General features: G+C 42.6%; 53 protein-coding genes and 1 CRISPR repeat array (2 of these 54 running past the window's edge). Of the genes, 14 read left to right on the forward strand and 39 right to left on the reverse strand.

Translation table 11 applies throughout. The annotated features are described in order from the left end of the window. Positions 1-833, forward strand: the 3' portion of a protein-coding gene (locus tag KHM83_RS00505) for a sensor histidine kinase (protein ID WP_213234934.1). The gene continues 388 nt to the left of window position 1, outside the view; only the last 833 of its 1,221 coding nucleotides appear in the window; the start codon falls outside the window, past its left edge; the stop codon is at positions 831-833. Here KHM83_RS00505 and KHM83_RS00510 read toward each other — a convergent pair. The 3 genes from KHM83_RS00510 to KHM83_RS00520 form a co-directional block, all read right to left on the reverse strand. Beyond that, complete coding sequence (locus tag KHM83_RS00510) at positions 825-1,622, reverse strand: sugar phosphate isomerase/epimerase family protein (RefSeq protein WP_213234935.1); 798 nt, start codon at positions 1,620-1,622, stop codon at positions 825-827. The genes KHM83_RS00505 and KHM83_RS00510 overlap by 9 nt on opposite strands. A 152-nt stretch (positions 1,623-1,774) precedes the next feature. After that, on the reverse strand, positions 1,775-2,557 hold the full coding sequence (locus tag KHM83_RS00515; protein ID WP_213234936.1) for an AraC family transcriptional regulator: 783 nt from the start codon (positions 2,555-2,557) through the stop codon (positions 1,775-1,777). Positions 2,558-2,583: 26 nt separating this feature from the next. Then, entirely contained in the window at positions 2,584-3,387 is an 804-nt protein-coding gene (locus tag KHM83_RS00520) for an acetoacetate decarboxylase family protein (protein ID WP_213234937.1), read from the reverse strand. Positions 3,388-3,871: 484 nt separating this feature from the next. Here KHM83_RS00520 and KHM83_RS00525 point away from each other — a divergent pair, with 484 nt between their 5' ends. After that, entirely contained in the window at positions 3,872-5,536 is a 1,665-nt protein-coding gene (locus KHM83_RS00525; RefSeq protein WP_213234938.1) for a PhnD/SsuA/transferrin family substrate-binding protein, read from the forward strand. Between the two features lie 154 nt (positions 5,537-5,690). Here KHM83_RS00525 and KHM83_RS00530 read toward each other — a convergent pair whose 3' ends face one another. Both KHM83_RS00530 and KHM83_RS00535 read right to left on the reverse strand, forming a co-directional pair. After that, positions 5,691-7,055, reverse strand: coding sequence for a radical SAM protein (locus KHM83_RS00530; RefSeq protein ID WP_246542788.1), 1,365 nt, complete (start codon positions 7,053-7,055; stop codon positions 5,691-5,693). Between the two features lie 343 nt (positions 7,056-7,398). Then, positions 7,399-7,941, reverse strand: a complete 543-nt coding sequence (locus KHM83_RS00535) for a hypothetical protein (RefSeq protein ID WP_213234939.1) — start codon at positions 7,939-7,941, stop codon at positions 7,399-7,401. Between the two features lie 409 nt (positions 7,942-8,350). Here KHM83_RS00535 and KHM83_RS00540 point away from each other — a divergent pair, with 409 nt between their 5' ends. From KHM83_RS00540 to KHM83_RS00550, 3 genes are all read left to right on the forward strand, one after another. After that, positions 8,351-9,022, forward strand: coding sequence for a response regulator transcription factor (locus KHM83_RS00540; RefSeq protein WP_213234940.1), 672 nt, complete (start codon positions 8,351-8,353; stop codon positions 9,020-9,022). Beyond that, complete coding sequence (locus KHM83_RS00545) at positions 9,019-10,098, forward strand: HAMP domain-containing sensor histidine kinase (RefSeq protein WP_213234941.1); 1,080 nt, start codon at positions 9,019-9,021, stop codon at positions 10,096-10,098. The genes KHM83_RS00540 and KHM83_RS00545 overlap by 4 nt, the downstream gene beginning before the upstream one ends. Positions 10,099-10,209: 111 nt before the next feature. After that, positions 10,210-10,743, forward strand: a complete 534-nt coding sequence (locus tag KHM83_RS00550; RefSeq protein ID WP_213234942.1) for a hypothetical protein — start codon at positions 10,210-10,212, stop codon at positions 10,741-10,743. A 41-nt stretch (positions 10,744-10,784) separates the two neighbouring features. Here the strand turns inward: KHM83_RS00550 and KHM83_RS19815 are convergent, their stop codons facing one another. Then, a complete protein-coding gene (locus tag KHM83_RS19815) occupies positions 10,785-10,913 on the reverse strand; it encodes a hypothetical protein (protein ID WP_281415008.1) in 129 nt (42 codons plus the stop codon). Between the two features lie 6 nt (positions 10,914-10,919). Then, on the reverse strand, positions 10,920-11,621 hold the full coding sequence (locus tag KHM83_RS00555) for a helix-turn-helix domain-containing protein (RefSeq protein ID WP_246542790.1): 702 nt from the start codon (positions 11,619-11,621) through the stop codon (positions 10,920-10,922). A 303-nt stretch (positions 11,622-11,924) separates the two neighbouring features. Between KHM83_RS00555 and KHM83_RS00560 the strand changes: the two genes are divergently transcribed. Continuing rightward, positions 11,925-13,115: a MalY/PatB family protein gene (locus KHM83_RS00560; protein ID WP_213234943.1), complete on the forward strand. Its 1,191-nt coding sequence runs from the start codon at positions 11,925-11,927 to the stop codon at positions 13,113-13,115. 261 nt (positions 13,116-13,376) lie between these two features. Here KHM83_RS00560 and KHM83_RS00565 read toward each other — a convergent pair whose 3' ends face one another. The 12 genes from KHM83_RS00565 to KHM83_RS00620 form a co-directional block, all read right to left on the reverse strand. Next, positions 13,377-14,591 (reverse strand): Fic family protein, encoded by a 1,215-nt coding sequence (locus KHM83_RS00565; protein ID WP_213234944.1) that lies wholly within the window; start codon positions 14,589-14,591, stop codon positions 13,377-13,379. 221 nt (positions 14,592-14,812) lie between these two features. Then, positions 14,813-15,214 (reverse strand): GFA family protein, encoded by a 402-nt coding sequence (locus KHM83_RS00570; RefSeq protein ID WP_213234945.1) that lies wholly within the window; start codon positions 15,212-15,214, stop codon positions 14,813-14,815. Between the two features lie 109 nt (positions 15,215-15,323). Next, a CRISPR array of direct repeats spans positions 15,324-17,255; the repeat unit is 30 nt; unit sequence CTTTAAATTCCAAAATGGTCTATATCAAAC. A gap of 167 nt (positions 17,256-17,422) precedes the next feature. Continuing rightward, positions 17,423-17,698 (reverse strand): CRISPR-associated endonuclease Cas2, encoded by a 276-nt coding sequence (gene cas2 / locus KHM83_RS00575; RefSeq protein ID WP_213234946.1) that lies wholly within the window; start codon positions 17,696-17,698, stop codon positions 17,423-17,425. A gap of 8 nt (positions 17,699-17,706) precedes the next feature. After that, positions 17,707-18,693, reverse strand: a complete 987-nt coding sequence (cas1b, locus tag KHM83_RS00580) for a type I-B CRISPR-associated endonuclease Cas1b (RefSeq protein ID WP_213234947.1) — start codon at positions 18,691-18,693, stop codon at positions 17,707-17,709. A 61-nt stretch (positions 18,694-18,754) separates the two neighbouring features. Beyond that, complete coding sequence (cas4, locus tag KHM83_RS00585) at positions 18,755-19,279, reverse strand: CRISPR-associated protein Cas4 (protein WP_213234948.1); 525 nt, start codon at positions 19,277-19,279, stop codon at positions 18,755-18,757. 26 nt (positions 19,280-19,305) lie between these two features. Next, the gene (gene cas3, locus KHM83_RS00590; RefSeq protein ID WP_213234949.1) at positions 19,306-21,603 is read right to left on the reverse strand and encodes a CRISPR-associated helicase Cas3'; all 2,298 of its coding nucleotides are present in this window, start codon (positions 21,601-21,603) and stop codon (positions 19,306-19,308) included. A gap of 22 nt (positions 21,604-21,625) precedes the next feature. Next, positions 21,626-22,360, reverse strand: a complete 735-nt coding sequence (gene cas5b, locus KHM83_RS00595) for a type I-B CRISPR-associated protein Cas5b (RefSeq protein WP_213234950.1) — start codon at positions 22,358-22,360, stop codon at positions 21,626-21,628. Next, a complete protein-coding gene (gene cas7i, locus KHM83_RS00600) occupies positions 22,347-23,201 on the reverse strand; it encodes a type I-B CRISPR-associated protein Cas7/Cst2/DevR (RefSeq protein WP_246542792.1) in 855 nt (284 codons plus the stop codon). The genes cas5b and cas7i overlap by 14 nt, the downstream gene beginning before the upstream one ends. A gap of 63 nt (positions 23,202-23,264) precedes the next feature. Beyond that, on the reverse strand, positions 23,265-24,950 hold the full coding sequence (gene cas8a1 / locus KHM83_RS00605) for a type I-B CRISPR-associated protein Cas8b1/Cst1 (RefSeq protein WP_213234951.1): 1,686 nt from the start codon (positions 24,948-24,950) through the stop codon (positions 23,265-23,267). Positions 24,951-24,965: 15 nt separating this feature from the next. Further along, the gene (gene cas6, locus KHM83_RS00610; protein WP_213234952.1) at positions 24,966-25,688 is read right to left on the reverse strand and encodes a CRISPR-associated endoribonuclease Cas6; all 723 of its coding nucleotides are present in this window, start codon (positions 25,686-25,688) and stop codon (positions 24,966-24,968) included. 63 nt (positions 25,689-25,751) lie between these two features. Continuing rightward, positions 25,752-26,708, reverse strand: coding sequence for a helix-turn-helix transcriptional regulator (locus KHM83_RS00615; protein ID WP_213234953.1), 957 nt, complete (start codon positions 26,706-26,708; stop codon positions 25,752-25,754). 372 nt (positions 26,709-27,080) lie between these two features. After that, positions 27,081-28,619, reverse strand: a complete 1,539-nt coding sequence (locus KHM83_RS00620; RefSeq protein WP_213234954.1) for a sigma 54-interacting transcriptional regulator — start codon at positions 28,617-28,619, stop codon at positions 27,081-27,083. Positions 28,620-28,854: 235 nt separating this feature from the next. Between KHM83_RS00620 and KHM83_RS00625 the strand changes: the two genes are divergently transcribed. From KHM83_RS00625 to KHM83_RS00640, 4 genes are read left to right on the forward strand one after another with little or no spacing between them, the layout of a single operon-like run. Continuing rightward, positions 28,855-29,439, forward strand: coding sequence for a 2-oxoacid:acceptor oxidoreductase family protein (locus KHM83_RS00625; protein WP_213234955.1), 585 nt, complete (start codon positions 28,855-28,857; stop codon positions 29,437-29,439). Beyond that, complete coding sequence (locus KHM83_RS00630) at positions 29,429-29,737, forward strand: 4Fe-4S binding protein (RefSeq protein WP_213234956.1); 309 nt, start codon at positions 29,429-29,431, stop codon at positions 29,735-29,737. The genes KHM83_RS00625 and KHM83_RS00630 overlap by 11 nt, the downstream gene beginning before the upstream one ends. A gap of 9 nt (positions 29,738-29,746) precedes the next feature. Continuing rightward, entirely contained in the window at positions 29,747-30,928 is a 1,182-nt protein-coding gene (gene porA, locus KHM83_RS00635) for a pyruvate ferredoxin oxidoreductase (protein ID WP_213234957.1), read from the forward strand. Between the two features lie 12 nt (positions 30,929-30,940). Then, positions 30,941-31,876 (forward strand): thiamine pyrophosphate-dependent enzyme, encoded by a 936-nt coding sequence (locus tag KHM83_RS00640; RefSeq protein WP_213234958.1) that lies wholly within the window; start codon positions 30,941-30,943, stop codon positions 31,874-31,876. Between the two features lie 414 nt (positions 31,877-32,290). On the opposite strand, the gene KHM83_RS00645 is transcribed toward KHM83_RS00640, so the two are convergent. The 16 genes from KHM83_RS00645 to KHM83_RS00720 form a co-directional block, all read right to left on the reverse strand. Then, a complete protein-coding gene (locus KHM83_RS00645) occupies positions 32,291-33,607 on the reverse strand; it encodes an MATE family efflux transporter (protein ID WP_213234959.1) in 1,317 nt (438 codons plus the stop codon). 273 nt (positions 33,608-33,880) lie between these two features. Beyond that, positions 33,881-34,300, reverse strand: a complete 420-nt coding sequence (locus KHM83_RS00650) for an acyl-CoA thioesterase (protein WP_213234960.1) — start codon at positions 34,298-34,300, stop codon at positions 33,881-33,883. 252 nt (positions 34,301-34,552) lie between these two features. Next, positions 34,553-36,394, reverse strand: coding sequence for a gamma-glutamyltransferase (ggt, locus tag KHM83_RS00655; RefSeq protein ID WP_213234961.1), 1,842 nt, complete (start codon positions 36,392-36,394; stop codon positions 34,553-34,555). 125 nt (positions 36,395-36,519) lie between these two features. Continuing rightward, complete coding sequence (locus KHM83_RS00660; protein WP_213234962.1) at positions 36,520-37,665, reverse strand: succinylglutamate desuccinylase/aspartoacylase domain-containing protein; 1,146 nt, start codon at positions 37,663-37,665, stop codon at positions 36,520-36,522. Positions 37,666-37,676: 11 nt separating this feature from the next. Beyond that, positions 37,677-37,823, reverse strand: coding sequence for a hypothetical protein (locus KHM83_RS00665; protein ID WP_213234963.1), 147 nt, complete (start codon positions 37,821-37,823; stop codon positions 37,677-37,679). A 16-nt stretch (positions 37,824-37,839) separates the two neighbouring features. Next, complete coding sequence (locus KHM83_RS00670) at positions 37,840-39,117, reverse strand: SLC13 family permease (RefSeq protein WP_213234964.1); 1,278 nt, start codon at positions 39,115-39,117, stop codon at positions 37,840-37,842. A gap of 42 nt (positions 39,118-39,159) precedes the next feature. Further along, entirely contained in the window at positions 39,160-39,774 is a 615-nt protein-coding gene (locus tag KHM83_RS00675) for a DUF6305 family protein (protein WP_213234965.1), read from the reverse strand. Positions 39,775-40,069: 295 nt separating this feature from the next. After that, positions 40,070-40,768: a response regulator gene (locus KHM83_RS00680; protein ID WP_213234966.1), complete on the reverse strand. Its 699-nt coding sequence runs from the start codon at positions 40,766-40,768 to the stop codon at positions 40,070-40,072. After that, on the reverse strand, positions 40,752-42,155 hold the full coding sequence (locus KHM83_RS00685; protein ID WP_213234967.1) for a sensor histidine kinase: 1,404 nt from the start codon (positions 42,153-42,155) through the stop codon (positions 40,752-40,754). Before KHM83_RS00685 ends, KHM83_RS00680 begins: the two co-directional genes overlap by 17 nt. Further along, complete coding sequence (gene pgsW / locus KHM83_RS00690) at positions 42,148-43,242, reverse strand: poly-gamma-glutamate system protein (protein ID WP_213234968.1); 1,095 nt, start codon at positions 43,240-43,242, stop codon at positions 42,148-42,150. The genes KHM83_RS00685 and pgsW overlap by 8 nt, the downstream gene beginning before the upstream one ends. Before the next feature lie 16 nt (positions 43,243-43,258). Further along, positions 43,259-43,687 (reverse strand): poly-gamma-glutamate biosynthesis protein PgsC, encoded by a 429-nt coding sequence (gene pgsC / locus KHM83_RS00695; RefSeq protein ID WP_213234969.1) that lies wholly within the window; start codon positions 43,685-43,687, stop codon positions 43,259-43,261. Further along, positions 43,677-44,807 (reverse strand): poly-gamma-glutamate synthase PgsB, encoded by a 1,131-nt coding sequence (pgsB, locus tag KHM83_RS00700; RefSeq protein WP_213234970.1) that lies wholly within the window; start codon positions 44,805-44,807, stop codon positions 43,677-43,679. The genes pgsC and pgsB overlap by 11 nt, the downstream gene beginning before the upstream one ends. A gap of 488 nt (positions 44,808-45,295) precedes the next feature. Next, a complete protein-coding gene (locus KHM83_RS00705) occupies positions 45,296-46,633 on the reverse strand; it encodes a CapA family protein (RefSeq protein WP_213234971.1) in 1,338 nt (445 codons plus the stop codon). A gap of 100 nt (positions 46,634-46,733) precedes the next feature. Beyond that, positions 46,734-47,939 (reverse strand): M20 metallopeptidase family protein, encoded by a 1,206-nt coding sequence (locus tag KHM83_RS00710; protein ID WP_213234972.1) that lies wholly within the window; start codon positions 47,937-47,939, stop codon positions 46,734-46,736. Positions 47,940-47,957: 18 nt separating this feature from the next. After that, positions 47,958-48,641: a hypothetical protein gene (locus KHM83_RS00715; RefSeq protein WP_213234973.1), complete on the reverse strand. Its 684-nt coding sequence runs from the start codon at positions 48,639-48,641 to the stop codon at positions 47,958-47,960. Positions 48,642-48,652: 11 nt separating this feature from the next. Further along, the gene (locus KHM83_RS00720; protein ID WP_213234974.1) at positions 48,653-49,354 is read right to left on the reverse strand and encodes a DUF5058 family protein; all 702 of its coding nucleotides are present in this window, start codon (positions 49,352-49,354) and stop codon (positions 48,653-48,655) included. Positions 49,355-49,669: 315 nt separating this feature from the next. On the opposite strand from KHM83_RS00720, the gene KHM83_RS00725 reads away from it, so the two are divergent. Beyond that, positions 49,670-50,590, forward strand: coding sequence for a LysR family transcriptional regulator (locus KHM83_RS00725; protein WP_213234975.1), 921 nt, complete (start codon positions 49,670-49,672; stop codon positions 50,588-50,590). Positions 50,591-50,732: 142 nt separating this feature from the next. Here KHM83_RS00725 and KHM83_RS00730 read toward each other — a convergent pair whose 3' ends face one another. The 4 genes from KHM83_RS00730 to KHM83_RS00745 form a co-directional block, all read right to left on the reverse strand. After that, on the reverse strand, positions 50,733-51,728 hold the full coding sequence (locus KHM83_RS00730; RefSeq protein ID WP_213234976.1) for a DUF4003 family protein: 996 nt from the start codon (positions 51,726-51,728) through the stop codon (positions 50,733-50,735). A 163-nt stretch (positions 51,729-51,891) separates the two neighbouring features. Beyond that, positions 51,892-52,368, reverse strand: coding sequence for a tRNA (N6-threonylcarbamoyladenosine(37)-N6)-methyltransferase TrmO (gene tsaA / locus KHM83_RS00735; RefSeq protein ID WP_246542794.1), 477 nt, complete (start codon positions 52,366-52,368; stop codon positions 51,892-51,894). 27 nt (positions 52,369-52,395) lie between these two features. Further along, positions 52,396-52,896, reverse strand: a complete 501-nt coding sequence (locus KHM83_RS00740) for a GNAT family N-acetyltransferase (protein WP_213234978.1) — start codon at positions 52,894-52,896, stop codon at positions 52,396-52,398. A gap of 21 nt (positions 52,897-52,917) precedes the next feature. Further along, a complete protein-coding gene (locus tag KHM83_RS00745; protein WP_343213088.1) occupies positions 52,918-53,388 on the reverse strand; it encodes a MarR family winged helix-turn-helix transcriptional regulator in 471 nt (156 codons plus the stop codon). Between the two features lie 380 nt (positions 53,389-53,768). Here KHM83_RS00745 and KHM83_RS00750 point away from each other — a divergent pair, with 380 nt between their 5' ends. The 3 genes from KHM83_RS00750 to KHM83_RS00760 form a co-directional block, all read left to right on the forward strand. After that, a complete protein-coding gene (locus tag KHM83_RS00750) occupies positions 53,769-55,415 on the forward strand; it encodes a PucR family transcriptional regulator (protein WP_213234980.1) in 1,647 nt (548 codons plus the stop codon). A 198-nt stretch (positions 55,416-55,613) separates the two neighbouring features. Continuing rightward, on the forward strand, positions 55,614-56,939 hold the full coding sequence (locus KHM83_RS00755) for a cytosine permease (protein ID WP_213234981.1): 1,326 nt from the start codon (positions 55,614-55,616) through the stop codon (positions 56,937-56,939). Positions 56,940-57,101: 162 nt separating this feature from the next. Then, positions 57,102-57,671: the 5' portion of a DUF917 domain-containing protein gene (locus KHM83_RS00760; RefSeq protein ID WP_213234982.1), read on the forward strand. 531 nt of this gene lie beyond the right edge of the window; only the first 570 of its 1,101 coding nucleotides appear in the window; the start codon lies at positions 57,102-57,104; its stop codon lies beyond the right edge, outside the window.

Genomic DNA, 57,671 nt, shown 5'->3' on the forward strand with positions numbered 1-57,671 from the left:
GGGACACCTCGCGTATCCAAACAATTTTTCTCATCGCCATTGCGACATCTGCCTTTTTTGGTGTCCTTATGATTTTAGCACTCAGCACACTCTTATACCGCATGGTTAATCGCCCATTAAGGCAAATTACGGATGCCATGGCCGCAGACCGTTATCTCGAACCACTTCACTCCGACTGGGACGAGCTCATTCTCGCACACAACCACGCTAAAGAAGTGCGTGACCGCTTTTTTCAGGAAGCTTCGCATGCGATGAAATCGCCGCTCATGAATATTCAGGGCAGTGTCGAAGCTTATGAAGACGGCCTCTTTACCGAAAATGAAATGCGTCAAAAGATACTGGATGAAGTCGCCCGACTTAAGGCAAGCGTCGATCAAATGCTGCGCTCCAGCAAAGCAGAGGCTTCAGCCGTCGACCCCACAACATGGCAGGCAATTGATATGCAAGCCTTTGTCGACGATATCGCACCAATCCTGCCAAATCACTTGATCCTTACAAAAAATGTCGACACAATCCCCTTTATATTTGATCGTCAAATACTCCAAATCATTTTGGAAAATCTCATCCAAAATGCCTCACGTTATGCCAAACAAAAAATCGCCATCACCTATCATCATATGCCACAGTCAGTGACCATTGTGATTCAGGATGACGGCGACGGCGTCGAATCCGCAGTCGTACCAAAATTATTTGAGCGGTTTGTCAAAGGTAAAGACGGCAAGTCCGGTCTGGGGCTCGCCATTGTCAAAACCTATGTCACGTTAACCGGCGGCACCATTCGCTATCGCTATGAAGACGGTGCACGTTTTGAAATCGTCTGGCCTCTAAAATGATGTAAAGTAACCTCTATAGCGCATCCTTTCCACTGATTCTTTCAGCGCCTCGATTGTCTTCACTTCAATGACGGCAGAGGCGTTTTGATGTGCCGCTTTTTTGAAATAAGCATCAATCGGCAGTGAACCATCATAAAATGTCATATGGTCACGCCCTTCCAAAGCATCATGTATATGATAATGATGAACAGCTGCTTCGTGTTTCATCATAAATTTGGCATCGTTGCCGTTACTGATGGCATCGTGTCCAATATCATGCGTCAGTGCAAATACAGGACTCTCCAGCAGTAGTTCAACGCCAGCTCTTAAAAAAGCATGGTCATAATGTCCCGTATTCTCAATGCCGATTTTTATCGTCGTGCCATTCAGCAGGTGATCGGCGCACTCTCGAAAAGCCATGATGTTTGCAAGGTAAGTTTCACGATACTGTTCATAGAGAAACCGCTTGCCAGACGGCAGCGTAAAATGAATGCCGCGCATCATGTGCATGTTTAAAAGCGGGCTATCCACCGCCATCATCAGCGCCAGTGCCGCTTCAATATTTTCAAAATAAGCCTGCCGGATGCCAGCATTAAAGTGCCCGATGTCAATATCTTCCGCCAAGTGAAACGTCAGTGATATGCCGTAAATTTCTTTGAGTTTGTTCAAATGTGCTGCTGTCAAGGCTTCCGGCTGAAACTGCGGCATATTCATATTAATTTCTACAAAATCCAATCCCAGTGTTTTGCACAGTTGTACATTTGCTTCCAGTGTATCGAGCTCGAGGAGCGTCGGCATCCCATAAATCAAGTGAGCCTCCCATTAATCTTTTTTTCCATACCATCATAACATCATTCTTAGGAAAACATCACCGGTTGCTTGTAAAATCTATGTACATTTTTTATTGTCAACTGTCACGCCCTTGCCACTGTGCGCCGTTCGCATTCGATGTTCAGTCGTCGCTACACCATGCCCGTATACTGCCCCGGTGTCAGTCCGGATGATTTCTTAAACTCGCGCGTTAAATGCGCTTGGTCAAAAAAGCCCGCCCGACATGCGACATCTGCCAAATCCTGCGATTCACGCATAAGCTGTTTTGCGTAATTAACTTTTAATTGCAGCTGATAAGCGGCCGGTGTTATATCAAATAACTGTTTAAACCGCTTAATCAAACTGAACTTATTGATGTTAAACTGCGCCGCCATATCATCCAGTGACATACTTTCTAAAAAATGTGTCTCCAAATAATCGCGAATTGCCATCATTTGTGCATCTTCTGCCCGTATGACACGCCTTTGGAGGCAATCGACAATCTCATTAATGCAATCGACGAGCACAACTTCCCGCATAAAGGAATCTGATTCCGTCTTGAGCGATTCTGCTAGCGATTCGATCTGCCGGAACATTGCTTCATCAAGTTTCACAATGCCGATCTGCATGGACGCTTCCAACTGCGCCATGATCTGCGCTTGATATTCACCACGCAGAAAAACCATTGTATAAGCCCAATTGTCAATGTCAACGGGCTGACAATTGTGTATGACATAGGGCATAATCACAATCGCATCTCCGACTTTTAAATGATAGTTCGCACCGTTAATGGCGACAACGGTTTCACCACTTTGAATAATGCCAACGGCAAGTTCCGAGTGCAGATGCGGTTTATAAGCATTTGGATGCGCCTCGTTGCACTTGACTTCAATTAAGTTATACGGCGATGCCGTTTTTAAGATGCGATTAATCATAAGCACTCCATGTTCATAAAAATCCCTTACAATTTGGTCAGCGGTTTCAGGTCATCAACCGTTAACGCCACTTGGAACCGATAGCCCGCCAATACCTTTTTAGGTGAAAAATCGCTGAGTTCATGATCTGCCATTACCGTAAAGTCCAGCATTGCTTCACCTTTTGCCACTTTGGAAATCTGCACGTCTCTCGATTTCAGCTGTACCAGCTCATGTACCAATGGCTGCTGGTGATTGCCCTTCACGAGATCTGGGAAATAACGTACCAGTGCAGAACCGGCAAAACTGGGTGCCGGCATATTGGCATCCGCTTCATGAACTTGAACGCGTCCCGCCATATAGCGTTCGCCGTTTACAGACAGCGTTGCCGCCGATAGTCCCGTAGGCGCCGCTTTTGATTCCAGAGCGTATGATCTCGACATATGCGTCGAACCCAACTGCTTTGGCCATCCCTGAATCAGACCGCGCATCAGCGCCTTGTCCTGATCTACCCAGATGAAAGGACAGTATGCCATTGCTTCGCCCTTATAGCTGCCGCTCATAAGCAGGATCGTCTCTCGATACTGGCTTTCAACTGGGTCCAAATAATCTTCTGTGGTTTCTGATGTATACTGCCATTCAATAAAATACACACAGCACTGAGTAGATTCCATTTGCATAGGCGCCGGCAAGTAAGGCGCTATTTTTTCACCATCTGCTTCAAACTCGATTGCCGTCACTTGGCCTACATAATGCCATGGGGGCGGTGCGACGATTCCCGAAGTTCCCTTCGGCGTTCTTGGGGATGTAAACCCTTTTAGCGTATCTGACGCCGGTGTCTTGTTTGCCATGTTTAGCCTCCAATCTCAAGATCCTTGAAAAATCACTGAAAAATCACTTCATAAAAATCGTGTCCCATCGTGTCCACTGGTAAAACAGCATTCGCCGTATCATACCAAAGGCAGGACTTGTCATTATTCTATCAATAAGTTCGAGGATTGGATTGTATAAAATTGACAGAATACCGGCTTGCACAGCCGCTATGTATTTCTTTGTCACCTCAATATGATGATCCGGCAATGTGTCTGTAAAACGATGTGTCAAATCGCAGATCAAGCGTTATGGCGCGCTTATCATCATTAAACTACAATCTTGCCTTATTTGTCAAAAAAACACTTGCGACCGCTTGGTCATTTTTATCATGTTTATTGTATGCACCTGCATTGTATGGCTGTTTATTCCCAACTCAAAAAACGATCGCCCTTGCAATAGGGGATATTTTACCGAATAAAACCTTGGCACCATTATTGCGTTAACTAGTAACGGGGTGATAAGATGATTCGACAAAAGCATACGAAAAATGTCACAGTATTAAAAGATCAGTCAAGCTTATTTGCGTACTGGGCATCACTAGACTTACATATCAAACAAATCCAATGGCTCTCAGGAGAGCATCATAAGTTTTTCCGCATGATGATGACAAAAATGCAGGATGTCCTCAGTTATGGCGAGGACAATGTTGCCAGCATTGAAGAAATTAATGCTGCCATCAGCGAACTTGAAGCACTGTCCATCCATACCGAGACCGTTGTCAGCGATCTCAATGCAACAACATCCGCCTGGCAGGGTGCCTTCTATAAAACCAAAGCCATCTTTAATAATATTCATGTCTTAAATACACAAGTTCTCGAAGCCAATGTGGAAACACTTGCCGAAAATAAGGGGCTGCAATCATCCGCGCGGGAAATTGATGCCATTATTGAATACATTCGCAAGATTGCAAGACAGACACACTTGTTGGCACTCAATGCTTCAATTGAAGCGGCGAGAGCAGGTGAAGCCGGCAGAGGCTTCGCCGTCGTCGCTCAGGAAATCAACAAGCTCTCCTCTGAGACAGAAGAAGCGACTGAAAAGATCGAACACATTGTCGACAATTTCAAATCAAAGACTGCCAACCTAAACATCAGCATGGCAGCACTCTCACAGCAGTCGCAATCCGTAACGCATGAAATTAGTGAAAGTCAAAGTGTTTTCGAGGATTTTGATCACGCCTTTGATGCGATTGCCAGTGCCGTCAATTCTCTCGAATCCCAGACACAGCAACAGCGTGAAACCACTAAAGGGCTCCACGCAGCCATTGCTACCATTACAACGGCTATCACAGACACACATGAACAGACACTTGAAACACTTTCTCAGACAAGGGAATTAAAGCACAAAAATGACGAACTCGTCGCCGTCTACGATTCAGTTGAAGGAATCATGATCAGAATGCAAAAGGAACTCGATCCAACTGCAGCAGGTGCCAAGCTCATTGTGGGGATCAACCCCTTTACCTCGCCAATGCAAATTGTTTCGCGCTATGGTCCTATTTTAGAAGCGATTTTCCAAAACGATTTCGTCATTTACGTTCCAAAGGACTACGAAAGCATTCAATCCGATTTGGTGAGCGGTCTAATCGACATCGCATGGCTCTCACCTTTTGCCTATGTACAAACCGCCAAAACATGTGCGCTGACGCCACTGGTTTCACCGTTGGTTAATGGCAGCGCCAATTACCGCGGATACATTATTTCACAGCAGCTTTCATCACTCCAGCAAATCCAAGGCAAATTTGGATTCGTCGATGAAAACAGCGCCTCTGGTTATCTTTATGCTAAAGCCAAACTATCTGAACTGCAATTACCACATGAACCCGTTTTCCTCGGCAGCCATGACCGCGTTATTGAAGCCGTCTTAAAGGGAGAAGTCGTTGCCGGGGCTACTTATAATGAAGGCCTTGAGCACTACGGCGGTAATATTGCCGCGCTTAAGATGCTCTATGAAACCGCCCCCATCCCCAAAGACTGCATTGTCGCCAATAAGCACTCGGAATCGCTGGACATCGAAAGTATCAAGAACCGTTTCACCGCCTACCATGGGCAAAACAGTGCCAGTATCACCGGGTTTATTGCAATTGATGATGCGGCATACGATGTTGTCCGCAGTGTAAAAAGATAGCTTAAAGGATAGCGCCAAAAGATTAAGAAATTTGCCGCAAAATCATAAACAAAGTCTAATCAAGTAATAAGACCATAAAAAATCAAGGAGGTGTTGCCCATCTAATTGCTTAGATTAATGGCACCTCCTTGATCTCTCTTAAAGTTATCTCATTTTACAGGCGATCACTTTTTTGCGATGCTCTTGAAGCTCGCCATAATTCATCAGCAATCGGTGCCCACCCGGCAGCCGCGTTTTCACATTTTGCTGACAACTCGACGACATCTTCAGGATTTTGCAAATCTGTTGAATGTGCACCGGAAATCTGTACGACATGTACTAGTTCACTGGGATTATCCAGCAGCGGACATGGTCTCAGATGATTGTCATTCCACGGCTGCCCAGCTTGATATGCTTTAAAAAGCGGACTCATCAGCGCTTCTAGCAGCGTTTTATCTGCAATATTGGAATCAGAATAATGGGTAAAAGCACAGGGCTCATAATCACCGTTGGCATTGATGTGCATATACACGCGGCCGCCTGCTAAACAGCCATTTGAGTATTCACCGTCATTCCAGAAATCCAGTGTAAAAATCGGCTTTGTCTCCCTGAATTTACGGATTTGCTGATACATAAACTGACGCTGTTCAGGCGTTACCATCAATTCCGGTACTGCGTCTTTCCCGACGGGCATATAGGTAAAAAACCAGCAGAATTTAGCGCCCCATGCAATCATTTGATCAAAATAAGCTTCACTGCCAATCATTTCTGTATTTTGACTTGTATAACAGCAGGAAATCCCAAAAGGCAGCTGATACTCACGTAAAATTGTCATCGCACGCGTTACTTTATCAAAGGTGCCTTCACCGCGTCTAAAATCTGTTTCTTTCTCAAATCCCTCTACGCTAATGGCAGGGATAAAATTTTTAACGCGTTTCATTTCTGCTGCAAATGCTTCATCAATCAGCGTCCCATTTGTAAAGGCAGTGAATTGACAGTCCGGATGCGCTTCGCATAATCGAATAATGTCTGCTTTTCGCACAAGCGGCTCACCGCCCGAATAGAGGAACATATATGTTCCTAGTTCATTGGCCTGTGTAATAATTGAATCCATTTCCTCGTAGCTCATATTGAGCTTATTCCCATATTCCGCCGCCCAGCACCCCGTGCACTTCAGATTGCAAGCTGACGTTGGGTCCATAAGAATCGCCCACGGAATATTACATCTGTATTTTTCACGGCTCTCGTGCTGTTTCGCCATCCCAGCTAAGCTTGCATTGATAAAAAAGTTTTGTACTGTTGTTTTTAAGACGTCGTGATCAATTTCTTCACAGAGATTAATGACATATTGGTGCCATGTATGTTCTGGATCTTCTGCCATGGGGCGAACGGTTTCAATAGCACTTTTAAAATTGCCGGCTACATCAAAACGATCTGCCCATTCAACTAATTTTATAAAATTATCCTGCGGTGATTTTAAGACATAAGTCATCACCATATCAAGCGCTTTCTCTTGTACTCTGTCCATAAATTTATTCATTTTTTTCTCCTAGACAATCTATTTTCATTCAGTATTTTAAAATAAGGCAATTGCATCATTCAAATTTCCTTATAAACATTTACAGAAAGGCGGCATAGGCAATTGTGAATACAATTCCTATGCCGCATACATTCTATTTATTTTTTTTGTTTTTAACAAATGCGGCCACTGCGATCACTGCAACGGCTGCTACACCAACAATTGCTACTGGATTTGCCATCGTTTTCACCTCCTCAATCTTAATCATTTCGTTTCTATATGTGAATGGTTGCTTTAGTACCTATGGTTTCCGACTTCAGCATCTACGGCAGAGACAGTCCTCTCCTCCAATCCCTAACCATTATTAGTCTTCTGATAAATCTAACAGCTTTGTTGCATTCGCACATACTTCGTATATTTCATCATATTTCGCTTCTATAATTGGCGTCACTTCCATCGTCTTTTTGCGAACAATATTGCGGTAAATCCAATAAGGTACGATCCAACCGATAAATGCTGGAATCGCCAGAATAATACATAATGGGATATTCCCTGCAACAACTGCAAATACAGAGCCTGCCATAAAAGCAGTTCCGATAATGCCAACACCATAAGCCATCCCAGACGCCTTCGTCACTTTTGATTGCTCTAATGATGCTATCTCATTGACACCCGCATCAAACTGCCGCTGCAATCTAGCGAGTTCAGATTTATTGCGAAGTTTGCGGTTGCGTTTAAATTTCATTGATACAAACAGTGTTCCCTTTAGGGGGACAGCACTGCTTTCAAACTCCCAGCCAAAGCTTGGATAGCTATCAATGTAGATTGATTCCATTTGGCGCTTTGCTGTTACTTCTTTGTATTCAAAACCGATAAAGTTTTTTTGGCCTCTTGCAAATTCACTCATTGCCAACACCCCTTTGTTTGAAAATAATTTTGTATGTCGCTGTTGATATCACTCTATGCTCAATTCATTTCAAATTTGCTTATAATCTGTTTCTAAAATATTAATGCGCATAAAAATCAATTTAGGAATAAATTTGGAAATAAATGAATGCTGCTTCTCCCATTTTGCGCAGCAAAAGTTAGCGCTTAGCGTTCTCTTAACAGGGTATTGAATACAGGAAGAGATCGCTGTTAACAATTCAGAAACATTTCTCAAACAAAAATGAAGTATTTTTTCATTATGATGGTTACAATAATAAAGAAGCTTCATTGTGAATAGCCTGGCCACAACACTGTATTTCTAATATAAATATGCCAGTGACGTGAAGCGTTAATCGGCATATTGCTTATATTGAATGGAGGAAATTTGAATGGTAAACATATTGGTCGTCGAAGACGATGTTAAACTAAACCAGATCGTCTGCACGTATTTAAACGATTGCGGCTATAAGGCAAAGGGGTGCATGAATCCCCAAGAGGCATACGATCTCATGTACAATACACTGTACGATATGATTATTTCGGATATTATGATGCCCGGCATCGATGGATTTGAATTCGCAGAAACCATTCGCGAACTCAACAATACAATTCCCATCCTCTTTATGACGGCAAAGGATGATATTATTTCAAAGCAAAAAGGGTTTCGCCTCGGCATTGATGATTATATGGTAAAGCCCGTTAACCTCGATGAACTCGTAATGCGCGTTGGTGCCATTTTACGCCGTGCAAACATCGTTGAAGACCGCAAGCTTACCGTCGGCAACTTTTCCATGGACGCTGACGCCGTTACAGCAACCATTGACGATGAAGAAATTCCTTTGACACTTCGAGAGTTCAACATTCTATACAAATTGTTGTCTTATCCCAAAAAAACATTCACCAGAGCACAGCTAATGGATGAATTCTGGGGCATTGAAAGCGAGACGAGCTTAAGGGCCGTTGACGTTTACATTACAAAGCTTCGCGATAAACTAACGCCTTGTGATGGCTTTCAAATCGTCACTGTCCGGGGACTTGGCTATAAGGCGGTACTGCAATGAAGCAAAGGCCAAATGCAAAGGTAAGATCGAATATATTCCCCTTTTCAAGCTTTGTTGCATCTTTCTTTGCACTGGCTGCTCTAACCACCGGTCAAATGCTCATACTCAAAAACATCATTTTATTTGATCATGTACCAACGCCGTATATAGCAGCAGTTCTCATCTATTGGCTCTTTGTTGCAGCGGCTTTTACCTATATCACTTTTTTACAGATTGATCGGCGCTATCAGAAACCTATGGAGGGATTTGCACAAGTCACCCGCAAGGTGGCAAGCGGTGATTTTTCTGTTTATATGCCACAGCGTCATCTACCTGATAAGCAGGATTATCTGGATGTAATCATTGCCGATTTTAACATCATGATCGAAGCACTCGGCAGTATTGAAACACTGAAAACCGAATTTTTTTCGAATGTCTCACACGAAATCAAAACACCGCTTTCCGTTATTCAGAATTATGCGCAGGCTTTAAAAAGTGATAAGCTTTCAGAAGCACAGCGAGCAGAATATGTTGACACTATTTTAGAGTCTTCTGCAAAACTCAATGACCTCATCACAAATCTCTTGAAACTAAATAAACTGGAAAATCAAAATCTACAGCCTCTTTCAGATCCTTATGACCTCTGCGCCCAACTCAGCGAATGTGCACTGCGCTTTGAAGATCTATGGCTTAAAAAAGACATCGAATTCATTGCAGATATTGAAGACCGTGCAACGATTGATGCCGACGAAAGCCTTATGGAAATCGTCTGGAACAACCTCATCTCCAATGCGATTAAATTTTCGAATCCCGGCGGGATCGTCACATTGCAGCAGACATCCACAGATTCTGAAATCATTGTAACGATCTCAGATACCGGCTGCGGCATGGACGAGAAAACAGCCAATCATATTTTTGACAAATTTTTTCAAGGTGACACTTCACATGCAACCGAGGGGAACGGCTTAGGGCTGTCTCTCGTTTTGAGAATTTTACAAATCATGAATGGCACCATTACAGTTTCCAGCATTGAAGGAAAAGGCAGTACCTTTACTGTGCGAATGCCTTCGTCATCAATCACTCAATCAGAAGATTAATGATTAATAAATACGGCATAAGCATTTCTCAAACATTTTTATGGCATACTCTAAGGTATAAAGCAATTACCTCACATAATCTCTAATCCTCGAACTTAAAGGAGTTCATAGATGAACAATACAATCAATAACAATTTTGTCGGATATGACTATAAAACCATTACAACTGACAGCGAAAGCGTTTCTATGTATTTAGACGGTTTTACCAATTTCGGCTGGATTGTCGACGACAATATACAAACCAATAATATCAATGGTAAGGTCACTTTAAAATTTAAGCGAGACCGGAAAATTCTCAATAAAACGGAACTGACCAGACTTCAGCGACATTTTGAAGCCTGTATGCTTGAACTCAGCGCATTAGAACGGTCTAAAGCCTCTGATGCCACCGCTTGGTCATTGGTTGTCGGCTTCGTTGGCACCGCCTTTATAGCCGGCTCGGTTTTCGCAGTAACAAATGATCCGCCTCATATCCTTTTGACCATTCTCTTTGGAATCCCCGGATGCTTGGGATGGCTTCTTCCCTATTTTGTCTATAAGTCTAGAATTGTAAAAAAAACCGCAATGGTTAACCCACACATCGAGCAAAAATACGATGAAATCTATGGCATTTGTGAAAAGGGAAATAAACTGCTTAAAAATTAGCATTTGTTTCAATTACATCAAGCATATTTTTCGAATGAATTTTATTCCTGATGTTCTAAACCCATTAAAAAGGCACCAGCTCTTTGAAAGAGCGGTGCCTTTTTAATGGTTCTATCGTTTTTAGTAATTCTATCATTTTTAATCTTCTGATTTGATATTAATGCCGCCACAATGCCTCATGTCACAGAGAACATATTGTATATTTTCATATAGCGGTAATCTTCTTTGGTAATTTTTAGCGATCGTATAAACTCAGGCGTCTCCTTTTGAATTGCCTTTGTAATGTACATTTTAAGCGCAATGGGCATAAATGGTCTGAAAGAAATACCGGACATCAACCCCCATCGGTGATTAGCATCGGCAAAAGTCCCCATCATACTAATGGTGATGCTTTCAATCGGCGTCGCCTGATTGGTGAGAATCATCTTGGAAAGCGTATCATAATGCTCAGTAACGCCAAAGTAAGTGTTTTCACAGATGAGATACTCTTCAAAATTCTTGATATTCATATAGAGCATGGTTTTAAACCTGCCCGTTTCCACATCTTCTGTAATATCAATAACACAGCGAATCAAGCTGCTGTTTCGCCCATCGTAATAATAGGCATATAATCTGGCAGCATTCTTATAGAACACCGGGACACTCTGGCTCGTCACTGTCTCCGCCGCTTCATTTGGCGGCAAGAGCTGTTCCACTTTAATATTTAGTGCATCAGCGATGGCATAGAGGGTTCCAATTTCAATTGCAATCGCACCGCTTTCATATTTTGAAACCGTCGCCCGACTTTTATAAATTTTATCCCCCAGTGTCTGGAGGGTCATCCCCTTGCTCTTTCGAAACAACCTGATGCGATTACCAACGCTTTCTTGTATCATCATAACGCCCCACCTCCCTTTTAGTTTACGTGAAAAAGCGGCTATTTAACTTATACTTAGGCCAATCATTTCACTAGATGTTTCTTAAGAAGAAACTAATAAATGAAATTAGTGACACTCATCTTTCTCCGCACCCTAATTTGTTGCATTGTATCATTTATTTCTATTATAACGAAACATATTGCCATTTTGTATCTTTTCATGCAATTTTACCTGTTTGTCACATGAATACGACTGTGCCATAATGAATTCGAAATGACGCGTCCACATAATGTGATAATGAAATAATAATAAGGAGCAATGATAATGACATACGATTTTGATAAAATAACCGACCGACAAAATACAAACTGCATGAGTACGGACGGGTATCGCGAATACATGTTTCCGAGTTTTGGCGATATTCAATTTCCCTATGCCGACAGTCAGTTTATTCGCATGTGGATTGCCGATATGGAATTTCAAACGCCTGAGGCAATTCGCAATGCCATCAAAGATCGCCTTGACCATGGCATCTTCGGTTACTCAAAAGTTTTTGATCCGGATTATTACCGCGCCATGCTCAACTGGACAGAATCGCGTTATGGCTGGTCATTTGACAAAACGCATCTTTTGACTTCGCCTGGAATCATTCCTGCACTGTATGAACTCGTTGAATATATTTGTGCACCGGATGAAAAAGTCATGATCGTCACGCCATCCTATGCCTTTTTTAAACATGCCGCCGATTATAATCATGTGGAACTGGTTATTTCTGAACTCATAAACAACGACGGTTACTATACGATGGATTATGATGATTTGCGCACGAAAGCCGCTGATCCAAAAGTGAAACTCTGTATTTTCTGCAATCCACACAACCCGACAGGCCGCATCTGGACAGAGTCGGAGCTTAAGACTTTTGGCGACATTTGTCTTGAGAACGACGTGATGATGATTTCGGATGAAATACACTGCGATCTCATCCGCACCGGCACACAGCACACACCACTGGCAAAAGTGTTCCCGGATACCGACCAAATCATTACCTGCATGTCGCCAAGTAAAACCTTCAACATGGCAGGACTCATGTTTTCAAATATTATTATCCCCAATCAAACGATTCGTGAAAAGTGGCTCGCACGCCATTATCCTTTTGACAATCCACTCAGCATTACCGCTACACAGGCCGCCTATACAGAAGGCGCCGAGTGGTTAACCGCACTTAAAGCATACCTCGACGCCAATTTTGATTTCGTCGACAACTTTATTAAAACCGAGTTGCCCAAAGCATCTTTCAGAATCCCGGAGGCAACTTACCTCGCTTGGATTGACATCAGCGCTTATCTGCCTGACGAGGAAAACCTGCCGCTCTTCTTTGCAAAAAATGCAGGGGTTCTCCTAGAGGGCGGCGACATGTTCGTTTCAAACTCAAATGGGCATATTCGCTTAAATCTCGCCTGTCCGAGAGCCATTCTCGCCGAAGGACTTGAGCGGATTAAAAAGGCAATGGTATGATGGTTAATATATGCATGAATAGTATGTACCCTTGTTGCGAACGTATCTGGATGTAGCCCAGAAAGTGTTCTTATTAAGCTAACGGCTTCTCACAAGTGATTACCATAATAGTTATCAAAACAACAGCGCTGTTTGAAGAAATGACATTTTCTCAAAGCAGCGCTTATTTTATGCTTTTGTCATTTTGAAGTCTTTGTGGAATAAGTGTCGCATGAGTTGGCCAAAAGATGTGTTGTATGCCAACAGGTTAGATAGCGTGAATTATCTTCTTATATCATTGATAAAATCTAAATCTGCTTCGTAAATGTATTTCCTTCCAATTCTGTTTTGCTTTATTAAACTTTTTGTTTCAAGCAATTTTAATGAAGTTCGCACCTTTGAATCGCCAATATCCGTTATTTCAGATATTTCAGTAACACCCAGTCCATGCTCACCAAACAAACTGTTTTGCACTAATATATTCAGGATCTTGTTAATGCGCTCGTCAATGTGATTATCCAATTGGCTCATGATGCTAATTTGATTCTTGTAGAAATTCAACTTATTGATTCTCTCGAGCAATGATGCATTTAAGTCTTCTAATGATTCAGCCAATATGCTAAAAAAATACTCAACAAAGCTGGTTATCTCCCCTTTATTTTTTTCATCATTGACAACTTTAAAACTTTTATAATAACTGTTAATATCATTTTTTATTGTATACGCCAATCGATAAGCAATGAGTGGGTGCAATTCTCTTGATAGTAAGTAGCTGCTTATGAATCGACTAATTCTTCCATTACCATCATAAAAAGGATGAATATAGCCGAACATATAATGGAATACTGCAATACTTATCAGTTTGCTATAATTTTCATCATGTAAAATCAATAAACAGTCTGTCAACGTTTCAATTATCTTACGCTCAGGATTAATACCTGAATGAATTGTTTTACCCGTTTTACTTTGTACATATACCGGATCTTTTCTAAATATTGTTCCATCTGGTACATGGTCTATATTATCAGCTTTTATCTCACTTAAAACCAATTCATTGTACAATGTCCTAATGTCAGCACAATTTGATAATGCAAGTTCTTCTTCTGTCAATAGTTCATATTTTTTGACAAGACCATATAGTCTTTTAGTTTTTTTTCTGCCCGTTAAATCCTCTAATATTTCATTTATTTCTTTTCTCGTACTTATAACGCCTTCAATATCGTTTGTCATCTTAATTTCATCAATAATGCATTTCTTAGTATATTGCTTCAATGCAATGCTTGGTAAATGCTGTGCTTTTAATGCAAAGTCTTTATCCAACACTAATATTTTACTGATTAATTTCAAAATATTGTTGTTTATCACTACAAAAGCTTTATGATCGCCAATTGAAAATTTGTATCGGTAAGTGGATTCACTGTTGTATCTAGTTTCATAAGTATTCTTATATAATTCTGTATCCTCATAAAACATACTGGATAGTAGCCTATATTTCATACAAGACCTCCCAAACGTCATTATACTTATTATATTTCCTGATTAATAATAAGTAAATTGTTTTTTAGAGATTTTAATTGTTTGTTTTGCATTAATATAATCAATATTGTCTGGCCTGCGTACGTTCGCTACATGAGGTTACCTCAGTTATATGTTCTTTAAATTTCATAAAGGGCTATATCAAACTGCAACTTCTTTGAGCATGATCATTTTCTCTGATATTACTCTGGCAATTCATCAAAACATGGTATCTTTTCAAGTGCATCATCCCAAATCGCACGTCTATTAACAAAAATATGTGCGTCCGGCATTTTTTCAACATCGCTGTCCAAACTGCCTGCCGGTACGACAACGAGTTTTCCGTTCATTTGAACATTGGGAAGTGCTGAACCGCAGGTAACGCAAAACGCCTTGATATGCCCTGAATTTTTCAGTTCAAATTGCTGTACATTGGTTTCTCCGTTCAGCCAATTAAGCGAAGCGCCGGGTGCAAACAGATTTGCCGCATGCGCAGAACCCGTATCCTTTTGACAATACTTACAGTGACACAAATAAAATTGTTCGAAATTCCCAATTATTTCGAATTTCACAGTACCACATAGACATGAACCAGTATGTTTCATGACTTCAACCTCCTCGTTTTTTGTTTGATCGTTATACATAAACCATTCCTTCCTAATTAGCAGGATTATTTGCATGACGTTTCATAGACAGGGTACTTCATTCTACAACTTTTAAATTCCAAAATGGTCTATATCAAACGAAAATCGATCTTTAAACCTATAACCCGTACCTTCCTTTAAATTCCAAAATGGTCTATATCAAACATTGATGACGATGACGATTGGACAGATGAAAGCTGCCTTTAAATTCCAAAATGGTCTATATCAAACTGGTGCGGCGACCGTTACGATTTCTGAAACAGTTGTCTTTAAATTCCAAAATGGTCTATATCAAACGATGACATCTTCAAATTCAACTGTCCCGGCGTTAAACTTTAAATTCCAAAATGGTCTATATCAAACAAAAAGCGGGGGCTGTTGGCGCAGCGCTAGGAATCTTTAAATTCCAAAATGGTCTATATCAAACAACTTTGTAATCGACGCATGGGAAAATATATCAGAGCTTTAAATTCCAAAATGGTCTATATCAAACGAAATACCAGTGATCCGCTATGAAAAGAAAACAATCTTTAAATTCCAAAATGGTCTATATCAAACGCTCATAACTGAAGACGGAAACGGAGTGCAGAAAGCTTTAAATTCCAAAATGGTCTATATCAAACGAGGTGAGGAAATGAAAAAAGATGAAAACAGTAAACTTTAAATTCCAAAATGGTCTATATCAAACTCTGTTTTGGTTTTGTCTTGACGCTGTCCATTGATTTCTTTAAATTCCAAAATGGTCTATATCAAACGGCCGTATTTACCAGTAAGTGTGTCACCACGGATAACTTTAAATTCCAAAATGGTCTATATCAAACTTTTCAGCTATAAACGCCTGTAAAAACTTATCTTCCTTTAAATTCCAAAATGGTCTATATCAAACCCGACCACGCTTTGTATGCGACATCGTATTCCTTTCTTTAAATTCCAAAATGGTCTATATCAAACCAGCGTCAAATTTTTATCTGATACCCGCGTGCCTTTCTTTAAATTCCAAAATGGTCTATATCAAACCGCGTGGATTAATCAAGGGTATATTACTGAGACACCTTTAAATTCCAAAATGGTCTATATCAAACCGGCACCATTAAACCCCGAAATCGTTGAAAATACAGCTTTAAATTCCAAAATGGTCTATATCAAACAAGAGCGGCATATACCTATGAAGAACTTCAGGACACTTTAAATTCCAAAATGGTCTATATCAAACAGGTGCTGTAGTGATTGAAGGCTCGTCGACAGAATACTTTAAATTCCAAAATGGTCTATATCAAACTGTATTAGCGCAAAATGTACCTATTGCGCACACAACTTTAAATTCCAAAATGGTCTATATCAAACCGCTATCGAATTTGTCATTCCTTTTCTATAAAGTTTCTTTAAATTCCAAAATGGTCTATATCAAACTTTTGCATCGGCTCGCCCTGCCGCCATTCGTTGCTGCTTTAAATTCCAAAATGGTCTATATCAAACCATATACTCCTCTAACTTGTATAAATGATGAAAAGTCTTTAAATTCCAAAATGGTCTATATCAAACTTCATCAGCCAATATATAAGGATTGGTTTCTATCTCTTTAAATTCCAAAATGGTCTATATCAAACCGTGTGTTTAGTTTCTATTACTCTTTTGACTTCCATCTTTAAATTCCAAAATGGTCTATATCAAACGAAAACAAAGGATATCATCAAGCTGATGATAATTTTCTTTAAATTCCAAAATGGTCTATATCAAACCATAACTTCCCCTGTTACATCAGCACTACTAAAAAACTTTAAATTCCAAAATGGTCTATATCAAACTGATATGAGCTTTATCTATTCGCTTGTATCAAAATACTTTAAATTCCAAAATGGTCTATATCAAACTCAACAACTTGACCATCACCAAACACCATATTGATTCTTTAAATTCCAAAATGGTCTATATCAAACTAATCGAGAAATCTTCATAGGATATCGATTTCAACCTTTAAATTCCAAAATGGTCTATATCAAACCCCACAGGGGGAAAGCTTGTCACACCAATGGCTTGAGAAGTCGATTCTGTCGATCCCAGCATTTTGGTGTTGTACAAACTTATTATAAAAAATGAACTGAGTATTTGCAAGGCTTATAGCGATGTCGACCCCCGGGGTATTTTGCAGGGAGAGCGATCGACAGACGCTTAAATAAAATTTGACGTTTGATCTTCTGTGTTGCCAAACATCTTTTTGATCGGTGGCTTATCATATATGTTTTCAAATAGGATAACCGAATCTGATGCTCTGACAAGTTGACGGATCGAATTTTCCAGCGCCCGCACCTCACTTCGATCCAACTGACCTTCAAATACAGAAAACTGTATGTGATGAAGATATCGACTGCACAGGCCAAAGAGCTTCTTTCTTATCTTAACCCCCTGCTTGTCCATCTCAATGTCGTACATGAGAATAACGTACATGCACTCACCTACCAATCTAATGTAAACGGTTCATAAAGTTCTCCTGTTACCAGATATTTCTCTAGCTTTAAAAGCTCCAGTCGCACCAACGATCGATAGCGAACACTTTTTCCCAGCTTCTTATGAATAATCGTTTGATTCAACGTTTCTTCAAACGCTTTGACAACTTTTTTGCGTGCGCTCTCTTTTAAAAAAATACCATTTGATGCCCGTTCAAAATCATCCGTATCAATCATGCGCTTGTTGATGAGCCTAAAAATCAGACGGTCTACAATTAGCGGTTTAAAAACCTCGCTGACATCTAAGCTAAGCGAAAAGCGCCGTCGCCCAGAAGTGTGTAAAAAACTCACAGTTGGATTCAAATGCGTTTTGTAAATTTCTGAAACGCAAACCGTGTAAAACAAGCTGTTTAAAAAAGACAATAACGCATTGAGTTCGTTTTCCGGCGGCCGAATGGTACGTTTGTCAAAATCAAATGCATCGTTTAAAATCACGCCCCACTGTGCATAATAATGTCGTCTGAGGTTCCCTTCGAATCCCATCAGTGCTTCGATCGTATCTGCAGATTCGACTTTTGCCAATATTTTTTCAATTTCGTCTGTTGCAACTGCTTTCCCTCTCAGCTGGTAATAGCGCAGATTTCTTTGTATATTATAGGCAGCGCCATTAATAAAGGCCTTTGCGATGAGCAGCGCTTTATCCAGCTCTTTCGCTGCCAGCACCTGTCTAACGAGCAATTCTCCAGACAAATTACATTCCTTCGGATAAAAAGAACCCGTGTAATAACCGTAATAATTGAAAAAGTGGCAGGTGATTTCATGGCGATTGAGAAAGTTGATTGCCGACGTGTTGAAATCAACTTCATTAAAAATGTTGAGGGCATTTACCTTTTCGACGGGGATTTCTTTAAAAGTGCTATCTTCATAATGAATGCGAAGGGTATTATTTTTTCGGGACAGTCTCTGCCCTGCAAAAATATAGTAATCTCGTTTCATACAAAACTCCATGTCTCACAACTGAATTTAAAGCAGCTTTTCGATACGTTTTTCCAACCTCTTAAATGAAACAAAAATCATGATAGGCACAAGCTCTGCAAATGCGCTTTTTGATAACGGGCGGCGCTTTGGGCTGCTTGATAATTACGCTGATCGCTTCTAGTATCTTTAAAATTTCCGCCTCATCTGCCGCGGTGAGCACAACTATAACATTTCTGTGTTCTTCCGGATAACGTAAAATACCTTTTGAAATAATCGTCGCCTTGTAGTGCTTCATATAAAACATGTAGTATTTAAGCTGCCAGATGTCACTGCTCTCATTCTTTGACGACTTCTTCATTTCGTACAGCACATCGTCTTCAAAATTAATGCCATCAACATTAATGGCATCCACCATGCGATTCTTTTTTTCACGGGTATAGTAAGACTGCTCAATTAAACGTCCTATTTTTACATCCTCATTCTCTTTCTCAAACGTAATGCCTTTGCTGAATAAATAGAGTTTGCGTTTGCAGATAAAATAATAATTCAGCTGAACCCCGGAGATGCGTTCTTCTGACAAATCGTCCAGCAAACCATACGCCACTTCAAACACCTCGCTTTCAAAACAGTCTACAGGAATGCATCTTCTGGATTGGCCTCATCAAAGAGCAGTCCCCTACCGCATCGCGTCGTTTCGTTGAATTCATAACGGCAATCTGTTATAAACACGCCGTATTTGATGAGCATGTCATCATTCGCCTGACGATAGTATTTCATCTGACTGCGCCTCAAAGAGAGCGTATGCCGCATCAGTGTTTCCCTCGCCTCTAGATAGGCGGTCTGATTCGATCTATTTTCCAGTGCATTCATAAGTTTCTCGAACTCGCCGGACTTCACCAACTCATAATAAATATCAATCGGCATGCACGTTACATTGTCGATCTCTCGGAATGTTGCTTCCACCGTCTTTTTCGCGGCGTCGTATAATTTAAGCGCTGACAGCTCATTTAAATGCGTTTGAACCCTTGCCTTATACTTCTTAATATCAGGATTCAACGCCTCATTAAACACCGCGTTGATCATTGCCTGCTTATCTTGTTCATTGAGCCATTGCCCATCATACGATGTGAGCGCACGCCACGAAGCATTATAAATTTCAGAATCTATAACCTTATCATGTCCCGTGTTGCGCGTATTGAGCACAATAACATTTGGGCCTTCTTCATGGCTTCTGTAACGGCGCCTGTAAACGCGCCCCATGCGCTGGATAAAACTGTCAATAGAGCACATTTCCGTGTAAAGTACATCAAAATCGATGTCCAGTGAAGCCTCGACAATTTGAGTTGCCACCCATATACCCGGGATACTCTGTTTTTCAGGCGAATTGGTAAACGCTTGAACATCCGCTTCAAGCAGTGCGCGATCTCTTTGAATGTACTGGCTGTGAAGCAAGTATAAGGGCGTATGCATACCCCGTGATTCCTTTTTATCAATCAAGCATTGATAAATCGTTTTTGCCGCTGACACTGTGTTGGCAATCACCAGCACTTTGCGTTTTTCGCCTTGCTCACAAATGGCGTCATAAGGAATTGCCGAATGTGGTTCCAGCTTTAGCAAATGCCTTTGTTCACACTGCTCTGCCTCTAAAAGGAAGGTTTCAAAGAAAGTATCTTTGTCTATTACACCACTTGACTTCATCAGCGAAACGACATACTCCGGCAGTGTCGCCGTCATAACGAGGTACTGCCCACCGTAGGCCTTAATCAATTGCAGCCCTCTGATCAGGCAGGCAAGAATTTTCGAATCATACATTTGAATTTCATCGATGATGATTTTTGAATGACTGAGTTGGGCTAAAATCAGCTCAAAACCGTTGTAAAGGTAGACGCATTTAAAAATCTGATCTACCGTCGTCACCGTGAGCGGACTCAGGAAAAGGCGTGCTTCATTCATGCGATTGCCAATATCCCCCTCTAGGTAATCATCCCCCTGTCCACTTTCTTTTAAAAAGTAATCGGCCATGCCAGAGTGCACCAATTCAACGGGCGTATAGCCATAAGTCTTTTTCACGCGCTCATAAATGGCATTGATGCTAACTTTCAGCGGCAGTGTGAAAAAGCCTTTGCTCTGCGAGAGCCACAGCAGCGCCGCCTCTGTTTTACCGAGTCCCGTCGATGCAATGACGATCCCACTGCGATTCCGGTTTTCGTACAAATAGGCTTGAAGGGCTCGCAACTGATGATCGTTCTTTTGAAATGTATCAATGATCATTGCATCGAGCGTAAGTCCATTGACTGCATGTGGTTTCTCAATGGTTGAATCTTGCCCAAAAGCACTGGCGACATAATCTAGCTTATTAAGATATCCTTTGACTTTAACATAATTTATGGCCTTTTCTGAAAGAACGGGCTCATTTAACATGGATTCTGAAATGCCGTAAAAATCTGTCGTTGGCCGATCGTTAAAGTATTGAGGCAGCGTCATTGGAAATTCAGCAATGTCTTCACTGAGCTCTTGTAACAGCACGTTTTTTATATTTTCGCGCATTACCTTTGAAAACGCATCCCGCGCATGGTGCATCATAACTGCCGTAATGATAATTTCTGTCCCATCTTCTCCAAAATCCCTGTCCATTGCATTGACATCCATAAAGCAGGGCGATAAATAACCATGTGGTATTTCATCAATCGATGCATCGTTTAATGGCATTAACGGCAGTGACAGCTTTTCATAAAGTTTGTTTTGAAAGCGCCTGTTCACTTTGCCGATATCGTGAAACCATACGGCGGTTTCGAGCATTTGATATACTGATTCGGATAGAAATGCTGGAAAATGCGCTTTTAGGTAGTTATAGTGATACATTAAATCCAGCGTGTGGGATTCAATGGTTTTTTGTTCAAATGTCTTTGCCAAAAAAAGCTGTGCCATAGAGAGTCTCCCCATTGTCACACTACACTAAAAAGATGTGGTCACCATTTTCATCCACCATGCATGGCATATCAGAAGCATAGCCGCCAAGTCGATCACTGCCGGATGTATAGAGTACGCGCAAACGTTCCGGCCACTTCCGAACGCCATTTTCAACAACATATGTTTTTGTCAGCCGATAAACCGTTCCAGAAATGGATTTTGCCTTTCTACCCGTAAGCGCTGCCATTGGAATGTAGTGACTCTGTCTTAGATCGTCAACGCTGATCAGCGCCTCCTTTGCTTCCGTAAGCGTCACGCTGTCAATGCGGACGAGATCTTCGTGTCGTCCAAGTGCTAGATAGGTTGCTGGATGCTTCAGTGCTTGAAAAATCGTCTCAACCTTTGATTCGTCCAGCACCTGAACGTGTATAATAAGCGTAACACCCACCAGTGTCTGCACATGCCCCGTGCCACGCGTCATGCCATGGGCACCGCCATCTTTGAGCGGAACTCTCAAATTGTATCGGCCGGGTTCTTTATCATAATTTGCAGCCGGTTTAAACTCATAGCGCGTGAATAAATCGTCACATTTTGAAACGTAATGCCCTTGTACAGAAATATTCATGGGTTCATACGATGTGAAACCGCAAGCTTTGTGAATCATTCCAATGACAGTAGAATATGGTGGCAAAGGAAAAGTCTCCTTCAACTGATGTGAGCCCGGCATCTTATAATTAGCATAAGACTGATAGAGCCTCAGTTTAATTAGTTTCATAGAAATCATCCACTTTCTGATCCAATGCTTTAAAAAATGCGCCAATTCCAATCGGTGTTAAAGCTTCAATGTCTGAATCGTTGTTAAAGACACCGCCAATGTACCCAATCTCCGTATTTTCTGCAATTACCTCATCAAGCGCCAGAACCTGTGTAATCATCGCCGTCTCTAGTTTACCGTTCTTTACTTTAAGCCTACCTTCGAAATGCGGCGATTTCATATCGTAAACCCCTCCGATAATAAACAGTGGCGATAAATTTTCACGTCTGCCTTTAATGTCCCTGTGCAAAAGTTTAATGCCATTTAAAAGTGTCTTGACACGCCTTGCTTTCTCTATATTATCAATAGTGATATCACCGTCAATGCCTACGAGATCGAGATCGAGGGTTAGGGTGTAAGCATAGAGCGATTCATGGATTTCACTTTGGGCAATCATCTGCCCACCGCCAACTCTTTTGGAAAGTCCCATATTCGTTAAAAAATCTAAATCTGATTTATAAGGTTCCAGTGCAATGGCATGACTTAATCGGCACACAGCGCTTCGCGTGTCGGCGCCCTCTTTTGCTTTGGTCTTCATATAACCAAAAAAATCGATTTCAGGATATTGATCAATGGTCGCATCCGGCGAAAATTGCGCCACGGTTTTTTCAACACTGACAGGTGTGTCTTGCCATCCCAATGTTTCTGTTAGGCTGTAACGAATCGCTTGCCTTGAAATATACGTATAGGTGTTGCCATCGCCGCGATGAAGCTTCTTTAAAGTGCTGATATTACCGAAACCTTCTGAATAATTGGCGCTGTTGGCATTAAAAATCATACTAATGGTCAATCCCTTTTTCATAATATTTGCTCCTTTCAGATACCTTTTTTTATCATTTTTCATCTGCTTCATGCTAAATATACTTTATTCAACGTTCGCCTTCGTTTGGTATGGCAATCCTTTTAAACCGATCACAAATGCATAGCCAAAATTCATAAAATCATCTTCATTTTTAATTGTTTCTACAAACAGTGAGGGGATTTCTTCTTTTGTAGCCGCATAAAGCCGTATAATCCGATCCAAAAATAAGGATTTGTCGCCTGCTTGCAGTGCGTTGGTCAGCTGGTAAATCAGCCCTCTCATTTTATTGTCCACATCATCTGATGTACTCCCCATCTTTTGACGCATTTCGATGCCCTTATGGTACATCACATCTACTTTTTTCATATTTTTTTCCAAAGCCGTTTCATCTCCTTTCAATCCATTTCGCCTAAAAAAGCATGTAATCACTTGTGTTTTAATGAGATTCATAAGATTGATCTGGGCGTTAAACCCGCTTTTCTGTCCGCCTTCACTCGCTGCTTTTACATAAACCATGCAAATGCTATAGAGATTTTCGCCATTGCTAAGTCGCCTGAGTATTTCTGTGTATAGATTGATCCAAACATCGTGCAACTGGTAAAAACGTTTTTCATAATATTTCAAATAGGGCATTGACCGTTCTAAAATGTGAAGCTGATTTTCATCTAGGTGCTGGATGCGATAGCGCATATCACCAGATGAAGACCCCTCACGCCGAATAATCTCTACGTCACTGACGACAAACCCCATTTCAGTTCTGTCCATTTGCACGTTAAGGCCATTAATAATCTGCGAATAGGTGCGTTCCTGATAGGCATCATAGCTTTCAAGCGCTGAAAATTTTGTGCCCGTATTGTTAAAAGCCTTTAAATTTTGTATGCTGTTGTTCACGTTAACGAATAAACCCTTGCGTTTCAGGTTAAAAAAACCGGCCGGCATGCATGAAAGCACAAGTTTACAGAAAGGACACACCTGTGCTGATGCTTTAAAATTCCAATCATGTGACGGCTTTCGCTTATAGTCAACCCCATAATCTGACAACCATGTGCTAATGGGATCAAACCCGGCTACCTTCTTGCTAAAGCCGGTTTCGCATTCAGAGCATGTATATTTGCCGTTCGCTGATAATTTATCAGCAGCATCGATACACGGCTGAACAAATTCCTGCCGATAGAGGGCATTCATTTCATCTTTCACTTTGGTGCTGTTAAAAAAAGCAATCCCGCCCCAATAACTGTCGAGAATGTTGTAGGCGATATCTTTATATAGAAAGACATCTCTGTATTTTTTGAAATAGGCCATCAATGCCTCTAAACTTTCATATTGGAGACGGCTGTCCTTTTCCTTTTTAATCGCCTTCATTTGTGCTGCTGGCTCATATGTTTCGCCGTAGATTTTCTGAATGATCTGATATGCCGACGGATAGCTTCCTGCTGTTCGATCGACCGTTGCCGCATAACTTCCAAGCCATTCCTTAATTGCTTCCCCAAGATTGGGACTTGTCGCATCAATGGCGTTAAATCCTGACAGCATTTTATTCACCGTCATCTGTTCACCATAAACGGCTTTAAAGTATTCGAAATAATCCTGTTCGAATACTTCAAAAGCTTCTGGTTCAACTGTGATCGCCCCCCGATAGGGAACATCTTCCTGAATCAAGTGTTTCTTTCCCGCCTGTTCTATAATACGGCAAAATCCAAGTAAACCCGCATTATAAAGACCATGAGAAACATTGAGTACAATTGCCATTCACACGTCTCCTCTCTATAATCTCTCAAAACAGCCAAAACCAAAATTGCACCGCGATCCCAGTCCTGACTGATAAATAAAGTTGAGGATTTCCGGACTTGAAGCAATTTCGAAAATCCCCCTATTGCCATCAATCGTTTGTCCATAATGTTTGACTACGACTTTTTTAAGCTGAGAGGTTTCAATGATAATACCCGTTGATTGATATGCATTCAACAGCGTTGGTTCTAAGATACGAATACGCGCTTCAACGATTTCATTAAGCCTTTGAACAAACTCAGGTGCATTATTTGTCAGATAAATATCACGATTATCTTCAGTCTTCATTCGTACTAAAATCGGAGAAAGTGTTTTGGCGCGAATACGCTGTGAAAAAATTGTCGGCGTATTCAAAATTTTTAACGGTTCAAGTGTCATTTCATACGTCTTGTAAACATAAGTATGCCCTTCTTGTTTGAGCAGTGCATTGTGCAGCATTATACCCATACTAAGATCAGGCGTTGATAAAGTAACCGACATCTTAGGGGCTCTTAGTTCAATATGCTCCACTTTAATATCAGCAATGGGCATATACATGGCAAATGTCATGTTTTTCATCTTTGCCGAACCGTCATAAAGCGTTTTTTCATAATTTGCATCATACTGGGAAAGCGCGTATTTAAAATAACTTAAAAACATACGCCTCGTTTCAATCGGCAACCTGTTCCCATTTAAAGAAAATTTGAGTTGAAATCTCACTGCCATACCTCCTTTCAATAACAGTGTATCAGGTACACGGAAGTCATATTTCCGCTAAACTGTTTATTGGTTATAAATATCTAGATTTTTTTGGATATCTTCGATCATAGCTAATCGCATTTCTACAGGTTCTATCACTTCACAATAATAAGAAAAATTATGGAGCCAAGAAATTGTTTCCGTCCAATTATTAAGTGTCGCCTCTACATAAACCACTTCATCATCTATGACTTCACAGTGCTGTTCTTTACCGATTTCAATCTCTTGAACATATGCATTGAACGGATAGTGAAAATACGCTTTTAATCTAAAAACATCTTCACAGTAGAGTCCCTGAGTTTCAGCACCGTCTTCAATCTTTTGTTCAATGGATTTTTGCCGTTTAAACATATCACTTAATGGTTTCAGTCCTTGGATACGAATCATTTTAAATGTACGATAATCACTTGCCTTTTCACAATAGCCATGAATATAGAAGGCATCTTTGTAAAATGTCAGTGCATAAGGATGCACGACACGAATCTGATTTTGACGCGACTTATTTGAGAAATAGACCATTTCGACTTTGTGACAGTCGTCGATGGCACTTAAAATAATGGGCTGATAGAGCTGTTCCTTTGTCTTTTGAGCATTTGGAAATTGAGATTTGAATTTAATGCGATTGGGATCACTTAGAAATAAGCGGTTTCGTTTTCGAATTTTATAGAACAGGGTGTCAAAGTGCGCCTTGTTTTCCAAGACGAGATTGTCGTCAAAGTAGCGTTTTGCCATGGTCATGGCTTTCATTTCCTCATTAGTCACTATGTTGGGAATCCGTATGTATGTCTCTCGGCAGAGATAACCGCCTCCCCACGATTTTTCACTTTGTATGTCGATGCCATAGTCTCTTAGTTCTTTGATATAGCTGCGCACTTGTCGCTCTGAAATGTTTAGTGCCTTGCTGAGTTCCGTACTGCTATAGACATAATCGCTGTCTTGAAGAATGTCTAACAGTTTCAGCGCTTTCGTCAATGCCCCCATAAACGTACCTCCCTATTTAGCTGTTATGACCATTATACTACTTTTCTGGTGAATTTGTATGATCCTTCCATCTAACAGCAGTATCTTCATAAAGATACTTTTCTATAAAAAGAGGTTTTTCCATTAAATCTGCCTATTCATCATTTTAAATAAGAAGACTTAAATTTAAACCCTTTTGCAACATCTTCCGCTAATCATCAATTAATAAAATCTGATAATAAAAATCGTTATAACGCGCATCCTTTCTGCAATAAAAAAACATTTGATGTCAACCATCACTCAGCTAATGCTGCATGGTATTTATCAAATGCTTTCTATTAAATAACCTTATATTATAGTACTAATCAATATAACCAAAGCAGTTTCTCACAATCACGCGTCTTTCGAGCGTTCCCCATCTTCACGATGTTTCTTCAAAATATACGCGACTTGGTAGTAGGCAATATTGTAACCCTGTGCCGTGAGCATATTGGCGATGCGCCGAGGGCCAAGTCCTTCATCATTGAGCTGAAGAATGTAATGCCGCATGGCTTCAGCGGAACGCGTCTTGCGAGTTCGAAGTGATTCAGCATTTTGACCTGGAATATAGCCCACATGTGTTTGATCATCAGTCTGATGTTCTCCAATACTCGGCTCCTGTCTGCTGCCGTTAAAGGCAAGCGGGGGAACCTCTGTTTCAACAGGTGTCACAATTTCAAATGGAATATGATAGACTTCCACATAGGTTGTAATGTGATCCATGGCTTTGACATCGTCAATAAGCGGCGATGCCGCATCAATGCTAAAGTTAATAACATCTCTGAACTGGCGGATGTTTCGAGGGTATCGCGCTTCCAATAAAAGCTTTTCAGCTGCCTCTGAAAAGTAAACGCTGTACTGAATGCCGTGAATTTTTTCGACGGCTTTTTCATAGAGCCTGACAAAATGTCGAAGCAGCAGTCTTTTTTCTTCCATACTGCGAGAATCTAATGACGGCATTGATATTTCATATTGTGCAAGTCTTTGGTATAATTCTGGTAAGAGTACGGTTTTCAGGTCTCGTGTCGATGCTGCGATAATAATCACATCTACCTGAATTTCTTTATGACCTCCGATCCGCCTGATCTTTCCCGATTCCATGACTTTTAAAAGCAGGTTTTGGTAGTGACCTAACGCATGGGCTTCATCTAAGAACAAAATGCCGCCATTGGCCTGTTCAAAGAGGCCGCGTTTTTCTTTTGAACCCGTGTAAGCACCGACTTCACTGCCGAATATCTCCACTGCGGCAATATCGGGATTTGTAAATTGGGCACAATTCACTTCAATCAGTGGTGCATCTGCCTTGATGACGCCAACTTGTTTTGCATATTGAAAAATAAGATTTGCCAGCATGGTCTTCCCAGTACCGGATTCACCAGATATAATAGAATGACGCGGCCCACCCAGCGATCCGACGGTTCGCTTCGCCTTGGTCAAGACATTTTTTAAACTGTCTGCACCGCCGATAATGTCCATGTTGTAATGCTGTGACTGATTAATTTCCAAATGCAGTTCCAAATAGGAAATACGTTTATTTAATGTTTCAATATCGCGAATGTCTTTAAAGATCGAGTAGGCACCGGCAAATTCACTTTCGAGAAAAATCGGATATGAGTTAACCATGTATTTTTTATTGCCAATATAGTGAATCTGCTGGTCGAGGATTGGCTTGCGGGTTTTAAGCACCTTGAGCAGCACTGCATCTTCGTAAAACAGTGAAATATGCTTGCCTACCATGGCAGCCCTCGTCGTATCTGCATAGTCCGCCGACATGCGATTGGCATAGACAATATTGCCATCGATATCGACAATATTAACACCATCGTTTGCCGAATCAAGTACTTCCAAAATAAAACCTTTTTGAAATAAATCAAACGTAGTGAGCCGTTTCATACGTATGCTCCTTTTTACGCAAATTTGTTATAGTCTCTAACGTTATTATAACACCGATTCTGACATTTTTGATATATTGAATACAATATATCATCAAATATTGGCTTTTTTTGTTGATTTGCATCGATATACAACTTTGGCACGATCTTTGCAATATATTAGTGCGATATAGATCAGCACAAAACTGCCCATTTTTAAACTCATTAACTATATTAAGGAATTAAGGAGGCTACAAATGTCCAAACTGACTGAAATCAGATGGCATGGTCGCGGCGGACAAGGCGCCAAAACCGCATCGCTGTTGCTGGCAGATGCTGCATTCAACACAGGACAATACGTACAGGGATTTCCTGAATACGGTCCTGAACGCATGGGAGCACCCATCACAGCATACAACCGAATCAGCAAGAATCAAATCAGAGTCCATTCAAACATCTATGAACCTGATTATGTCGTGGTGGTTGATGAAACCTTATTGGCGACCATTGATGTCACTGCTGGCCTGAAAGAAACCGGTGGCATTATTATTAACACACCAAAATCACCAGCTGAAATCAAACCGCTCCTCAGCGGCTACAATGGTAAAATTTATACGATTGACGCACGTCGTATTTCTGAAACAGCACTTGGCAAGAATTTCCCTAATACGCCGATGCTGGGTGCCATTGTCAAAGTCAGCGGCATTATGAATATCGAACAATTTATTGAGGATATGCAAGCATCGTTTAGCCACAAGTTTGCAACAAAACCTCAAGTCATTGAAGGCAACATGAAAGCACTTTCTATGGCCATCGAGGAGGTACAAGGCGATGAAAAATAAAGCGGGAACAACCATTACAACCAATATCAGCTGGCATGATATTACACCTGGCGGCATGGTTTACGGCGGGGGCACAGCTGCTTCCTTCAAAACTGGCGACTGGCGTACAATGAAACCTGTTTTCAAAGCTGATGCCTGTAAACAATGCCTGCTGTGTGCACCAGTATGCCCAGACAGTGCAATTCCGGTAACAGGCAGCAAGCGCCTTGAATTTGATTACGATCACTGCAAAGGCTGCGGCATTTGTTTCAAGGTGTGTCCATTTGGCGCCATCGAATTTGTAAAAGAAGAAAAATAGGAGGAAACCATGTCCATAAGAGATAGATTATCAGGAAATGAGGCTATCGCCATCGCCATGAAACAGATTAATCCGGATGTGCTGCCTGCTTTTCCCATTACACCATCTACAGAAATACCACAATACTTTTCACAATATGTTGCAAACGGTGAAGTCGATACTGAATTCGTGACCGTCGAATCAGAACACAGCGCAATGTCAGCATGTATTGGTTCAGAAGCCGCTGGTGCAAGAACCTTTACGGCAACTTCTTCAGCAGGTCTCGCACTCATGTTCGAAATGCTCTATGTAGCATCTTCATCAAGACTTCCGATCACCCTCGCCTGCGTAAACCGCGCACTGACTGGCCCAATCAACATCAACGCAGACCATAGTGATTCCATGGGAGCTAGAGATTCAGGATGGATTCAAATATATAGTGAAAACAACCAAGAAGCTTATGATAACTTCATTCAAGCCGTTAAAATTGCAGAACACAAAGACGTCATGCTGCCTGCAATGGTTTGTCAAGATGGCTTTATCACCAGTCATGCCGTTGAAAATATTGAGCTCTTGGAAGATGCCGCTGTCAAAACGTTTGTCGGCGACTACAAACCTGAAGATTATCTGTTAAATGAAAATGACAAACTCGCAGTCGGTCCATATGATACCGTCTCTTTCTACCTCGAACATAAGCGTCAACAAGCGGAAGCGATGATTAACGTAAAACGCGTTGCGCTTGAAGTTGCCGCTGAATACGAAGCAGTAACAGGCAGAAAATACGGCCTTTTTGAAACTTATAAACTGGAAGATGCCGATACGGCACTGGTTATTATTAACTCCACTGCCGGAACCGCAAAAGATGCGATTGACACACTCCGGAATGCCGGTAAAAAAGTTGGTCTTTTGAAAATTAGACTCTTCAGACCATTCCCTAAAGACGAAATTGCCGAAGCATTAAAACACGTTAAAGCAATTGCCGTTATGGATCGCGCTGAAAGCTTCTCAGCAGCAGGCGGCCCATTATTTGCTGAAGTGCGTTCTGCAATGTATGACTGTGCAGAACACCCTGCCATCGTCAACTACATCTATGGCCTAGGCGGCAGAGACGTTCGAACAACTGATATCGAGAGCGTTTACACCGATCTGGACACCATCGTCGAAAGCGGAAACATTGGCGAAACTTACAGATATCTTGGTGTAAGAGAATAGGAGGTCAAGCCCATGGCTTACAATTTTAAAGAAGTAATGAACAAGCCCGAGCGTTTGACGGGCGGACATAGAATGTGTGCCGGATGCGGCGCACCCATTGCTGTCAGAGGTGTCTTAAGAGCACTAAAAGATGAAGACAAAGCCGTTATCGGCAATGCAACCGGCTGTTTGGAAGTTTCGACTTTCATGTATCCATACTCTGCATGGCAAGATTCATATATTCACAGTGCCTTTGAAAATGCCGGTGCAACACTCAGTGGTGTTGAAGCCGCTTATAATGCAATGAAGCGAAAAGGCAAAATTGATGACACGTTTAAATTCATCGCTTTTGGCGGTGACGGCGGTACGTATGATATTGGTTTTCAATCATTGTCCGGTGCCATGGAACGCGGTCACGACATGGTTTACGTCTGCTACGACAACGGTGCTTATATGAACACTGGGATTCAACGTTCCTCTGCAACACCAAAATACGCTGACACGACGACCACACCGGATGGTAATGTCATCCACGGCAAGCAGCAAAATCGAAAAGATCTCGCAGACATCATGGCAGCACACAATATTCCTTATGTCGCACAGACAACTTTTCTTTCAAACTTTAAAGATTTACATGAAAAATCAGAAAAGGCTATTTATACAGAAGGCCCTGCTTTCTTAAACGTCTTGGCACCATGTCCTAGAGGCTGGCGATATGATGAATCCGAAATCATGGAAATCTGTAAACTTGCTGTTGAAACATGTTTCTGGCCATTGTTTGAAGTCATTAACGGCGAATGGAAACTTAATTATAAACCTAAAAACAAACAGCCGATTGAAGCTTTCTTAAAACCGCAAGGCCGTTTTAAACACTTGTTTGAACCTGGCAATGAGTACATGATCGCAGACATTCAGCAAGAGGTTGACAGAAAATGGGAAGCACTTCTCAAACGCTGCGGCGAAATCTAAATCGTTTACATCACTAAAATAGTATTCATGGGAGGCATCAATAGCACGTGTAATCACTGCACACAGATTGACATCCTCTGAACTGACAACCTTTGTATTGCATTATAGTCGGTGTTGCGCAATCTCAATATCCCCATGAATCACAATAACTTGCTAACCGTAAATTTCCATATAAAAGCCCCCTCATTATGACCAATGCTTTACTGTGTCGAGGGGGTTCCTTTTTTATTGGGAATTTTTTGTTATTTTTATACTCCATTTATTTTATTCATTTATATTATGTGCCTATTTTACACTTTTTTAGCATTGACTGTGATTGTTTATATACAGACTTTTACCCGGGCACCTCATGATTGTTCTTATAAAGCTTCTTCTACAGCATTTGCTTATCGCTCACATTAACTTTGACGCAGATCACGAAAAAGACATCCAATTGGCGCGTTTTAAATAGAGGCCGAACCAAATGGCACTCAGCGTCCACGTCAGCGGATACGCCCAAAATACAACGCGAATATCATGTACAAAATGCATTACCGTTACAATATAGGTAATACGGATCACACACCAGCAAGTCAGCATGACAATCATTGGAACCGTCGTCCGTCCAGCGCCCCTTAAAATCCCTGCAATGCACTGTGACACCGCAAGCACACAGAAGAATAATGACTCTACTCGCGTCTGCATCACACCATAATGAATAACGTCCGGTTCCCTGCTAAACAGCGCAATGAGATACGGTGCAAAAATGTACATCAGCACGCCGATTGCCTCAGAGGACAAAACTCCTGCGATAATGCCAAATCGTGCCCCGCGCTTGGCGCGATCAAACTCTCCTGCACCTAAATTTTGACCGATAAATGTCGTCAGTGCCACGCTAAAACTGATAATCGGTAAAAATACAAATCCCTCAATCTTGATGTAACTCCCGCATCCCGCCATGGCCACCGCGCCAAATGCGTTAATATGCGTTTGAACAATAACGTTGGCAAAAGCAATCACAGAATTCTGTACACCCGTTGGAATACCCATCTTTAAAATATTCGTTAATGTTGCCGGCACAAGCCGAATAGATCGAATGCGAATCGCATAAGCATGCTCTGATTCCATCAGCTTAAAGAAACCGAGTCCGGCACTGACAAACTGCGAGATCACCGTTGCCACAGCTGCACCAGCGATGCCAAACCCAAAGACTGCAACAAAGAGCCAGTCTAATACGACGTTAATCATCGATGCGACGATCAGGTATTGAAGCGGATGACGACTATCGCCGACGGCTTGAAAAATGCCCATGCACGTATTGTACATCACAATGCCGAGGCCACCGGCAAAATAAAGTCTGAAATACAAAACGGAATTAGGCATTACGGAAGCCGGCGTTCCCATTAATTTCAGCATCCAAGGCGACAGCACCATACCAAAAACCGTCAAAAAAATCCCAGCTGCAAACCCAAATGCAATGGTCGTATGCACAGCTTCTGACAAATCATCCGCTTTGCGCTCACCGACCAGCCTGGCAATAATCACACTGGCGCCGACAAAGACACCATTGACAAACCCCGTCAGCAAAAAAATGAGGCTGCCGGCAGAACTTACAGATGCCAGCGCCTCCGCGCCGACATAGTTCCCGACAACCCATGAATCGACAATATTGTAAAGCTGCTGAAAAAGATTGCCTAAAAAAATAGGCAATGCAAACCGCAGCAATTTGCCCGATATACTGCCTTCTGTCATATGAATCACCTCTTTATAACATGTACTTGCGTATGCACAGCATGTGTGCAACACAATCGTCTGGACGATCCTAAAACCGCCTCAAACGCACTCATTTTTTATATCCCGATTGCTCTATCATATGCCTCTATTCAGCAATATGCAAGCAAAAAAATCAATTGTTTTTCACACTTCTTTCATATCGCCAGTAGCTTATTTCACATAAACAAAGAGCAGTTCCTGCGCCGAACAGGTACTGCTCTTTTAAGCTTATAATCCAGATCAACTTTTCGTCTATGCAAACTTTTCAAGGATTGCACGTTCTTCTTCCGTTTCCGGCGCTTCAAGCACAATGTTATGCGGAATCTTCTTCTTGTCGCCATCAATGCATACAAAGGTCACATAGCCCTCAGCGACTTTCACGTCACTGTTATTGCGAAGTGCTTTGGTATACATCGTAAGGCTCGTTCTGCCCGCTTTAACCCCCATGGAAACAAAACGGATCATATCGCCATTAAAAGAAGGGCCCAGATATTTCATCCCGTGAATTTCTACTGCTACCAGATGATCTGCTTCACCATATTTCCCAAACAGTGCAGATGCGCCCAGAAAGGTTGCCTCTGTAAACCATGCTGCCATTCTACCCGCATAGAGCGTATCGTGATGGTTCATATCTTCAGTGGTAACAAGTCTTGATGTTTCAAATGCTTTCATTAATATATGCCTCCTGTTAATTGCGTTTAAGATGCCTCTATTATCACGTGGTTTGAAGTTTCTGTCAAGCTCAGCGATTGCTTTCACAGCGTTAAAAATCAAATATCCAAATGATTATAAAGATAAGCAAAGATAACCAAATAAAAAACTGCCTCAAAATGATTTAGCTCATCTTGAGGCAGCCATTAAAAATGAAAGGGGTTTCATTTGTTAAGCGTATTGGTGCTGCTTTCATTCCCCTAAAAAACTTTTTTAGAAACCGAGTGCTTTCCCATCACGTCTTGGATCGGCACCACCGTCGAGTACGCCGTCTTCTGCAAATTTAATCGCATTGACAGAACCAAATGAACGGCTCCATTCTGTACTCATATCGATAATGTGTCCCATATCTTCAAGACTTGAAATAACATCTGGATCTAATCTTGATTCTACAGTCAATTTATTGTTAGCAAAGCCTTTAATACGTGGTGCATCAATAGCTTCCTGCATACCCATATCGTGATCAACGAGATTAGAAATAATTTGTGCTACCGTAGAAATAATCGTTGTACCACCTGGTGTCCCAACAACTGCAAATGGTTCACCATCTTTTAATACAATCGTAGGCGACATAGAAGAAAGCGGTGTTTTGCCCCCTGCGATAGAATTCGGATGATCTGCCTGTACGACGAAGTCAGCCATTTCATCATTCATCACAAAGCCATAACCTGGCACGGCAACTTTTGAACCAAAGATATAGTTGACAGTCATTGTTACAGATACAATATTGCCCGCTTTGTCAGCAACTGAGTAGTGTGTTGTATCTTCATGTTCGAACATCCAAGGATCATCCGGCATTACATTTTCAGCAGCTGTGTCTACATCAATTTTTTTGGCGAGTTTTGCCGCATAATCTTTGCTCAACAGACCTGTCAAAGGAACATCGACATATTTTGGATCACCCATATAGGCGCCGCGATCAGCATAGGCCATTTTAAATGCTTCTGAGAAGAGATGGAGCTCTTCTGCCGAGTTGTCTTCCATTGAAGGCAAGTCAAAGTTTTCGAGAATATTTAAAATTTCAAGTACTATCGTCCCTCCTGAAGAAGGTGTTGGCGATGACATAATTTCATAACCGCGGTACGTACCTTGAACAGGTTCTGTTACTTCTACCTGATAGTTTGCCATATCTTCCATTGTGAATAATCCGCCGTATTTGTTGACAGATGCGACAACCGCTTCAGCGATTTCGCCTTTATAGAAGACATCGGAACCGCCTTCAGCAATGAGCTCAAGTGTATGTGCATAATCTTCATTTTTGAAATTTTCACCGATTTCATATGGATATTTCATGCCGTCAACTTCTTTGAGGAAGATGTCGCCACACTCTGAGTAAAGCATCATTTTGTCATAGTTGTTTTTCATGTCCCCTGAAAGTGTTGGTGAAACTGTTACACCGGCTCTACAGAGATCAATAACCGGTTGAAGTACTTCTTCACGCGACATCGTACCATAGTTTTCAAGTGCATAGAGTAATCCGGCAACATTGCCCGGGATCCCTACAGATTTTCCGCCATCTGTATTTTGGCGACCGATAACGACTGTTTTGCCGTCTGCATCGGTATATGTTTGCCACATATCCGGCGTTGCTGCCTGAGGTGCTCTTTCTCTAAAGTCAATAAACAGCGTATCGCCGCTTTCTGTGTGGAGCGTCATAAACCCGCCGCCGCCGACACCAGTAGAATTCGGTTCAGCCAAGCCAAGTGTAAAACCTACAGCGACAGCAGCGTCAACAGCATTGCCGCCTTTTTCCATAATCGCTCTACCGATTTTTGACGCTTCGTATTTACCCGAAGATACAACGCCGTTTTCGCCGGAATCATCACGGCCAACTTTTGTTAAAACGCCTTCCTCATCATAAAGTACGAAATCATCCAGTGAAGAATACGCAGCCTCCGGCTCCGCAGCTTCTGGTTCTGCTTGCTCTGGCGTCGTCGTTTCTGCCGATTGTGCCGGTTCATCCGACGGCTCTGGCGTTTGTGCCGCAGGTGCACTACAGCCGGCGAGCAGCATCATTGTCAATAAAATCGCAATGAGTTTCTTTGTAAATTTCATTTTTAATCCCCCTTACTTCTTTTTAATATGACCTGCATAGCAGGTAACATCCCTTAAATTACACCTCATTTTCTTGCACATTTGACCCAATGGTTCATCTGTGCCTAGCATAAAATGATTTGCTTCTAATGCAAGTACCTTCCCAACTGAACGCCTCCAAGATCTGCTTCATCGGCAGATAAAAACAAATCATCATAGGTAGGCACGCCGATAAAAGTGACTGGTGCATCAGCATATTGAGCACTGTAAGCCTTTGTATATTCAATAATGCCCTGTAAGTGTCGTCCAACGCGTTCTTCAATTGGATGTCCTTTTTCATCATAAGGTACATAGAGGAATCCAAGTGCCTCGCTCTTGACATATGCCTTATCAATCCCTGTAAGCGCCAAAGCTTCATTCGTTGCACCTCTTAGGCGGCCTTGCGAAGCATTGGCCGATTCCATAAGCAATGGAATGGTATCCGTGTAATCGCCTAGCTCACGATGCGTCAAACCATGAAGATTGGTCGGTGACGGTTCAAGTGACATGGCAATGCCTTTCAGCTGCAATTCCATAACGCCTTCTGCTGCAACGCTCATGCCCTTTTCATGGGAAACAGTTGCGTTGATAACAGGATATTCCGGCGACGCTTCATGCAAGTCGAAGGTGAGATTAACGTCTTCATTTCGAACAAGTTCTGCAATCGCATAGGCTGCTTGTTCTGTCGGCGTCCCATCTGGTCGCCCGGGGTAGGCACGGTTGATGTTTCGCGTCTCCGAACCCGAGAGCTGTTGCCCCGATGCCGCATGAACATAAACGTCAGGATCCGGCCACTGATCGACTGGATTAGAAGCCCTCGACCCATATCTAAATGTTCGAACACCATTATCCGTTGGTATGTGAATGTATTGTGGCGATGCCTCTTGCGGATCATTATGAGTCATCCCACTGTGATTGGTATAAGGTATAACATAAACCGTTCCGGATTCAACAGTCGCATTTTCAATAAAGGCGATTGCACTTAAATAGCCTGACGGTTCATTACCGTGGGTGCCGCCCAATATCAGCATTTTACCGCCTGGAGACGACCCCTCCATGATATAAACTTCTGTGTCCATGTTGGTGCCTTCTATACCGTCAAAATATGCTGAGAGCATCTTTTGCTCCGTGACGCCCGGACCGGGAACGATTGTTCCCAAGTCCTTCAGCGACAGAAAATTCCTGCCTGTGATCACCATGACCACTAAAGCGACGGCAAGGCAGATAAAGCCCGTTATATGTTTTCTCTGCATCATTGCCCCCTCTATTTAATCATCAGTAATCTTAAAATCAGCGGTATAATAACAAGTGTCGCATTTGCCTGCAGTGTCAGCTTTTCTTCTTGAAAAATATTTTTAATGATGAAAAAGACGACGATTGCAACGATGCCTCTATAGATCAATGTAATCATAGACAATCCTCCCATCCTACTTAAACACGATGTAAGGCGCTATTGAATTTGATAAAATAATGAATCCAATTGCCCATACGACGATAATAATACTTGGCACAATAAAACGCTTTAAGATCGGCGTATAATTATCCATGCCAACAACTTGAGCTGCAAAAATACCGGCAAGTGCCGTCGGCGGCATCATATCGCCCAGCGAAGCGATCAATGAAATCGCAGAAGCCGTAATAATCTGGTTGCTGCTTAGGAATGCCAATAGGAATGGTACGCCTAACACGGATGCAGATCCGTAGGATGATACCGCACCAAACAGCGGAATGGCAACGGCCATTGCCAAGTATCTTAACCCGGCCGGCAAACTGAGGCACGTGGTGACAATAAAGCCTCGGACGCCTGTCAGTGTCATAATTTGAATAAACATGCCGACACCCATAAGAATACCGAGTACCGGTAAAACGCTCTTAACGGATTCCGTACACACTTTAACAGGACTAAATTTCTCGCCTGTAAAAGCACCGACTACCGCGGAAATGAGAAAGATCAGCGGCATACCCAGATTTGGAATCGACGGTACCGCTTTGTTAATCACCATTAAAATCAGGGCTACAAAAATCGGAATAAAAATTTTGACACCATGTGTCTCAATAGATTGACGATTGAGTTTTGGCGCAATTTCATCATAATCAAAATGTTTTACATATTTGTAGCCAAACATGAGGACAAATAAAAATGCAAGTGGAAATGTCAGTAAAATCAGTGGTCCTTCAAACCCGACAAACGGAATATCAATACCACCGCCAATAATCATTGCAGGAATATTAACCGGCGGTGCAATCATACCGAGCAAACCGCCCATTGCGATAATACACGCCGTTTCAACAACGGGAATACCCATAATCATCAGAATTGGTGCCATGATTGACCCAGCTGACAGAACAGCCGCTGTTGATGAACCCGTAATCATCCCCGGGAACATAATGACCAGCATAATTAAGCAGAGCAGAAGTGCTGGCTTTTTCCGGAACTTTTGGATAATCAGTGCAGAAAGCGCATCTAATGCACCGGATTCCTGCACGACTTTCATAAAAATCATTGCCGTCGTGATAACCAATACGGTATCAACATACGAAAACATACCCTCTACCAGATGTCTCAAAGGAAAACCATAGCCACCGACGATTGCGCCAATAATAGCAGCAAAGACCATCGAAATGCTAACCGGCAATTTTAGTGCAAAGCAGCCGGCAATAAACGTGACAACCATGGCGAGAAAAATAATCAGTTCAATACTCATGCGTTCCTCCCAAAATGTTGTGTGCAATAACCGTCGATAGGCTTATTTAAAAGCAGCTTTCAATGGTGCAATGACATCTGCCATCGTATCAACAACATCCATTGGGATACCCGCATCACTTGCCAAGCCCTTCATTAAGCCATCTTGATCACCGGTTGCCACGACTATGGCATAATCGGCTTTTTCAAAACTTGGTGGAATGAATTTATCAGAGAGTTCACCACGTCGTGCTTCACCGCCAATATGGACTGCAATAATTGTAAGTTCTGCTTCGTCTGCCGCATCTATCAGTGCTGTAACGCGCTCAAGCTCTTGATTGGCGTCAATACCCGCTGCGCCTAATCCCTTTGAAGAACCGCCAACTGCTAGTACCAATGTTTTTGCATCACCAAGATCTTCAGCTGTTGCAGAGGCATCCAGTGTCAGTTTAATATCATTTTTGCTCAGCATTGTCTTTACCATTTCGACATCTGCCGACTGTCCCACAGAAGTCAAGAGCACCGGCTGTTCAGCAATCGCCTCTGTCAGGCCTTCTACTGTTACTTCCGTTTCATTCTCAGCCGCATCGCTTTGTGATGCTGATGTTCCTGTTGAATCGCCGCCGCAGCCTGACAGCATTAGCATTGCGATTAATAATATGAACATTATTTTTTTCATTGTCTTCCCCCCATACTTTTATAGCAGCATTAACATTCATGCTGAATTCGGGAAATTGCATCATCACTTTTCGTGGATCTTTTACCATGATATGTTGAATCGGCATCTTACAAAAGCGACACATATTGTGGTAAAAAAATTAAAATTTGAATGATACAATTTCCTCAATTAACGTTTTGTTGACATAAATGTAACATATGACTTTTTGAATTTCTATTTTTTCTCTTATTTATCTCAAATCAAGCAAAAAAAAATCGAATTTTCAGAAATTTGCTCTGAAAACTCGACTGTTGTTTCATTCTGCAAGTTTGTAAAACTGTTTCGGTCTGCCGACCTTTCCGTACACACTCTTGATATCGACAATCCCTTCCGAAGACAAGTACTGCAAATACCGATACGTCGTCTGATAAGCCAGCCCGGATTCCTCTGAAATCGCTTCGACCGTTTCATAGTCATCAAACGACGCCAGCGCTTCTTTAATCAGCTCAAGGGTTGCAATGCCAATTCCCTTTACAGTAACCACTGCCGGCTGTTCAGCCTCCTGTGACGCTTCCTGAGAATTTTCCTGATCCGCTGCCGTTTGGCGGCTATTCTTTACTGCCGCGTTTGAGCGGGCTTTAATATTCATCAAGCGAATGTGTAGTTTTATTCTGGAAATAATATCAGGTGTGCGAATGGGCTTCATTGCAAAATCACTTGCACCTGCCATAAGGAATTGATCTGCCAGCTCCTGACTTTCATCAATGGTAAACACGATAATTGGCACCTCATCATCCTTTTCACGAATCATGCGCACACCTTCGAGTCCATTAACACGCGGCATATGGTAATCAATTAAAATCAAATTCGGATGTTCCGCTTCAATTATTTCGATGCCTCCGTAAATGTCACCTGCTGTCAGTGCTTCCCACCCCTGACTCTCAATAACCGCCTGCAAGGCAAATCGAATATGCTCATCATCGTCAATTGACAAAATTTTAAGTGTTTGTTCCATGTGTCTCCCCCTCTTCAAGCAAAATACTGATCGTCGTCCCTTTGTGCAAATCACTTTGAATTTCTACAGTTCCATTGTACGCATCCACCACACCCTTGACAAATCCCAGTCCAAAACCATGGGACCCTCGTGTCGAGTAGCCCATTTCCCAAATCTTATCAAGGTCTTCCGGCGCAATGCCCACACCGTTATCGGATACAGAAAAACAAATATAAGATGCCTCCTCACGCATTACAGTGCTGACATTGAGTACAATGTCCGGTGTCGCATCGTGGATTGCATCACTTGCATTTTCAATGAGATTAATGAGCACACGCGTCATCCGCGTCTTGCTTATATCCAGTTTTTTATGTGGAATCGTATTGTTGAGCGTCACAAAATTCGCATAGCGCGATATTGAGATTTGCGCCAGAACCGATTGCACAATTTCCGCCGTCGTCGTATCCGAACGGTAATCTTCGTACAAAATTTCAGAAATCATATCACTCAAGCGCTTGATGGCCAATTCTACATTTTCAAGATAATTGGCATCTTTCATGCGCAGTTCCCGTTCGCAGTTCGACCGAACGACGCCGACCAATGCCTGCGCCGATGTCAGCGGCGACTTTAAATCATGCACGAGGCTGTTCATTTCCATGTACGTTCTGTTTTTGAGGGCGGTCATCTGCGTCTCGATTTCCATCTTCCGATTTTTTTCTTTCAGCGCATTCATTTCACGCAGGTTATTTTCGTCGCGAATGAGTAAAAAGAGCAAAAGACCCATACAGAGCAACAGCAATAAAAAGATCAGTGCCATAACATCCAGCGCATGTGTCGCGCCGATAAAAGTCGCCACCAGTTTAACATCCTTTGACGTTTCACCTCGGCCTACTGGAAATCCGGCCATAGACGGCATGATATCCACAAACTGGAACGCCGTCAAAAAGACGATGATCAACATTGCCTTTTTCCAAACGCTAACGCGGTTATAATCACTTTTCCCGAGAAGAATCAGCAGGAACAGCAACACAATCGCCGGTACGCCAAAATAATATTTTACATGATGAACAACGCCAATAATGATATAAACAGGCGGGATAATAAGGCAAACCATTGCCGATTTAAACAATTTCTCAAACGGAAAGCTGTCCCTTATTTCAATGGATTCCGCAATAAAGAAAGCACCAAGATAGTGTGGGAAAGCCCTAAGTGAATTCAATGCGACGAGTCCCAGTCCCGACATTAGCAAATACACTGCTTCTTCCTTCTGAATAGCAAGATTAATGTGTGCCGGTATCTTAAAAGTCTCGACCGTTAAAAAGCTTGGCAATGCAATACCGAGAAGGACAAATAGAATGCCGTAAATGAATTTGACTTTATTAAATTTTTTAATATGAAAATTATTCATCTGCCACCTGCTTTCGCTTTAACAGCATGAGGACGGCAATGCCGGCTGCAAATGCGACGACAATTCGCCATTTAGGATAATAAACCGTTTCATAAATACGACCTTCGCCAATGGCATCTTGAGCGATCGGGTCAAATGGCATACCGTAAGAATCCACTATTTTTTTAATGTTGAGATAATAAATCACGGGAACAGTATCTGCCAACGCATATTGAATAACACCGTCATCAGTCGAAGGTGCCGTATCATACGTAAGCAGTGACGGCATCAGCAGCCCCTGCCCCAGTGTCAATGCATCTGCAGTCGTTCCGGCACTGGTTACATTGCCGCCGACAATAACCAGCGCCTGCATGTCACCGTAGTGAAGCAGGCGGGCTCGTACATTAAGTGCCAAGTCCGGCTCCTCATAGAGATTGTAACCGTCATCTTTCAAGCGCTGTCGAATAACATCGGCATCTTCCGGCATCATATTAGCACCTGTATCGAAATCGCCGCCCATGGTCACGATCAGACTGTCTGTCGTAATCAAGCCATCCCTGTAAAGCGCATGCATCATTTCCGGAAATGTCAGTGCCGGATTATTCGCACCATAAGTAGACGCGCCGACACTGGTAATCGGTATGACTTCGAGATCCATCACATCGGCTGCTGCTAGCACTGCAATGTTCATTGCCGGAAATGAACCTGAAAATCCTAGTCCAACACGGTCTCCGCCTTCGACACCCGCTTCGTGAAAAAGCCTCACGGCCAAGGCCGCCATAGCAGGATTGGCTGTCGTTCGCTTCGCTTCCAGCTCACCGAGTGAAGTCGTCATGCCGTTAAACGGTTCGCCAAGCATGCCTGTTTCAAAGTAATCATAAGGCGGAAGCGGTATGCCCAACTGTTCTTTATAGCCCTTAATCGCTTCCATGATCGTCGCCATTTTTTCCGCGGCATCAACCTGTTCTGTATAATAGGGAAGCTGCATCGTAACGCTGGATGACAGTATCCATAAGATACCCGCTGCCATTATGATCAGTGCCATGAATAAAATCTTCACTTGGCGAAAGTAAGTTTTTCCCTTATTGCTGCTTACAATGCTTCTCATTGTATACCTCTAACCTCTATATCAGTGGAACATTGAGCCAAAGCACCGCAAAGGCTGTGATGGCAACGACGACGCCAAGTGCAGCTGTCGAGATTAGAATCCCTTGCCGCTCCCATTCCAGCGCGATCAGCCCGGGAACGATATTGCCGATGATTCCCGGTGTATGTCCCAGCAGTCCCGTCTTGACAATGGCAAAATTAACCACAAAAGAAAGCAATATCATCACGGCAAACCGCCTACGGCCATAAAAGATCATCCATTGCGACAACACCTTGTAGACGACAAAGGCAATGGCCACAACTAAAAATGTATAGCCAATGCGCGAAGGCACTTTTAAGCAAAGCGCAAGATAACCGGGTACGATGATCCCCGCCGGCGAAATACCTGTCAATTCATAAAAAATCAAGCTAAATGCAATTCCCAGTATGACGATTTCATTTGCCAATGACCACGCCCTCACTCTCTACAATATTCATCAGTGCTATGCCCCCGCCCGCAATATTCCCCACTGCAAAGACGAATGTATTTGAAGGCAAAGACTGTAACAGCGTTTGATGCACCTGTTTAATATGTTTTACCGGTATTGTCAGGCCTCTTTTTTCGATACCCTGTGCTGAAACGTGCTGATAGCCGCCCATCAGCCATATTTCATCAGGCTCAATGCTTGCTGCCATGTCAATAAGCTGTTTTGCCCTTGCACCGCGATCCCAGCGATTATTAATCAGAAGTATCCGATGCTTCCCAATAAATAGCCCCTCTTGTTCATAAGCTTCATATATCTTTTGGATTGACATCGCATCGTTTGCTGCCATGGCATTTGCAAACAGGACGCCATTTGGCATTTGGAACAGTTTTAAATCATAAGGGTCCATTCGAAACTGCTGAACACCCCTAATCGCATCTGATCTTGAAACGCCCAAATGTTCGCATACCGCCACTGCCAGCGCCACATTCTCCTTAAAACGCACATCCGGCAAATCCTCTGATGATTCGGCCAGTACGGTTGGCGTCTCTCGTTCAGCAGCATTTGATTTTAAACGCTCAAAAAAAGTCGAATCGGCCGTAAACAAAATACCTTTTTTCGGAATTGTATTTGAAAGTGCATCGCAGATCAGCGTTAAACTGTCACCCATGACTTCGGCATGGTCCTGCCGCACATTGGTAATTACACCAATATCACTTTGCAGCATTTCGTCTTGTGTGATTCGCTGGAGCTCAGGTGTTATTGCCATGCATTCGCACACGAGTATTTCCGCTGACTGGTTTACCGCCATTTTCAGTGCTTTTAGCTGCTCTTTAATGTTGGCATTGCCAACCCGCTTCAATGGCAGTTCTCGATTATCAACGTCAATAATGCGTGGAACGGTTCCCGTCGTCTTGCAAAAAACGCGATACCCGCCTGCACGAAGCCCGGAATCAATCAGCCGCGCCACAGTGGTCTTCCCGCGCGTTCCATTGACATATACCACATGCTTTAATTTTTTACGGCGCTTTCGTGCCCATTGACGCTCAAAAAAAAGGCCCGTTAAAATGCCCAATAACAGCAGCGCAATCCAAACCATCATAATCCGGACTCCTTTTCCTCTACAAACTTTTCGCCTTAATGTTAGCATTAATCGTACCGTTGTTCAAGAAAACACTTTTTTTAACAGGTGAAAATAAGAGCACCTCCATTTTCAACCGCCATCAGAATGATAATCATCGCGTTTTTCACTAAGCTGTAATGAAGCTTCTTTGCTCATCGTCTGCGTTATTCCCTCTGCACCGGAAAACACTGTCTTTCATTGCCTTAAGATAAAAAATCTGCCGATGTTATTATCATCTCAAAAAACTTGAGATCATTGCTTTGAGTAAACTAAAAAAAGACAGGCGCCCCTTCTGCAACAAGTGAGCGCCTGTGGTTATCTCTTAAGCATTGTCTTTTAATCTTATCTTTTAATCTTATCTTTTAATCTTATCTTTTAATCTTATCGTTTGATCTTGTCTTTAATCCTTATCATACGATTTTATCGTTTAATATGGATCTCTGAGGTTGTCTTTTCGGTTGCTTTTTTTAAAGCCAGCTGTCGCCAAGCACCAGATTCGCATACTTTTTGATCTCATGATAATATGATTTGAAATCTTCATCCATTTGCTGTTCTGATAAATCTTTTACCGGAACCAGTGCTGCATAATTGCGATTATCGGACACCATTCCCATATAAGCAACCGGTGTGATCTCAATACCGGTGATCAGTGTTTTTTCGCTGCCGTTTAGTGTTCCCTTTGCAACTTTCATGTTGGCGATCAGCGAAAGTACTGTCGCCGCCGAGCCATAAACAGGTGTTAAATTGCCAAGGCTATATAAAATTGGAATGCGCTTTTCAGGATCATTCATCGGCGTATAGAGTTCATAAGGCTGGCAAACATGCGGATGATGGCCGATGATGGCGTCAACACCGAGCTCCGCGAACTCATGCGCCCATTTTAATTGATCAGGGTGTGGATAGAACTCGTGCTCCAATCCCCAGTGCAACGTTAACATCACGAGATCACAGCCCATTTCACGTGCCTTCGCAATCTGCTTTTTAATGCGCGACGTATCCGGCGATTTTTCAAAATGAAATGGGGTAAGGTCACATCGCCAAGATTCCTCATCAGAAAGCGGATTGATATTGAGATTAAATGTATGAGAAATCCATCCGATCTTCACGTCATCCATCTGTGTACAAACAATGGTCTCAGAAGCCGCTTTGCTCTTGTAGACACCTGTATAGGCAATGCCGTCTGATTCGAGCTGATCCATTGTCATCTCTGCTCCTTCGAGCCCACAGTCAAAGATGTGATTGTTGGCAATTTGAAGCACATCATAACGCTTGCCGCCGTGCTGAATCAGCGCCTCATACTGAGCTGCTGTCAAATTAATGGTCGGTGTATCACCTTCTTTTTCAACTGAAAGCGACTTTGGCACTTCTTTCGAAAGCGTTGATTCCAAATTAGCATAGGCGCAGTCTGCATCAAAAATATGCGATTCGACCGCTTTGTAAAGCACATCGCCGGAATCTTCAACATACTTGCCAAACATTAAATCACCAGAAGCACTGATTCGATAAGTTTTCTCAGCTTTAAATGATTTCGGTTCCCATGTTGACTGGTTTTGTTTAAATTTATCAAAATATGCCTCTAAGCCAAATCCCTTCATGCCCTTTACGATCGGATTTCTAATTTTATGCAGCCAATAAGCGGCAAATGCCATGTTGGCAGGGTCCATATCATATTCTTCAGGCTCTGACCAGCGTCCTTGCGCCAGTGCTTCAGCAGTATATTTCTCAACTGCCGTTCGCATGGATTCCCCTGCTGCCTCCAGCATTTGATCCATATTTCTCGGTAAATCTATCGGTTTATAGTACATGTCAGCCTCTCTTCTCCTTGACAAAAGCGTCACTGTAATCTTTTGTTGCCTGTACGATTTTGCATTGCGTATTTCGATTAAATGATTCATCCTCGCCCAATTATTGATTATTTTTCAGCCATGTCATTGCTGTATGCGCATAGACAGCAGCACCTTTCCACAACACGCGCTCATCAAATGTCGCCTTTGGATGATGCATTGGGTAGCGGTGACCATCCGCGGGGATTCCCGTTACAAGTCCCACCATAAGACTCGGCACTTCTTCACTGACATAGCCGAAGTCTTCCGAACCCGTAATGCGGGCAAACATGCCGCCGGCATATGTTGAAGCATCTTTAATCGTGTCGCCGAACAGCGATTGCATTGCCGCTAACGACTCACGCCTTACGCTGCCTTCATTGATAACGCTTGGCACCTCAAATTCATAGACCACCTCAGCTTCTGCTCGAAATGTCTTCGCCACCGATTCTGATATTTCCGCTAACCGTTCCTTTACAAACGCTCTCGTCGGTTTGCCAAAACTCCTAATGGTGCCGCGCATATAGCCTGTATCAGGAATGACATTGTTTGCACTGCCCGCTCTAATTTCCCCAATCGTCATGGTAAAAAGCTCCGCCGCATTAACTTCTCTTGCATTAATAACCTGAAGCGCTGTGTGCACATGTGCCATTACATTAATCGGGTCAACTGTTTCGTGTGGTGTCGCACCATGTCCGCCCTTGCCTTTGACATTAATGCGGAAAGCGTCTGTATTGGAGCTGGCTGCCCCTTCTGCCATTACGACGACATCACCATTTGCAACACCGGGAGCACCAGTAAGCACGTGGATCATCATTGCCGCATCGACATCCGGATTTTTTAAGACCCCGGCTTCAATCATTGTTTTTGCACCAAGTGCCACTTCTTCTCCCGGCTGAAACATAAGTTTAACCGTTCCTTCAATGGCAGATTCATTTTGTTTTAAAAGCTTCGCACAGCCAAGGAGCATCGTCGTGTGAAAATCATGTCCGCATGCATGCATATTGCCATTGGTTGCACTAAAGGGTTCTCCCGATTCTTCTTGTATTGGCAGCGCATCCATATCAGCTCTAAGCATAAAGGTCTTGCCGCTGACGCCCTTGCCGCATGTTGCCACAACACCGCCGCCGCAGCGTGTCGGTGCATAGCCATAAGCTTTAAGTTTTTCGATGACAAAAGCCGTCGTATTGGGCAGCTCCAGTCCGATCTCAGGTGCTTGATGGAGGTGTCTTCTGCATGTTACCAGTTCTTCTTGAAGTGCTTCCGCACTTTGAATAAAATCGTTCATCCATAACTCCTTTCAAAATCATTCGTTGCTGGGTTCTTCTATTGTCTGTTTGCGATTGCCAATTTTATAAATTACTGTGGCAATCAGCACGGAGATCGCGATGATGACAGGAATGAAAAAGAGTGAATTGACAACTTGCGACATGACGATGGCAAACCCGACAATCGTTGGTACGACAGCGGCTTTCGGATTTTTAACCAAAGTCGCAATATACAGTGCACCAAAGAGTGCCGGAACAATTTGCTCGAAACCCGTCTTAATGGCAGGCTGCTCAAAAAAGCTTGAAAATGGCGTTAATAAAAGAACGCCGGCGATAATAATCACTTCTGTAACAATGGCTGAGGTCGCCACTGCCATGGTCGAGATAACGTCACCTTCTTCCGAATTCGAATCGAGTTCCGTCGCTTCAAGCGCTACAATGGAAGCCGGAATTTTAATATTCATCCAGTTTCCGCTCAATAGCATGACAAAGTAACCCGCTGCCCCGACTATTGGCGCATAGCTTAAAAACTCTCCGATGAGAATCGGAATAATAATAACGGCAATAACGGATATACCCGCTATGAAACCTTCTTTCGTCGGCAGCAGTCCCCATTTGAACCAAAGCATTGCCGGCAGCATTAATGTCGCAAGAAAGAAAATGATTGCACTCACTCTTCCCAGTCTATAGACAGAATCTTCATAAGATTTATTTTTATTCACCGTTAAACCTCCTATATTTGCATCAGTACAATTGCGCCAACAGCTGTTATCATGCTGATGGACAACGCATATTCTTTCAGCCATGACCACTTGAGCTTCACCATACAGACAGTAAGTACCGCCATGACCACCGCTGCAATGACCACCGCATTTAACGCATTGCCGCCGCCAATCACTGCCGGTGCAATGAAATTCATCTGTACACTCACGAGAATCGTCGTTAAAATAAGCGTTTGGAAAGTCGTGTCTTTGGAAACGGCTTTCTTAATGCCGCTCTTATACTTTCTGAGGAAAAGAACTGCCAGAACAAAGCCTGGTGTTACTCCCAGCGTCATCAACCAAACAGAATTGGCAAATGCCTGTGGTGAATACATCGCACCGCCAAGCTCAGTTCCCATGGCCTGTGCACCAATTGCCGCCACCGTGAGTTCGTACATCATAGAGCCTGCCATACCGAGTCTCGCCCATGAAACTGGAATACCCAGTATTGGCGATAGTGAGATTAAGCCGATAATAATGGCAATTGATGGGACAATCGTCGTAATCGCCGCAGCTTTGACAGCCTTGTGAATAACCTGTTTTTCGATTTTCAGTTCCTTTGCACGTTTCATCGCCATTCGAAAGAAAATGACTGCTTGCGCCATGAGCAGCACTAAAATGAATAGTGTTACTAAATACATTGGCCTTGAATTTGCAATTTCTAAGTAGTTCACGTTTACCCCCCTTTGGAATATGGCTTTCATATCATGACAACACGCCTATCGCTTTTCTTTTTTTACAGCTTACAGGGGTATCACGTACAGCTATTCCTATTCGTTTTATGTCAACAGCATATGCCCATTGTCAGAATATTTAAAATACAAATTCTTTATGCTAAGATATAAATAATACTTATATCTTCTGAAAGTGTTCATATTACTGCGTTTAAACTAAATTACAATATTTTACACTCTCATTAACCATTGAAATTTTGTATAATTCACATATAATTAAAGTGAAAAACAGGCTCTTTATAAGGAATTATTGATATGACATTGGATCAAATATATTATTTTATTGAAATTGCAAAAACAGGCTCAATGAGTCAAGCTGCAAATGTCTTGCACGTATCGCAGCCAAATATCAGCATGACGATCAAATCGCTTGAGAATGAAGTCGGCTATGCGCTTTTTAACCGTATTCCCCGCGGTGTAGAATTAACGCGCCAAGGTGCCGAATTTTTGTATTACGCCGAGTCAATTGTCAAAAATGTTCAGGAAATCCAAGCCATCCGAGAACCAGATCGAGAGCATCTCACGACTTTTGCCATTTCTGCGCAATACGTCTCTGTCGCCATTTATCCACTTGAAGATATGTATCATCTCTTTGGCAATCAGGCAAAAACCTTCACCATTCGTCAAAACAACTTTTCCGATGTCGTTGACGATGTTGCCAGCGGGTATTCTGATTTAGGCTTAATTAATATCTCTGTTCATCAAACGGACTTCATCAACGCATTGCTCGAGCGGAAAGGTGTCACCTTTACACCTATTGATCGGCGTGAAATGGCGCTTGCCGTTTCCTCAAGTCATCCACTCTGTGATGCACCCAGTGTCAAATGGTCTGATTTTTATGCGTATCCATTGGCGATCGTTGAGTATTCTGATAAAGCGTATTTCAGTGTTCAGGACGTTAAACACCTCTCGTTTGATTCCTTTAAAAGCAAATTTTACGTTCAAGATATGCTCTTTCTCTATCATTTAATGACAAGCCTCAACGCTGTGACATTTCTATCCATTGGCAAGCATCATGATCTTGATAACCTGCTGAAAAAATATCAGATGCGCATTAAAGTCTATACAATGGATGATCCTGTCGTCCTCACCTTTGGCTATATCAGGCAAGCCTCTAAGCCGCTGGATTATATGGAGCAGTATTTTATCAACGCCCTTAAGAAACACCTCGGCTAATGCCGCATTGTCGCAGTATTCGATTTTCTGAAAAAACAAACACCCCCGTGTAAACTCACGAGGGCGTTGCTGATTCATGCATCATGCTTGATATCGTATCATTATAAACGTATCCGCAGCATTGTTTTCATATCGTGGCGCATCAAGCCCCGCCTGAACCCGAACTCGATGCAGCTGCACTTGTCGATGCAATCACTGCACACATAGCGGCTTGCTGTGCTGCAATCAGCGACATAGCAGCATTTACAGCCGTTGAACTCGTTAGGCCGTCTGGTACGCCTATGTAATCACTGGTTACCAGCATCCCAGCATGCATTAAGCGCTGCTTTTTGTCAATGCCGAATATGCCGTATCCCTTTTGCTCAGATAGAAAACGGTCAACCGATAGGATATCATCTATCACAGAAGCTTCGTCCGCGGGGATCATGGCAAGAACACCAAGTGTTGCAAGTTCATAGTTTGTGCCATATTTTCGTCCCCTTTCCTTTAATGCATTAAAAAGCGTCAGCGTCTTTCTGCATTTGTCTTCGGCGATCCCCTCGCAGAGTGCCAACACATGACTTAATGACTGCACGGCATTGCCTGAGAAAAACTCAGGTTTTAAACAATCGTAACAGCGCTTCGTTTCTTCAACGATTTGTTCATCTGTCAGCTCCGACATTGCAAGCAATGCCGCAAACACACTGTCCTCACTGGAAGTCAGAAAAGGGTGATCATGCTTCATCAGCTCATAAATATGTCTCGTACGTGCCGCAATCGTATCATAACGCACTGATCCCGCCATGTTCGTAATCATCATGGAAACTAATGGCAAATATTGAGAAGTAAAAAAATGTTTCTTTAATGAAGAATAGACCTCTAGTGCATTCTCTAATTTATGCTCAGGATTGTGATCAATCGCCATCATGGTAATCATAACCAGTTTACCGGTGCCTCTGAAATTAGAAAATAAACCGACCTGTTCTTTCAGAATATCCCTGCAATGCTTCATTTTATTTGCATCTGGTTTCTGTCGTTCATTTGCAAACATTGCTGCACAAATCGGGATGAGGTAAGCACTTTCCCAGTTAAAGGTCTTTTTTATGTTGTCTCTATTTTCGATGAAATGATCGCATAATGTCGATAAACTGTTTCTCATTGTCATCCTCCTTTTTGTCGCCTTCACTCAATTGCGGCTCTTTATAAGTTTATCACACTTTGCCGAATTCAGGCTTTATAAGGATGCACATCATTTATTTGACAGTGTTTAAAATGAAGCATTAGCTATTCATACGCTCTATTCATGCGCTCTTTTCAACGTTTTAGACAAAACGCTGATCGGACTTCCTTGCCTGAATAGCCTCTGCTGGTTTATCCAGCCACCCAACGCGAACAGGCGCCTGCGGCAAATCAAATGCGGGGACATACGGTTTGATATCCAGCAGCGGCGTCCCATCCAAAACATCGAGGTTTTGAATATAAATCCGGCATCCTTCAATACGGTCAATGGCAACCACAGACATGCCAATGGCGTTAGGCCTCACTGGCGCCCTTGTCGCGAAAACCCCGTGAACCGCATCGTCCATAAATGGCTTGACCAGAAGTTTGGACTGCTTGACTTTATGAAAATGATAAAGTATGTAGAGATGACTGAAACCATCTAAATCTTTCAGCCCCTCCACATAAGATTCTTCAATTTCCAAATAACCTGGCGATGCCAGATCACCCGTCGGTTGAATGGGCATCTCTTCAAGAGATTTAAACTGACTTTTCACAACACCAATTGCTTTAAATTCCAATGTGTTCATCTCCTTTAATGATCCATTTTATTTCAGCAGTTTCTCATAACAATTAAATTGCAACGGCCTTCCTAAGAAATTGATATGGCCAGTAAATTGATAACCCAAACTCTGAAAAGCGATATTCATCGCCTGATTTGTCGAATACGTATCCGAACGAATTGCCTGTATGTTCATTTCAGATGCCAGCGTTTCAGCATATTGCATCAGTTGTTTACCAATGCCCTGACCACGCGCATTCATCGCTACCGCCGTTCTGTGGATAACCAGACATTTTTCAGGTGTCTTCCACGCCGCACCCACATACTCTTCCGGTTGATGTGTATCCAAGCAGACGAATCCCAGCAAATTGCCATCTGATTCACGGTAAGCAAACAGATTTCCCTTTTCAATATCGGCTAAAAAAACGCCGCGGGTCGGGTAAGTGTCATCCCATTGATGGTTGTTGACGCGTTTCATCTCTGCAACCGTTTCAGCAATAATCGCCATGATTCTGTCAATATCCTTTTCACATGCTTTTGAAATCATTTAAAATACGGCATGACTCTCTCATTCAGAATCATGCACCCCTCCTTTATAATTTTTTGTTTCATACCAATCCGGCGCAAGATTGGCATTCATTTTCTGAAGCAATTTTTGAACTGTGTTAATTTCTGCAGTCGTAAACCCTTCGAAACATTTGTCAATTGCTCGGTTTTCTTCATCAATAATCATATTGTAAACCGCCTTCGATTTACGCGTCGAGAACAACCGGAAAACGCGTGCATCCACTTCATCCTTTTCCTTTGTTACATAGCCGTCACGAATGAGTTTTTGAACCGCTTTTGTCGTTGTCGTCTTATCGACTTTCAGCATAATAGAAAGTGCCTTTAGGCTAATTCCCTCATTCTCACAAATACGCGTCAGAAAAATATATTGATTCTTATGCAAATCCAGCGTGATGTATTTAATATCATTAATGGTATTAACCGCCCGCGCCAGTGATCCAACATCTCTTAGTATAGAGCCTTTCAGTTTCAAGTCTTTCATCTCCCTCAGTCATAGAAACCATTTTACTTTGTGCTGTCAGCATTCAATTGTCTAAACAGATCGAACAGAATCCTGAAATTAACAGAATTATGAAATTAGTTGAACTTTCAACTAATTATAACTGCCTTTTTTCTGTTTGTCAATGTTTCTCACATGTTGGCGCTTTCGTTTGCATTTTAATTTTCGCATTTGACATCACACGGATGTAACATCATGCCTTTCAGCTAAATGCAACGATTTCATTAGATAATCAGGCACAATTATGGTATCATAAATGAAATTAGCGTTCGTTATTAACGTATGAACAAAAACTGTATCAATTATTGTTGATCCTACCGCCAATGGCATGTTGAAAACAAGGAGGTGGACTCATGCGCGTCACCATTAGAACACTGCTCAATCTACCGTCATTAAGTCATGCAAGAGTCGTCGCCGGAGAAAAAGGGCTCGACAAGGTGGTCGATTCAATTTCCGTTCTTGAATACTCTGAACCGACGCCGCTGCAAGAGGCGTTTTTCGATGAAATCGAATTTTACGGCAACGAAATTGCCGTAGCCGGTTTTGCACACATCAAGGATGATGTGGATGCACAGTGTCAAACCATTATGCGGCTTCATCAAATCGGCGAAGTTGGCCTCATTCTTTACTATGTTGGCATTTTCGTCCCGAAAATCGACAAGCGCCTAATAGACTTGGCCAATGAACTTGATTTCACGCTTATCTGCATGCCTGAAAATCGAATGGATCTTAAATACAGCGAAGTGATCTACGAAGTCATTGAAACCATCATCAAAAACAAGGCACAAGACCCTTATTTCGTTCCCGAAATGCTGGAACGCATCAGCAAGCTGCCTGACCATCAGCGCAGTATTGACACCGTTTTAAGAATTATCAGCGATCGCATGACGAGTTCTTTTTACCTAGTTGATTCACATTTTAATGCCGTCAACATGGCCAACTGGCCCGCAGTTAGTTCGGTTAGTCTCGAACAGATCGCTAAATACTACCAGATGAAATGTTCGAAATTGCCAGCCATTCCCACCATGATTGAATTGACGCGCAACATCTGTGTCTGCGGTAAGATTATCGAAAGTGAAGATGCAATGCCAATGCACCTGATCATGGTTAAAGAAGACGGCACGCTATCAGATGAACAATGCGAACAAGCTGCTGAAGTCATCCAGCTCTTTATCAACATCTGGAGCAAAGGCCACGGTAAAATCGGAACAGACGAACTCGTAAAAGCCATTCTAAATGATGAACCGATGAAAATGAAAAGACTCGCTGAAATTCTCAGTATTGATATTCAGGCCATTGAACATATGATCATTCTTCGCGCCCGAGGCGATTCAAAAGATGAAAAACAGCTCAAAGCGCTGCATGATTTCTGGCAGCATACGGTCAGCGAATTGGTTGCATTGTATTTCGATGTCAGTTTTACAGGTATTTATCACGATACTTTTGTTGTATTTCTCGGCAGTGAAAAAATAAAATGCGCCTGTCAGGCTGTTGAAGAAGCGCTCCTAGAGATGCGTACAGACGATATTTCGGCCTCTTCATCTTTTATGCTTGCAACCGCCTATGGATTGGCCAATACAGCAGAAGTGCGGCGCGCCTTTTTACTTTACAAAGATTACTTTGAAACCGCCAAAACACTCTACCCACATCGAAAAGTGCTCTCCCAAGAGATGTTTGCTTTTGCAAAGCGCTGTCATGATATTATCACTATCGGCGAAAACAGTATTTTGGAGGCAACCAGCATCCTCGCACCACTTATCAGAAAAGACGGTCCTCGTGATTTGCTCTGTGAAACACTGACCATTTACCTGCTGGATGGCGCAAGCAATGTTGCCGCCACCGCCGCACTGCTCTTTGTCCATAAGAACACCATTAAATACCGTATGAATCAGATCTGTGCCGCGCTAAACTGTGATGTCAATGCCATGCCGGAGCACTATAGCCTTTATCGCGCCTGTGCTGTCAAACGTCTGCTTGACAAGCGGCACAATGAAGGTTAAGATCAATTTAGATTAGAAAGACCTCTCATTTGTCCAAAAGGACAAAGTTGAGAGGTCTTTTTTTGCCCTGCAAACAATTACATTTTCGTAACAAAAGCATATAATCAAGTTTAATTATCTAAGGCAATTGCCTCATCAATCTTGACAGCATCGTTTATTCGCAATTATTAACTCGAAACCATTAAAGGGGGAAATCAAATGACAAACAAATTAACTGGGTTTGAAGTAAAACCTGAACAGAGACAAAGCTGGCAGTCTATTGCCATGGTGTGGATTGGTTCCATGATCTGTGTCCCATGCCTAATGATCGGCGGACTCATTGGCAGCGGCATGCCGATTGGCAACGTCATTACCGCGATCATCATTGGTTACGGTATCATCTGTGTCTATATGAGTCTTATTGGCATGCAGGGCTGTGATACAGGACTGCCAACTGCTGTTATGGCATCCGGTGCACTTGGCGAAAAGGGTGCGCGCTATATTATCAGTTCCGTCCTCGCCATTGCCTGTATCGGATGGTTCGGCATTCAGTCAGCTGTCTGCGGCACTTCATTTTCCGCGATGCTCCTTTCGATGACCGGCATAAATATTCCTGTGGGGCTTTCATCAACTTTCTGGGGCATTATCATGCTGGTAACAGCTTGCTATGGCTTTAAAGGTCTTAAATGGCTCAACTTCGTTGCTGTCCCAATGCTCCTTATCGTCTGCGGTTACGGTGTTTGGGCGGCAATGGCGCAATTTGACGGCATGACCGTTATGGCAAATTACGTTCCGCCTCAGCCTATTCCGCTTATGACGGGCATCAGCCTCGTCGTTGCCACTTTTGCAGTGGGAGGCGCCATTAGCAGTGACTACTGCCGTTTTGCAAAGAGCCGCAATGACGTTATCAAATCTTCTGTTCTCGGCGTTTTACCGGCAGGTCTGATCATGCTTCTCGTTGGTGCCGTTATGAGCATCGTAACCGGCGAGTATGATATCAGTGCGGTTCTAACTGCTGTTGGCGTACCGGCAGTCGGTTTAATCGCTCTCGTCTTAGCTACTTGGACAACCAATGTCACCAACGCATACAGCGGCGGCTTATCGCTTTCTAATCTCTTAGGTGTTGATGAAAGCCGTTTCAAAACGACAACAGCGATTGCAGGCGGCTTTGGAACCCTGTTGGCAGCAGTTGGTGTATTGAGCAAGTTCACCGCATTTCTAACACTTCTTTCCGCATTGGTACCAGCACTTGTCGGCGTTCTGATTGCGGACTATTGGATTATTGGCAAGGGTGATCCAAAACAGTTCAAACTGCGTGAAGGTGTCTATGCACCCGGCATGATTTCATTTTTAGTTGGCGCATTAATCGCCTGCATCACCGGTGGTACGTTTGCTTCATTCCCGGCACTGGTTACAGCAATGCCGGCACTGAACACCCCATTCTTTATAGGCCCGGTAAACGGCATCATCGTTTCTATGGTTTTATATATCGTCTTGGTAAAAGTAATGCCGCAGCCTGAAGCCAGTTACAGTGAAGCAGCTTAGGCATAAAGTATCTAACCGATTGTCGTGGAGGATCAACAAAAGGTAATCATGCAATTACCTCGTTTAACGGGTCACGCGTAAAGAATAGATCACAAGAATATAAAACTTTAAAAGATATAAAAAGCTAAACATAAGGACAAAGATAGAAAGGAAGGCATTATTTTGAGAAAAATCGGTTTAAAAGAAATCGAAGACATTGCACTTGGTGCCGCACTTTTAGGTGCTGGCGGCGGTGGTGATCCCTATGTCGGCAAGCTCGTCGCAATGGGGGCCGTCAAAGCGTGCGGCGATGTCACACTACTCGATCCCGAAGAAGTTCCGGACGACGCACTCATTGTTCCCATCGCTATGATGGGAGCACCGACCATTTTAAGTGAAAAGGGGATCGGCGGCGAAGAATACAAAACGCTTCACAAGATGGTCTCTCAATTCTACGGCAAGGAGATCTACGCATTTATGCCGATTGAAGCAGGTGGCGTCAACAGTATGCTTCCCATTGCGGCATGTGCGCGCCTCGGCATTCCAATGGTCGACGCCGACGGTATGGGACGTGCTTTTCCCGAACTGCAAATGGTGACTTTTACCATTGGCGGCATTAAGGCAACACCAATGGCACTCACTGATGAAAAGGGCAATTGCGCGATCTTCGATACCATTACCAATAAGTGGACTGAAGAACTGGCACGTGCCGTTACCATGAGCTGTGGAGGGTCGGTTTCTGTATCACTCTAT

Origin of the sequence: Fusibacter paucivorans, from assembly GCF_018390735.1 — a bacterium.
Classification (GTDB): domain Bacteria; phylum Bacillota; class Clostridia; order Peptostreptococcales; family Acidaminobacteraceae; genus Fusibacter; species Fusibacter paucivorans.

What these genes read in the sequence shown, in the direction of transcription:
- KHM83_RS00675 (WP_213234965.1), bottom strand. Translation starts at nt 39,774, where the DNA reads ATGAAAAAAATAATGTTCATATTATTAATCGCAATGCTAATGCTGTCA.
- KHM83_RS00710 (WP_213234972.1), bottom strand. Translation starts at nt 47,939, where the DNA reads ATGAACGATTTTATTCAAAGTGCGGAAGCACTTCAAGAAGAACTGGTA.
- ggt (WP_213234961.1), bottom strand. Translation starts at nt 36,394, where the DNA reads ATGAAATTTACAAAGAAACTCATTGCGATTTTATTGACAATGATGCTG.
- KHM83_RS00750 (WP_213234980.1), top strand. Translation starts at nt 53,769, where the DNA reads ATGCGCGTCACCATTAGAACACTGCTCAATCTACCGTCATTAAGTCAT.
- KHM83_RS00650 (WP_213234960.1), bottom strand. Translation starts at nt 34,300, where the DNA reads ATGAAAGCATTTGAAACATCAAGACTTGTTACCACTGAAGATATGAAC.
- KHM83_RS00545 (WP_213234941.1), top strand. Translation starts at nt 9,019, where the DNA reads ATGAAGCAAAGGCCAAATGCAAAGGTAAGATCGAATATATTCCCCTTT.
- pgsB (WP_213234970.1), bottom strand. Translation starts at nt 44,807, where the DNA reads ATGATGGTTTGGATTGCGCTGCTGTTATTGGGCATTTTAACGGGCCTT.
- cas2 (WP_213234946.1), bottom strand. Translation starts at nt 17,698, where the DNA reads ATGTACGTTATTCTCATGTACGACATTGAGATGGACAAGCAGGGGGTT.
- KHM83_RS00535 (WP_213234939.1), bottom strand. Translation starts at nt 7,941, where the DNA reads ATGAGTGAATTTGCAAGAGGCCAAAAAAACTTTATCGGTTTTGAATAC.
- porA (WP_213234957.1), top strand. Translation starts at nt 29,747, where the DNA reads ATGTCCATAAGAGATAGATTATCAGGAAATGAGGCTATCGCCATCGCC.
- KHM83_RS00570 (WP_213234945.1), bottom strand. Translation starts at nt 15,214, where the DNA reads ATGAAACATACTGGTTCATGTCTATGTGGTACTGTGAAATTCGAAATA.
- cas8a1 (WP_213234951.1), bottom strand. Translation starts at nt 24,950, where the DNA reads ATGGCAATTGTACTCAATGTTTCTCATGGTCTTTATAATGCGGGTTTA.
- KHM83_RS00680 (WP_213234966.1), bottom strand. Translation starts at nt 40,768, where the DNA reads ATGGAACAAACACTTAAAATTTTGTCAATTGACGATGATGAGCATATT.
- KHM83_RS00565 (WP_213234944.1), bottom strand. Translation starts at nt 14,591, where the DNA reads ATGAAATATAGGCTACTATCCAGTATGTTTTATGAGGATACAGAATTA.
- KHM83_RS00645 (WP_213234959.1), bottom strand. Translation starts at nt 33,607, where the DNA reads ATGACAGAAGGCAGTATATCGGGCAAATTGCTGCGGTTTGCATTGCCT.
- cas7i (WP_246542792.1), bottom strand. Translation starts at nt 23,201, where the DNA reads ATGAAAAAGGGATTGACCATTAGTATGATTTTTAATGCCAACAGCGCC.
- KHM83_RS00560 (WP_213234943.1), top strand. Translation starts at nt 11,925, where the DNA reads ATGACATACGATTTTGATAAAATAACCGACCGACAAAATACAAACTGC.
- KHM83_RS00730 (WP_213234976.1), bottom strand. Translation starts at nt 51,728, where the DNA reads ATGAGAAACAGTTTATCGACATTATGCGATCATTTCATCGAAAATAGA.
- KHM83_RS00615 (WP_213234953.1), bottom strand. Translation starts at nt 26,708, where the DNA reads ATGGGGGCATTGACGAAAGCGCTGAAACTGTTAGACATTCTTCAAGAC.
- cas5b (WP_213234950.1), bottom strand. Translation starts at nt 22,360, where the DNA reads ATGAAACTAATTAAACTGAGGCTCTATCAGTCTTATGCTAATTATAAG.
- KHM83_RS00550 (WP_213234942.1), top strand. Translation starts at nt 10,210, where the DNA reads ATGAACAATACAATCAATAACAATTTTGTCGGATATGACTATAAAACC.
- KHM83_RS00620 (WP_213234954.1), bottom strand. Translation starts at nt 28,619, where the DNA reads ATGAAACGGCTCACTACGTTTGATTTATTTCAAAAAGGTTTTATTTTG.
- KHM83_RS00530 (WP_246542788.1), bottom strand. Translation starts at nt 7,055, where the DNA reads ATGAATAAATTTATGGACAGAGTACAAGAGAAAGCGCTTGATATGGTG.
- KHM83_RS00555 (WP_246542790.1), bottom strand. Translation starts at nt 11,621, where the DNA reads ATGATGATACAAGAAAGCGTTGGTAATCGCATCAGGTTGTTTCGAAAG.
- KHM83_RS00705 (WP_213234971.1), bottom strand. Translation starts at nt 46,633, where the DNA reads ATGTACTATAAACCGATAGATTTACCGAGAAATATGGATCAAATGCTG.
- KHM83_RS00525 (WP_213234938.1), top strand. Translation starts at nt 3,872, where the DNA reads ATGATTCGACAAAAGCATACGAAAAATGTCACAGTATTAAAAGATCAG.
- KHM83_RS00665 (WP_213234963.1), bottom strand. Translation starts at nt 37,823, where the DNA reads ATGATTACATTGATCTATAGAGGCATCGTTGCAATCGTCGTCTTTTTC.
- pgsW (WP_213234968.1), bottom strand. Translation starts at nt 43,242, where the DNA reads ATGAGAAGCATTGTAAGCAGCAATAAGGGAAAAACTTACTTTCGCCAA.
- KHM83_RS00520 (WP_213234937.1), bottom strand. Translation starts at nt 3,387, where the DNA reads ATGGCAAACAAGACACCGGCGTCAGATACGCTAAAAGGGTTTACATCC.
- cas3 (WP_213234949.1), bottom strand. Translation starts at nt 21,603, where the DNA reads ATGGCACAGCTTTTTTTGGCAAAGACATTTGAACAAAAAACCATTGAA.
- cas1b (WP_213234947.1), bottom strand. Translation starts at nt 18,693, where the DNA reads ATGAAACGAGATTACTATATTTTTGCAGGGCAGAGACTGTCCCGAAAA.
- KHM83_RS00660 (WP_213234962.1), bottom strand. Translation starts at nt 37,665, where the DNA reads ATGCAGAGAAAACATATAACGGGCTTTATCTGCCTTGCCGTCGCTTTA.
- KHM83_RS00685 (WP_213234967.1), bottom strand. Translation starts at nt 42,155, where the DNA reads ATGAATAATTTTCATATTAAAAAATTTAATAAAGTCAAATTCATTTAC.
- KHM83_RS00670 (WP_213234964.1), bottom strand. Translation starts at nt 39,117, where the DNA reads ATGAGTATTGAACTGATTATTTTTCTCGCCATGGTTGTCACGTTTATT.
- KHM83_RS00640 (WP_213234958.1), top strand. Translation starts at nt 30,941, where the DNA reads ATGGCTTACAATTTTAAAGAAGTAATGAACAAGCCCGAGCGTTTGACG.
- KHM83_RS00755 (WP_213234981.1), top strand. Translation starts at nt 55,614, where the DNA reads ATGACAAACAAATTAACTGGGTTTGAAGTAAAACCTGAACAGAGACAA.
- KHM83_RS00515 (WP_213234936.1), bottom strand. Translation starts at nt 2,557, where the DNA reads ATGATTAATCGCATCTTAAAAACGGCATCGCCGTATAACTTAATTGAA.
- KHM83_RS00630 (WP_213234956.1), top strand. Translation starts at nt 29,429, where the DNA reads ATGAAAAATAAAGCGGGAACAACCATTACAACCAATATCAGCTGGCAT.
- KHM83_RS00625 (WP_213234955.1), top strand. Translation starts at nt 28,855, where the DNA reads ATGTCCAAACTGACTGAAATCAGATGGCATGGTCGCGGCGGACAAGGC.
- KHM83_RS00725 (WP_213234975.1), top strand. Translation starts at nt 49,670, where the DNA reads ATGACATTGGATCAAATATATTATTTTATTGAAATTGCAAAAACAGGC.
- KHM83_RS00740 (WP_213234978.1), bottom strand. Translation starts at nt 52,896, where the DNA reads ATGATTTCAAAAGCATGTGAAAAGGATATTGACAGAATCATGGCGATT.
- KHM83_RS00540 (WP_213234940.1), top strand. Translation starts at nt 8,351, where the DNA reads ATGGTAAACATATTGGTCGTCGAAGACGATGTTAAACTAAACCAGATC.